This window comes from Cupriavidus agavae, assembly GCF_004217045.1.
Classification (GTDB): Bacteria; Pseudomonadota; Gammaproteobacteria; order Burkholderiales; family Burkholderiaceae; genus Cupriavidus; species Cupriavidus agavae.
Genome location: NZ_SGXM01000008.1, coordinates 57,672 through 114,880, shown reverse-complemented (window position 1 = coordinate 114,880; position 57,209 = coordinate 57,672). Strand labels below are relative to the sequence as shown.

The 57,209-nt window shown below is 69.0% G+C and carries 48 protein-coding genes (1 of these 48 only partly in view); 19 read left to right on the top strand and 29 right to left on the bottom strand.

Annotated features, from left to right (window positions below; translation table 11 throughout):
- Nucleotides 1-520 precede the first annotated feature (520 nt).
- From EV147_RS21615 to EV147_RS21600, 4 genes are all read left to right on the top strand, one after another.
- On the top strand, nt 521-1,306 hold the full coding sequence (locus tag EV147_RS21615) for a GntR family transcriptional regulator (RefSeq protein WP_130393260.1): 786 nt from the start codon (nt 521-523) through the stop codon (nt 1,304-1,306).
- A gap of 131 nt (nt 1,307-1,437) precedes the next feature.
- A complete protein-coding gene (locus EV147_RS21610) occupies nt 1,438-2,487 on the top strand; it encodes a tripartite tricarboxylate transporter substrate binding protein (protein ID WP_130393259.1) in 1,050 nt (349 codons plus the stop codon).
- Nucleotides 2,484-3,800 carry a 3-isopropylmalate dehydratase large subunit gene (locus EV147_RS21605; protein WP_130393258.1) on the top strand — a complete coding sequence of 439 codons (1,317 nt, stop codon included), beginning with the start codon at nt 2,484-2,486 and terminating at the stop codon, nt 3,798-3,800. The genes EV147_RS21610 and EV147_RS21605 overlap by 4 nt, the downstream gene beginning before the upstream one ends.
- On the top strand, nt 3,797-4,336 hold the full coding sequence (locus EV147_RS21600) for a LeuD/DmdB family oxidoreductase small subunit (protein ID WP_130393257.1): 540 nt from the start codon (nt 3,797-3,799) through the stop codon (nt 4,334-4,336). The genes EV147_RS21605 and EV147_RS21600 overlap by 4 nt, the downstream gene beginning before the upstream one ends.
- Here the strand turns inward: EV147_RS21600 and EV147_RS21595 are convergent.
- Nucleotides 4,311-5,084, bottom strand: a complete 774-nt coding sequence (locus tag EV147_RS21595) for a phosphoribosyltransferase (protein ID WP_130393256.1) — start codon at nt 5,082-5,084, stop codon at nt 4,311-4,313. The two genes, EV147_RS21600 and EV147_RS21595, sit on opposite strands and share 26 nt — an antisense overlap.
- Before the next feature lie 319 nt (nt 5,085-5,403).
- On the opposite strand from EV147_RS21595, the gene EV147_RS26185 reads away from it, so the two are divergent.
- On the top strand, nt 5,404-5,568 hold the full coding sequence (locus tag EV147_RS26185) for a hypothetical protein (RefSeq protein WP_198680320.1): 165 nt from the start codon (nt 5,404-5,406) through the stop codon (nt 5,566-5,568).
- A gap of 15 nt (nt 5,569-5,583) precedes the next feature.
- Here the strand turns inward: EV147_RS26185 and EV147_RS26180 are convergent, their stop codons facing one another.
- The gene (locus EV147_RS26180) at nt 5,584-5,724 is read right to left on the bottom strand and encodes a hypothetical protein (protein ID WP_198680319.1); all 141 of its coding nucleotides are present in this window, start codon (nt 5,722-5,724) and stop codon (nt 5,584-5,586) included.
- Nucleotides 5,725-6,301: 577 nt separating this feature from the next.
- Between EV147_RS26180 and EV147_RS21590 the strand changes: the two genes are divergently transcribed.
- From EV147_RS21590 to EV147_RS21560, 7 genes are all read left to right on the top strand, one after another.
- Nucleotides 6,302-6,607 (top strand): YXWGXW repeat-containing protein, encoded by a 306-nt coding sequence (locus EV147_RS21590; protein ID WP_130393255.1) that lies wholly within the window; start codon nt 6,302-6,304, stop codon nt 6,605-6,607.
- Between the two features lie 787 nt (nt 6,608-7,394).
- Nucleotides 7,395-8,330 carry a response regulator transcription factor gene (locus tag EV147_RS21585; RefSeq protein ID WP_130393254.1) on the top strand — a complete coding sequence of 312 codons (936 nt, stop codon included), beginning with the start codon at nt 7,395-7,397 and terminating at the stop codon, nt 8,328-8,330.
- A 212-nt stretch (nt 8,331-8,542) separates the two neighbouring features.
- On the top strand, nt 8,543-9,733 hold the full coding sequence (gmd, locus tag EV147_RS21580) for a GDP-mannose 4,6-dehydratase (protein ID WP_130393253.1): 1,191 nt from the start codon (nt 8,543-8,545) through the stop codon (nt 9,731-9,733).
- Complete coding sequence (locus EV147_RS21575; RefSeq protein WP_130393252.1) at nt 9,726-10,709, top strand: GDP-L-fucose synthase family protein; 984 nt, start codon at nt 9,726-9,728, stop codon at nt 10,707-10,709. The genes gmd and EV147_RS21575 overlap by 8 nt, the downstream gene beginning before the upstream one ends.
- A gap of 7 nt (nt 10,710-10,716) precedes the next feature.
- Nucleotides 10,717-11,967, top strand: a complete 1,251-nt coding sequence (locus EV147_RS21570; RefSeq protein WP_130393251.1) for a glycosyltransferase WbuB — start codon at nt 10,717-10,719, stop codon at nt 11,965-11,967.
- Between the two features lie 82 nt (nt 11,968-12,049).
- Nucleotides 12,050-13,708 (top strand): hypothetical protein, encoded by a 1,659-nt coding sequence (locus EV147_RS21565; protein WP_130393250.1) that lies wholly within the window; start codon nt 12,050-12,052, stop codon nt 13,706-13,708.
- A 3-nt stretch (nt 13,709-13,711) separates the two neighbouring features.
- Nucleotides 13,712-14,839: a CgeB family protein gene (locus tag EV147_RS21560; RefSeq protein WP_130393249.1), complete on the top strand. Its 1,128-nt coding sequence runs from the start codon at nt 13,712-13,714 to the stop codon at nt 14,837-14,839.
- 90 nt (nt 14,840-14,929) lie between these two features.
- Here EV147_RS21560 and EV147_RS21555 read toward each other — a convergent pair whose 3' ends face one another.
- Entirely contained in the window at nt 14,930-16,099 is a 1,170-nt protein-coding gene (locus EV147_RS21555; protein ID WP_130393248.1) for a glycosyltransferase, read from the bottom strand.
- Nucleotides 16,100-16,350: 251 nt separating this feature from the next.
- Here EV147_RS21555 and EV147_RS21550 point away from each other — a divergent pair, with 251 nt between their 5' ends.
- From EV147_RS21550 to EV147_RS21535, 4 genes are read left to right on the top strand one after another with little or no spacing between them, the layout of a single operon-like run.
- Nucleotides 16,351-17,517 (top strand): polysaccharide biosynthesis/export family protein, encoded by a 1,167-nt coding sequence (locus tag EV147_RS21550; protein ID WP_130393247.1) that lies wholly within the window; start codon nt 16,351-16,353, stop codon nt 17,515-17,517.
- Nucleotides 17,518-17,535: 18 nt separating this feature from the next.
- Nucleotides 17,536-18,018 (top strand): low molecular weight protein-tyrosine-phosphatase, encoded by a 483-nt coding sequence (locus EV147_RS21545; RefSeq protein WP_268907488.1) that lies wholly within the window; start codon nt 17,536-17,538, stop codon nt 18,016-18,018.
- Nucleotides 18,015-20,258: a polysaccharide biosynthesis tyrosine autokinase gene (locus tag EV147_RS21540; RefSeq protein WP_130393246.1), complete on the top strand. Its 2,244-nt coding sequence runs from the start codon at nt 18,015-18,017 to the stop codon at nt 20,256-20,258. Before EV147_RS21545 ends, EV147_RS21540 begins: the two co-directional genes overlap by 4 nt.
- 48 nt (nt 20,259-20,306) lie before the next feature.
- Nucleotides 20,307-21,173, top strand: coding sequence for a glycosyltransferase family 2 protein (locus EV147_RS21535; RefSeq protein ID WP_130393245.1), 867 nt, complete (start codon nt 20,307-20,309; stop codon nt 21,171-21,173).
- Nucleotides 21,174-21,254: 81 nt separating this feature from the next.
- On the opposite strand, the gene EV147_RS21530 is transcribed toward EV147_RS21535, so the two are convergent.
- From EV147_RS21530 to EV147_RS21505, 6 genes are all read right to left on the bottom strand, one after another.
- Nucleotides 21,255-21,818 (bottom strand): LbetaH domain-containing protein, encoded by a 564-nt coding sequence (locus EV147_RS21530; protein ID WP_130393244.1) that lies wholly within the window; start codon nt 21,816-21,818, stop codon nt 21,255-21,257.
- Entirely contained in the window at nt 21,812-23,032 is a 1,221-nt protein-coding gene (locus EV147_RS21525; RefSeq protein WP_130393243.1) for a glycosyltransferase family 4 protein, read from the bottom strand. Before EV147_RS21525 ends, EV147_RS21530 begins: the two co-directional genes overlap by 7 nt.
- Nucleotides 23,004-24,326 (bottom strand): lipopolysaccharide biosynthesis protein, encoded by a 1,323-nt coding sequence (locus EV147_RS21520; RefSeq protein ID WP_130393242.1) that lies wholly within the window; start codon nt 24,324-24,326, stop codon nt 23,004-23,006. Before EV147_RS21520 ends, EV147_RS21525 begins: the two co-directional genes overlap by 29 nt.
- 91 nt (nt 24,327-24,417) lie before the next feature.
- Entirely contained in the window at nt 24,418-26,268 is a 1,851-nt protein-coding gene (locus EV147_RS21515) for a serine aminopeptidase domain-containing protein (protein WP_130393241.1), read from the bottom strand.
- Between the two features lie 94 nt (nt 26,269-26,362).
- The gene (locus EV147_RS21510) at nt 26,363-28,768 is read right to left on the bottom strand and encodes a polysaccharide biosynthesis tyrosine autokinase (protein ID WP_130393328.1); all 2,406 of its coding nucleotides are present in this window, start codon (nt 28,766-28,768) and stop codon (nt 26,363-26,365) included.
- 60 nt (nt 28,769-28,828) lie between these two features.
- Entirely contained in the window at nt 28,829-30,340 is a 1,512-nt protein-coding gene (locus EV147_RS21505; protein WP_130393327.1) for a mannose-1-phosphate guanylyltransferase/mannose-6-phosphate isomerase, read from the bottom strand.
- A gap of 299 nt (nt 30,341-30,639) precedes the next feature.
- Between EV147_RS21505 and EV147_RS21500 the strand changes: the two genes are divergently transcribed.
- Entirely contained in the window at nt 30,640-31,680 is a 1,041-nt protein-coding gene (locus EV147_RS21500) for a DUF1839 family protein (protein WP_130393240.1), read from the top strand.
- Between the two features lie 72 nt (nt 31,681-31,752).
- On the opposite strand, the gene EV147_RS21495 is transcribed toward EV147_RS21500, so the two are convergent.
- The 11 genes from EV147_RS21495 to EV147_RS21445 form a co-directional block, all read right to left on the bottom strand.
- A complete protein-coding gene (locus EV147_RS21495) occupies nt 31,753-32,481 on the bottom strand; it encodes a Crp/Fnr family transcriptional regulator (protein WP_130393239.1) in 729 nt (242 codons plus the stop codon).
- A 436-nt stretch (nt 32,482-32,917) separates the two neighbouring features.
- A complete protein-coding gene (locus EV147_RS21490) occupies nt 32,918-35,500 on the bottom strand; it encodes a glycoside hydrolase family 2 protein (RefSeq protein WP_130393238.1) in 2,583 nt (860 codons plus the stop codon).
- Nucleotides 35,497-36,483 (bottom strand): DUF1839 family protein, encoded by a 987-nt coding sequence (locus tag EV147_RS21485; protein ID WP_130393237.1) that lies wholly within the window; start codon nt 36,481-36,483, stop codon nt 35,497-35,499. The genes EV147_RS21490 and EV147_RS21485 overlap by 4 nt, the downstream gene beginning before the upstream one ends.
- Nucleotides 36,484-37,449: an amino acid--[acyl-carrier-protein] ligase gene (locus tag EV147_RS21480; RefSeq protein ID WP_130393236.1), complete on the bottom strand. Its 966-nt coding sequence runs from the start codon at nt 37,447-37,449 to the stop codon at nt 36,484-36,486. It lies immediately after the preceding gene.
- Nucleotides 37,450-37,459: 10 nt separating this feature from the next.
- Entirely contained in the window at nt 37,460-38,659 is a 1,200-nt protein-coding gene (locus EV147_RS21475) for an acyl-CoA dehydrogenase family protein (RefSeq protein ID WP_130393235.1), read from the bottom strand.
- Nucleotides 38,656-38,907: an acyl carrier protein gene (locus tag EV147_RS21470; protein WP_130393234.1), complete on the bottom strand. Its 252-nt coding sequence runs from the start codon at nt 38,905-38,907 to the stop codon at nt 38,656-38,658. The genes EV147_RS21475 and EV147_RS21470 overlap by 4 nt, the downstream gene beginning before the upstream one ends.
- Nucleotides 38,908-39,015: 108 nt before the next feature.
- Entirely contained in the window at nt 39,016-40,419 is a 1,404-nt protein-coding gene (locus tag EV147_RS21465) for an undecaprenyl-phosphate glucose phosphotransferase (RefSeq protein WP_130393233.1), read from the bottom strand.
- A 104-nt stretch (nt 40,420-40,523) separates the two neighbouring features.
- Nucleotides 40,524-41,258: a phosphatase PAP2 family protein gene (locus tag EV147_RS21460; RefSeq protein ID WP_130393232.1), complete on the bottom strand. Its 735-nt coding sequence runs from the start codon at nt 41,256-41,258 to the stop codon at nt 40,524-40,526.
- A gap of 372 nt (nt 41,259-41,630) precedes the next feature.
- Entirely contained in the window at nt 41,631-41,885 is a 255-nt protein-coding gene (locus EV147_RS21455) for a hypothetical protein (protein ID WP_130393231.1), read from the bottom strand.
- Nucleotides 41,886-41,980: 95 nt separating this feature from the next.
- Complete coding sequence (locus tag EV147_RS21450; RefSeq protein ID WP_328591142.1) at nt 41,981-42,616, bottom strand: DNA-binding response regulator; 636 nt, start codon at nt 42,614-42,616, stop codon at nt 41,981-41,983.
- 169 nt (nt 42,617-42,785) lie between these two features.
- Nucleotides 42,786-43,604 carry a helix-turn-helix transcriptional regulator gene (locus EV147_RS21445; RefSeq protein WP_130393230.1) on the bottom strand — a complete coding sequence of 273 codons (819 nt, stop codon included), beginning with the start codon at nt 43,602-43,604 and terminating at the stop codon, nt 42,786-42,788.
- Between the two features lie 500 nt (nt 43,605-44,104).
- Here EV147_RS21445 and EV147_RS21440 point away from each other — a divergent pair, with 500 nt between their 5' ends.
- Nucleotides 44,105-45,904, top strand: a complete 1,800-nt coding sequence (locus tag EV147_RS21440; protein WP_130393229.1) for a methyl-accepting chemotaxis protein — start codon at nt 44,105-44,107, stop codon at nt 45,902-45,904.
- Between the two features lie 14 nt (nt 45,905-45,918).
- Here EV147_RS21440 and EV147_RS21435 read toward each other — a convergent pair whose 3' ends face one another.
- From EV147_RS21435 to EV147_RS21395, 9 genes are all read right to left on the bottom strand, one after another.
- Nucleotides 45,919-46,857: a phosphatidate cytidylyltransferase gene (locus EV147_RS21435; RefSeq protein WP_130393228.1), complete on the bottom strand. Its 939-nt coding sequence runs from the start codon at nt 46,855-46,857 to the stop codon at nt 45,919-45,921.
- A gap of 14 nt (nt 46,858-46,871) precedes the next feature.
- Complete coding sequence (locus tag EV147_RS21430) at nt 46,872-47,516, bottom strand: lysophospholipid acyltransferase family protein (protein WP_130393227.1); 645 nt, start codon at nt 47,514-47,516, stop codon at nt 46,872-46,874.
- Between the two features lie 24 nt (nt 47,517-47,540).
- Nucleotides 47,541-47,978 (bottom strand): hypothetical protein, encoded by a 438-nt coding sequence (locus EV147_RS21425; protein ID WP_130393226.1) that lies wholly within the window; start codon nt 47,976-47,978, stop codon nt 47,541-47,543.
- Nucleotides 47,975-49,351 (bottom strand): phosphatase PAP2/dual specificity phosphatase family protein, encoded by a 1,377-nt coding sequence (locus EV147_RS21420; RefSeq protein WP_130393225.1) that lies wholly within the window; start codon nt 49,349-49,351, stop codon nt 47,975-47,977. Before EV147_RS21420 ends, EV147_RS21425 begins: the two co-directional genes overlap by 4 nt.
- Complete coding sequence (locus EV147_RS21415) at nt 49,348-51,075, bottom strand: bifunctional alpha/beta hydrolase/class I SAM-dependent methyltransferase (protein ID WP_130393325.1); 1,728 nt, start codon at nt 51,073-51,075, stop codon at nt 49,348-49,350. Before EV147_RS21415 ends, EV147_RS21420 begins: the two co-directional genes overlap by 4 nt.
- A 96-nt stretch (nt 51,076-51,171) precedes the next feature.
- Nucleotides 51,172-51,774: a CDP-alcohol phosphatidyltransferase family protein gene (locus EV147_RS21410; RefSeq protein WP_130393224.1), complete on the bottom strand. Its 603-nt coding sequence runs from the start codon at nt 51,772-51,774 to the stop codon at nt 51,172-51,174.
- Nucleotides 51,775-52,433: 659 nt separating this feature from the next.
- The gene (locus EV147_RS21405) at nt 52,434-54,647 is read right to left on the bottom strand and encodes a xanthine dehydrogenase family protein molybdopterin-binding subunit (RefSeq protein WP_130393223.1); all 2,214 of its coding nucleotides are present in this window, start codon (nt 54,645-54,647) and stop codon (nt 52,434-52,436) included.
- Nucleotides 54,648-54,687: 40 nt separating this feature from the next.
- A complete protein-coding gene (locus tag EV147_RS21400) occupies nt 54,688-55,671 on the bottom strand; it encodes an FAD binding domain-containing protein (protein ID WP_130393324.1) in 984 nt (327 codons plus the stop codon).
- Nucleotides 55,671-56,324, bottom strand: a complete 654-nt coding sequence (locus tag EV147_RS21395; protein WP_130393222.1) for a (2Fe-2S)-binding protein — start codon at nt 56,322-56,324, stop codon at nt 55,671-55,673. The genes EV147_RS21400 and EV147_RS21395 overlap by 1 nt, the downstream gene beginning before the upstream one ends.
- Nucleotides 56,325-56,562: 238 nt before the next feature.
- On the opposite strand from EV147_RS21395, the gene gcvA reads away from it, so the two are divergent.
- On the top strand, nt 56,563-57,209 hold the 5' portion of the coding sequence (gene gcvA, locus EV147_RS21390) for a transcriptional regulator GcvA (RefSeq protein WP_130393221.1). 247 nt of this gene lie beyond the right edge of the window; the window shows 647 of its 894 coding nt (coding positions 1-647); it begins with the start codon at nt 56,563-56,565; the stop codon falls past the right edge of the window.

Genomic DNA, 57,209 nt, shown 5'->3' with positions numbered 1-57,209 from the left:
GGTGCTCAATCCATTGAAAAACAAGGGCTGGCGGGTTGGCCTGCGGGAACTTCGGCACCAAAATCACACCATCGGATGGCGCCAAACCTGTGGACGGAAGGAGACATGTCACAGCGTTGTGACACGGGTTTTGGCCGGTTGGCGGCCACCGCGCCAGGTGCCTGGAAAATCAGTCCTGCAATCAAGGAGTTAGCGCGCACCCCCGAGCAAACCCGCAGTACCACGCGCCGTAACGGGCATGAAACAGGAATCGGGCCGTGCCCGATGTGCCGCTCCCCGGGTGACGTTCGTCCCGCAATGCCCTGCGGTGGTGCGCAACGGCGCTCGCCGGTCCGGCCATGCAGGGCGGCGGCGGGAATCCGCGCAATCCGGCCCGCTTTCTTGCGCGCAGCGCAGCATGGCGCGCGCCGGGGCCCCCCGAACGCGGCCTTGCGCCGCATGCGCCGGGACCGACTTTCATGCTAGGCTCTATGTCTGATCTAAAGTACATTAGTTCGATAACGTATTCGCAAGGGAAACCATGAGTGAAGCCGTCGTTCCCCTGTATCACCAGATTTACGTGGTCCTGCGCCAGCAGATCGTGGAAGGCCGTTTCGGCCAGGGTCCGCTGCCGGGCGAAATCGACCTCGCCAAGCAGTTCCACGCGTCGCGCGTGACGATGCGGCGCGTGTTCGACCGCCTGGTGCAGGAAGGCCTCGTGCGCCGCCACCGCGGCCTGGGCACGTTCGTGAATCCCCACCCCGTCAAGCCTGCCGGCGCCGCCGAGGAAAAGTCCACGAGCCTGCTCGGCACGATCATCGAGATGGGCGAGAAGACCGCGGTCAAGGTGATCTCGATAGACGAGGTACATGCCACGCCCGACGTGGCCGAGGCACTGCAGATTCAGGTGGGCGACCCGGTGATCAAGGTGGTGCGCGTGCGACACTACAAGAGCCGTCCGCTGTCGCACATCACCGTGTACCTGCCCGCCGAAGTGGGCCGCTCGCTGTCGCGCAAGGAGCTGGAAAGCACGCCGATGCTGCGCCTGCTCGAAGCCACCGGCGTGGAGCTGGGCCGCGCCTCGCAGGTGCTGACCGCGCGCCTGGCCGACGTGGTGGTGGCCCCGCTGCTCGACGTGCCCGTGGGCGGCGCGCTGCTGGCGGTGCGCCGCGTGGTGCTCGACAAGGCCGGCCGCCCGGTGCAGCTGCTGATGGGCCAGTACCGCCCCGACCGCTATGAATACCGCATGGAGCTGTCGCCGATGGGCGGTGGCGACAGCGCCAACGTGTGGGTGGAGAACGAAACCCGCACGGGCCTGCGCGACTGACGCACGGCGGACGCGCCCCGGCATCCCGGCGGCGCGTCCCGGCCCCTTCCCGCCCCCCTCGGGCGGGCTTTCCGGCACCGATCTTTCCGGTCCATACTGCGCACTCCTGATCACATCGAGGAGCTTCCGCCATGCCAGTTGTTCGTCCGGGCCGGCATCAGCCAACCCGCCAGTCTGACCGCATCGCCCCGCACGCTGCCGTACGCCGGCGCCTCGGTGGCGCACTCGCTCTCGTGTCCCTCGCTGCGCTCGTGCCGATGCTTGGCGCCACGCCCGCGCACGCTGCCGTGGCGGGCGGCAAGCCGATCCGCATCCTGGTAGGCGCCCCGGCCGGCGGCACCACCGATACGCTGGCGCGCACCGTGGCGCAGGAAATGTCGCAGACGCTGGGCCAGCCCGTGGTGGTGGAGAACCGTCCCGGCGCCGGCGGCAACATCGCGGCCGACCTCGTGGCCAAGAGCGCCGCCGATGGCACCACGCTGCTGATGAGCTTCACGAGCCATACGATCAACGCCACGCTGTACAAGAAGCTGCCGTTCGACCCGATACAGGATTTCACGCCGATCACGCTCGTCGCCACGGTGCCCAGCGTACTGGTGGCCACGCCGAAGCTGCCCGCGAACAATATTCCCGAGCTGATCCGGCTGGCGAAGGCGCAGCCCGGCAAGCTCAATTTCGGCATCGGCTCGGTCGGCTCCTCGGTGCATCTGGCCGGGGACATGTTCAAGATGATGACCGGCACCTACATCGTCAACATCCCGTACAAGGGCACCACGCCGGCCATCACAGACCTGCTGGCCGGCCAGGTGGACCTGATGTTCGCCAGCTCGCTGAACGTGGCGCAGCACGTCAAGGCCGGCAAGCTCAAGGTGCTGGGGGTGACAAGCCCGAATCCGCTGCCGCAGTTTCCGGGCGCGCAGCCGATCGGCAATACCGTGAAAGGCTTCGAGTCGAGCGCGTGGTTCGGCCTGTTCGGCCCGGCCAACCTGCCGCCCGAGGTCACGCAGGCACTGTTCCAGGCCGCGCGGCGCGGCATCGACGAGCCCGCCGTGCGCAAGCGGCTGGAAACCGATGGCGCCGAACCCAGCGGCATGCCGCCGGCCGAGTTCGCCAGCTTCGTGAAGCAGGACGTCCGGCGCTGGGCCACGGTAGTGAAGTATTCGGGAGCGCAGCCGGAATGACCGCCGTGGAATCCGCCGGAACCTCCGCCACCCCGCCAGCCACGCTCGCCCAGAAGCTCGTGGCGCGGGCGGCTGGCGTCGGCCATGTCACGCCGGGCAACATCGTGATGTGCAAGGTGGACCTGGCGATGTCGCACGACTCCAGCGGTCCGCGCCGCGTGGCGCCGCTGCTGCGCGAGCTGGGGGCGACGGTCTGGGACCCGTCGCGCTTCGTGGTGGTGACCGACCATTTCGTGCCGGCCGCCGACCCCGACGCCGAGGCCATCGTCCAGTTCACGCGTGACTGGGTGCGCGAGGCGGGCATCCCGAACCTGATCGACAGCCAGGGCATCTGCCACGTGGTGCTGCCCGAACGGGGCCACGTGCTGCCCGGCCGCTTCATCGTGGGCGGCGACAGCCACAGTCCCACCGGCGGCGCCTTCGGCGCGTACATGTTCGGCATCGGCGCCACGGAGATGGCCGGCGTGCTGGCCACGGGCGAGATCTGGCTGCGCGTGCCGCAAACCCTGCGCATCGACTGGCACGGCGCGCTGGGGCCGGGCGTCTGCGCCAAGGACATCATGCTGTTCCTGTGCGCGCAACTGGGCCTGGGCGGCGGTCGCTACGAGGCTGTGGAATTCACCGGCTCCGCCATCACCGCGCTGCCGATGCAGGAGCGCATGACGCTGACCAACATGTGTGCCGAACTCGGCGCCCAGACTGGCCTCATCGCCCCCGATGCCACCACGCTCGCGTGGCTGGCCGACGCAGGCGTGGACCCGGCCACGCTGGCCGCCATCGACATCGCAGGCTGGCGCAGCGATGCGGGGGCGCCGGTACTGGCCACGCATCGCTACGACGCCGCCGCGCTGGCGCCCCACGTGGCCGCGCCGCACAGCCCTGCCAACAGCGCCCCGGTGGCGCAGGCGGCGGGGCAGCCGATCGATATCGCCTATCTTGGCGCCTGCACGGGCGCCAAGCTCGAAGACCTGCGCATGGCGGCCCGCGTGCTGCGCGGCCGCCGGATCGCGCCGGGCATGGCGCTGCGCGTGGCGCCGGCTTCGGTGCGCGACCAGCAGCAGGCTGCCCGCGAGGGCACGCTCGGGGCGCTGCTCGACGCCGGCGCCGAACTGCTGCCCAACGCCTGCAATGCCTGCGCCGGCTATGGCGCCAGCCGCTTCCCGGCCGGCAGCCGCGCGATTGCCTCGACCGCGCGCAACTTCGCGGGCCGCATGGGCGACGCCGACAGCGCGGTCTGGCTGGCCTCGCCCATGACCGTGGCCGCCACCGCCCTTACCGGCCAGATCACCGACCCCCGGCAGTTTCTTGCATGAACGCAGTCTCGGAAGTCTCCGCTACACCGCCCGCCTCCCCCGTCCCGGGCCGCATCTGGCGTTTCGGCGATAACGTCGATACCGATGCCATGGCACCGGGCCTCTATATGAAAGCGGGCATCGACGAGCTGGCGCGCCACTGCCTGGAGAACCTGCGCCCCGAGTTTCCCCGGGACGTACGCCGGGGCGACATCGTGGTGGGGGGCAGCAACTTCGGCGTGGGATCGTCGCGCGAGCAGGCGCCGCAGGCACTGCGCCACCTTGGCGTGGCGGCGGTGCTGGCGCCATCGTTCGCCGGGCTGTTCTACCGGAATGCGATCAACCTCGGGTTGCCGGTGCTGGTGTGCGCCGGAGCCGACGCGCTGGCCGATGGCGCCACCGCCGCATTCGATCTCGATGGTGCCTGCCTGCGGCTCGACGATGGCTCAAGCATCGCCTGCGAACCCGTGCCCGATTTCCTGCGCGCGCTGCTGCACGCCGGCGGCCTGGTGCCGCATCTGAAGGCCCGGCTCAGCGCACCATCCGGCCCGGCATGAGACCGGCCTGGCCGCGCGCCCAGCCCGACACCGGGGCCGGGATGCGGGGCCGCGCCGACGTCGAGGCGCAGCCGGCCTCGCGCAGCAGGCCTATCGCCTCATCGTCGCTGACCTGCGTGAAATCCAGATAGAAGACCCCCACCGCGCCGAAGCTGGCCGGCGCATTCAGGCACACCACCTCGTCGGCCGACGCGCGCAGCGTGTCGAGCCCGTCCGGCGCGCCCACCGGCACCGCAGCCACCACGCGCGCCGCGCCTGACAGGCGGGCCGCCTCGAGTGCCGCGCGCATCGTGGCGCCCGTGGCCACGCCGTCGTCCACCATGATCACGCAGCGGCCCGCCATGGCCGCCACGGGCCGTCCCTGTCGATAGCGCTGCTGGCGCCGGCAGATCTCGCCCAGTTGCCGGCCGCGCTCGGCGTCGAACGCGCCCGACGCCACCGCGCGGCTCGTCCACGGGTCGGCATTGGTCACGGTGAGGGGATCACGGCGGCTGGCATCGCCTTCCACCACGGCGCCCATCGCCAGTTCCGGATAACCGGGCGCACCGATCTTGCGTACCAGCAGGATGTCGAGCTGGCCGTCGATGGCACGCGCCACCTCGTAGGCCACTGGCACGCCGCCGCGCGGCAGGGCCAGCACCAGTGCCGGTTCGGCCCCGGCTGCCCGCGCATAGCCAAGTTCGGCCAGCCGGCGGCCAAGGTATTGGCCTGCCTCGCGGCGGTCGGCAAAACAGGGCGGCAGGCTCATGGCGGTCTCCCGCGACTGGTTCCACAGCCAATATAGACCCGCGCCGCGCGGTCGGCGGCCGTTTCTCGGGGATTCGCGCAAAGCGTGGCGCGGATGCGCCATCGATGCGCCTCATGCTGCGTTGCAGCAACCTATCGCCAGGATAGGCAAAAGCGATTGATCCCCGATTTGGAACGGTGTTTTCGGCATTGCCGTGCTGATCCCGACCCGGAGTTTTCGTAGGATTGCTGCGTGGCGGCAATTTCGCCAGCGACACCCGGCAACGCGGGACGATGGGACGACAGTCCTGCCGCCCGCCCTGAATCGAGCGAGACCTACCATGAACCCCCAGCACCTCTCCCGTACCGACAGCCCCGCAGACCAACCCGAGGCCGATCTCGATATCCCGTTCGGCTCGCTCGACGCGGCGGCCATGGCCGAGTTGCCCTACACGTTCCGCCAGTCGGGCACGTGCACGCGCTATTACCAGGAATTCTTCGGCTGAAAGACGCCGGGGCGGCTAAGGCGCGTGGGGCCGTTCCATGACGGCCACGGCATCGGCCGGGACGCCTTCGAATCGCGCCCTTGCGAACTCGGGCACGGCCAGCGGGCTGAGGCCCTCCAGCGCCTGCAGAACGAGCACGATGAACATGACCGGCATGACGTCCTCCCTCGGGAATACGGCAAACAAGACTCGCGCAAGCTTGCTGCGACTTCCATAGCATGGATCAAGCGTACCCGTTTCTGCGCACTTCGGGGTAAGTGACTGTGCGCGCCGAAACCGATGCGGGGGGCGTCCTGTCCGGCAGCGCGCGGGTCAAACGTTGCGGCAGACATTTCCGATGTAACGCCACATTATCGGCCGCTGACCCATCAGAGATTCTCCAGACGTACCCGTCACTTTCCTGCCAGCCCTTGCGTGGCAACGCCTGGCGGGCGGCCCCGGTGCCTTCGCCCGCCCCCGGTTTGCATGACTGCCATGTGAGACAGCCTTACAACTGCAACCGCGCCGGCGCCGCCCCCGCCGCTAGAGTGAAGCCGTGTTCAACGCCCCCCACACGGAGTCCCCAGATGAAACGCGCCATTGCCATCGCCCTGCTGCTCGCCACGACCAGCGCCCTGTTGTCTGCCTGCATCGTGGTACCGCCCCGTGGCGGCGGCCACTATCACCACCGCTACTGAGCCGCGCCACCCACGAATCTGATATTCCCGGACACCCCCGGACCGAGGAGAAACCCATGAAACGCCAACTCTTGCTTGCCGCCGCCGTACTGACCACGGGTAGCCTGTTCGGACTGCTGTCCCCGGCCGCCCAGGCCCATGGCTACTACAAGAACCCGCCGCCCCCGCGCCACTACGAGGCGCGCCCCGCGCCGCGTCCCGGCCATGCCTGGGTGCCCGGCCACTATGAACGGGCGCGCGGCAACTACGCCTGGCGCGGCGGCCACTGGGAGTCGGCCCGTCCCGGCCACCGCTACGTGCCTGACCGCTGGGTGAAAGGTCCCCATGGCTGGTATCGCCGCCCCGGCCACTGGACGCGCTGACATTCCGGGCAGCCTCCGGCGCAGGTGAGTCAGTACCCGCTCGCCCCGCACCCTGTACCGAAGGCTGAAGCCGGCCGGACCTCCGGGCGAGAGGTCCGGCTTTCAGCCATGCATGGGTAGGTGGCAAGCCGGGCGGCGGTGACGCAACTCCCTGATTTTCCTTCGTGCCGAGGAACGATTTTTTATCTCATCCTTTTGCACTAGGCCACCCGCCATCCCGCATCCGGGGCTTGCGCAAATCTCTCACCCGGCAATTTTTTCAAGTGGTTTCAATAATGCGCCACCCCCCATGATTCCCGTTAATGCCAAACCCCCCATGTGGGTGGCAATTTGATAATCCAAAAGCGATTTTCATTCAAAATGGTTGCAGCGCTGAAACACTTCCGATGCTTGTTGTATCAACGGTGAAACCGTCGTGCCGGGTGATTTTCATGACTTTTCGATTACTTTTCCCCACTAACGCGGTAGTCCTGCAATGGATTATGTAGGACAACCCATTACATCCTGCACACCCCCCACTCCCCCCCGCTTGCATTCGTTCAAACCAGCCCATAAGATGAATTCAAGTTTCTAAATTCAGGAGCGAGATTTTTTCGGGTAAGGGTACGGGTCATACTTCCGGTCACGCGGACAAGCCTCTCTGACAAACAGGCATCGATCGACACGGAAGCACGGGGTTATGGCGGTTGTTTTGCGGCACCTTCGCGGGTGGCCGCCCCGATCGCTGCAGTCGAATTCCCTCACGCAAAGCGTCCCGCATCTCACCCACAACGGGGAGTCAAGAAGAATGAACGCCTTGCTGATCGAGGAGCATCCGCTGCTCCGGCTCGGGCTGTTGCAGATGCTCGAGACCATCCAGGAATCCGGACACGTGCTGGCGCTTGCGCCAGGTGACATCCACCGTCTGGAGACCCCGCACCGAAACGCCGACCTTCTGGTCTTCGGCATGCCCGCCGACCAGGCCCTGGGCTGGGAACAGCTGGAACAGGCGCGGGACCGCCTGGCTCCGCAACGCATCCTGGTGCTGGCCGACGCCTTGCCGCTGCACGTGCCCAATGCCGATGCGGCGCGCGGCATCTGCGGCTGCCTGCCGAAATCGGCCTCGCTGGCCGTGATCGAGGCCGCCATCCGGCTGGCCGTCTCCAGCGTCCAGGGACTGATGTTCGCCGGCGAGGCGGTGCCCACGCCCGTGGCGTCGCGTTCGGCCATGCCGGCGGCCACGTCGCTGGCTTCGGCGGCCCCGCTGCCGCTGACGCCGGCCGTCGCTCCCGATCCGGCGTCGCCAGCCGCATGCGCCAACGCCATGCGCGCCGCGGTGGCCGTGCGCGACCTGACCAGCCTGCGCCCGGGCCAGCCGATCGCCGCGTCGTCTTCCGGCCCCGCGCCGGTGGTGAAACTGGCCGAGGAAGAACCGAGCTACGACGAGGCGGAGATGCTCAAGATCACGCCGCGCCAGTACGAGGTGCTGGTGCTGCTGGCGCGCGGCTATCCGATCAAGACGGTCAGCCGCATGCTGAACATCTCGGTGGCCACCGTGAAAAGCCACGCCTGCACGCTGTACCAGCGCCTCAAGGTACGGAACAAGGGCGAGGCCGTCTACGCCGCCCTGCAGCGCGGCGCCACGCTGGAATGGGTCAACGGCGACGAGCACGCCACTCCCGTCCAGCCCGCCCGGCGCGACGAGAACCGGTTCGTGGCGGCTGGCAGCGCGGCATCTCTCTGACGATGCCCTGAAGTGCTCCCCTCTCCCATTTTCATGGGAGAGGGGAGAAAGACCCTCCCCCGTACCCGTTTCTGCGTCCCTCCCCCGCAACATTCCCACCTCTGTGTGCTATCCCACAGTGACCCATGGCGCGCCTCGCTACAGTCGCCTCACGGGCATGCCGCTGCCCGGCGGATGCACTTTGCGGCCATCATCGGGGAGCACAGGAAGATATGGGAGCCAACGAACTCCAGCCTCTTGCAGGAATCGGCGAAACGGCACTGCCGCCCGCCTCGCGCCCGCGCCGCGCACTGATCACCGGCATCACCGGGCAGGACGGCGCCTACCTGTGTGAAATGCTGCTCGACAAGGGCTACGAGGTGCACGGCATCAAGCGCCGCAGCTCGCAGTTCAACACCGAGCGGATCGACCACCTCTACCAGGACCCGCACGTCGCCGACCGGCGCCTGTTCCTGCATCACGGCGACATGACCGACACGGCCAGCCTGATGCGCGTGGTGCAGCAGTGCCAGCCCGACGAGGTCTACAACCTCGCCGCACAAAGCCACGTGCAGGTTTCGTTCGAGGAACCCGAGTACACCGCCAATACCGACGCGCTCGGCACCCTGCGGCTGCTGGAGGCGCTGCGCATCCTCGGCCTCGAAAAGAAGACGCGCTTCTACCAGGCGTCCACCTCCGAGCTGTACGGGCTGGTGCAGGAGATCCCGCAGAAGGAGACCACGCCGTTCTACCCGCGCAGCCCGTACGCGGCGGCCAAGCTCTACGCGTACTGGATCACCGTGAACTACCGCGAGGCCTACGGCATGTACGCCTGCAACGGCATCCTGTTCAACCACGAGAGCCCGATCCGGGGCGAGACCTTCGTCACGCGCAAGATCACGCGTGCCATCGCCCGTATCGCGCTGGGGCTGCAGGACACGCTGTACCTCGGCAACCTGTCCGCGCTGCGCGACTGGGGCCATGCGCGCGACTACGTGGAAATGCAGTGGCTGATGCTGCAACAACAGCAGGCCGAGGACTTCGTCATCGCCAGCGGCGAGCAGCACAGCGTGCGCGAATTCGTCACGCTGGCCGCCGCCCATCTGGGCATTACCGTGGAATTCCGCGGCCAGGGCACCGAGGAGACCGGCGTGGTCACGGCCATCGCCGACGGCCACGGCGCGCAGCGCCCCGCCTGCAAGGTGGGCGACGTGATCGTGCGCGTGGACCCGCGCTACTTCCGCCCGACCGAGGTGGAAACGCTGCTCGGCGACGCCAGCCGTGCCCGCGACAGGCTGGGCTGGACGCCGCGCATCGGTTTCGACGCGCTGGTGCAGGAGATGATCGAGTCCGACTACGCCGCCGCGCGCCGCGACGCGCTGGTGCGCATGGCCGGCTTCCGCGCCTACGACCATCATGACTGACGCCCGGCCCCGCATCCTCGTGGCCGGCCACCGGGGCATGGTGGGCTCGGCACTGGTCCGCGCGCTGACGGCACGCGGCGATGCCGAGATCGTGGTGCGCAGCCATGCCGAGCTGGACCTCTGCGACCAGCAGCAGGTGCAGGCGTTCTTTGCCAGCGAGCGCATCGACCAGGTCTACCTGGCCGCGGCGCGCGTGGGCGGCATCCACGCCAACAACAGCTACCCGGCCGAGTTCATCCACCAGAACCTGGCGATTGCCACGCACGTGATCCACGCGGCCTGGCAGCACGGCGTGCGGAAGCTGCTGTTCCTCGGTTCCAGCTGCATCTACCCGCGCCTGGCCACCCAGCCGATCCGCGAGGAAGCGCTGCTGACCGGCGCGCTGGAACCCACCAACGCCCCGTACGCGCTGGCCAAGATCGCCGGCATCATGCTGTGCGACAGCTACAACCGCCAGTACGGCACCGACTACCGGTGCGCGATGCCAACCAATCTCTACGGCCCCGGCGACAACTACCACGCCGAGAACAGCCATGTGATTCCGGGCCTGCTGCGGCGCTTTCACGATGCCGCCGCCAGTGGCGCCTCGCATGTGTCGGTCTGGGGTACCGGCCGGCCGCTGCGCGAATTCCTCCACGTGGACGACCTTGCCAGCGCCTGCCTGCACATGATGGCGCTGCCACGCGATGCGTACCGGCAGGCGGCGCGCCATGGCTTCCTGAACGTGGGCAGCGACGACGAGGTCAGCATTGCCGTGCTGGCCGATCTCGTGGCGCACGCCACGGGCTACGGCGGCACCATCGGGTTCGACCCCTCGCGCCCGGACGGCACGCCGCGCAAGCGGCTCGACTGCCAGGCAATTGCCGCCACCGGCTGGCGCCCGCGTATCCCGCTGCACGACGGCCTGCAGGACACCTACCGCCGTGCCGTGGCCGACGGCCTGCTGCCGGCGCGCGAGCCCGCTCCGGCCACCTGAGCGCGCGATGAAGATCCTGATGGTCAGCCTGAACTACGCGCCGGAGCTGACCGGCATCGGCAAGTACACGGCCGAGCAGGCCGAATGGCTGGCCGCGCGCGGCCACGAGGTCCGCGTGGTGGCCGCGCCGCCGTACTACCCCGCGTGGCGCATCGGCGACGGTTACCGCGCCTGGCAGTATCGGCGCGAGATGCTGCGCGGCGTGGACGTCTGGCGCGCGCCGGTGTGGATACCCGCGCGGCAGTCGGGCGTGCGCCGGCTGCTGCATCTGGCCAGCTTCGCCGCCTCCACGCTGCCGGTGCTCGCGCGCCAGTGGTTCTGGCGTCCCGACGTGGTCTTCATGGTCGAGCCGCCGCTGATGTGCACGCCGGCGGCCACGCTGCTGGCCCGGCTGGCCGGCGCCCGCGCGTGGCTGCACGTGCAGGACTACGAGGTCGACGCCGCCTTCGCGCTGGGCCTGCTCCGGCACCCGGCCCTGCGCCGGCTCGCGCTGGGGCTGGAGCGCTTTCTGCTGCGCCGGCAGGATCGCGTCTCGTCGATCTCTCCGAACATGGTGGCGCTGGCCGTCGAAAAAGGCGTCTTACCCGCCCGGGCCGTGCTCCTGCCGAACTGGACCGTGCTGCACCAGACCCCACCCGCCGCCGCGCAGGCGATGCGTGCCGAACTCGGCATTCCAGAGGGCGCGGTGCTCGCGCTGTACTCGGGCAACATGGGCGCCAAGCAGGGACTCGAACACCTTGCGGCCGCCGCGCGCCAGTTGCGTGACCGCAGCGACATCCACTTCGTGTTCTGCGGCGACGGCGGCGGCCGCGCCGACCTGCAGGCCGCCTGCGCCGGCCTGCCGTCCGTGCAGTTCCTGCCGCTGCAAAGCAACGCGCGCTTTCCGGCGCTGCTGGCGGCGGCCGACATCCATCTGCTGCCGCAACGCGCCGATGTCGCGGACCTCGTGATGCCGTCGAAGCTGACCGGCATGCTGGCCAGCGGCCGCCCGGTGGTGACCACGGCCGCGCACGGCTCGGCGCTGGCCGGCGTGGTCGCCCAGTGCGGCGTGGTGGTGCCGCCCGGCGACGACGCCGCGTTCGCGCAGGCCATCGCCACGCTGGCCGGGGATGCCGGACGGCGTGCCGCGCTGGGTGCCGCCGGGCTGGCCTGGGCGCGCGCCAATCTCGACCGCGACGCGGTGCTGGGCCAGTTCGAGCAGGCGCTGCACGCGCTGCGCCGGCCTGCCGGCGCCCCGGCGTTCGAGCCGCCACGCTGAGGCGCCACGTGGATGGTGTGCTACCCCACATCCATGGCGGCGCTTCGCCGGTAGGCTCAGGACATCAGCCCGAGGATGTCGCATGACCGCTGTCACCACGTTCACCCTGCAGACCGCCCCGACCCGCCGGCCCGTGCGCTTCCAGCGCTGGCGGACGGCGTTCCTGCTCGCCTGGGCCGGGCTTGTCGCGGTGCAGGCGCTGCTGTGGCTCAACGCCGCCAACGTGGCCGCCGCGCTGCTGGTGATCGCGGGCGGCGTCAGCGGCATCCACGTGATGGCGCGCGTGGCCCGGCTGCGGGCGTATCCGATCTCCACGGCGATGCTGCTCGGCTACACGCTGTCGTACTTCCTGATCCCGCCCGTGGCCACGCTGATCGAGTGGAAGCCGCTGACGTACAACCTGCACCATCCGGTACTCGATTTCACGCACGCGTTCGTGTGCCACGTGGCGCTGCTTCTCGCGCACCGCCTCTACCGCAAGAGCCAGTGGGGCATGCAGCTGCGCCTGGGCGTGGTGAACCGCGTGTACCGGCCGATGGGGCTGTTCCACAACCTCGGCAACGTGCAGATCATGGTGATGGGCGGCATCGGCCTGTGCGCGATGATGTACCAGGTGTTCGTGGTGGGCATGATCACCGAGGGCAGCGGCGGCGCGCTGAACCGCATCATGCAGGCGATGTACCCGCTGGCCTACCTGCCCTACTGCCTGCTGGTGCGCCCGCTGATCGGCGCGCATAGCTACCTGCCGCTGAGCCTGCGCTGGAAGCTCACGCTGATCGCGTACACGGGCGTGCTGGCGATGGTGTCGATCGGCAGCAACAGCCGGGCGCTGGTACTGATCGGCACGATTTCCGTCTGCCTCGTGATGGCCTACGGCTTCATCACGCGCACGCTGCCGATGCGGCTGTTCCGCCCGCGCCGGCTGATCATCGTGGGCCTGCTGCTGGCGCTGATGCAGGGGCCGGTCACCGACCTGGCCACCAGCATGGTGATTGCCCGCGCCCAACGCAACGACGTGGGCGCCAGCGAGCTGATCAGCGCCACGCTCGACACGATGAAGAACCGGGACGCGATCCGCGACCGGCTCGAATCGGACGCCAACGACAACCACGAGACCTGGGACGAGCGCTACCTCGACAACCTGTTCCTGCAACGGCTGGCCAACATGAAGTTCGCCGACGCCACGCTGGACCTGGCGCTGCGGCAGGATGCCTCCGCGCGTGCCGAACTGCGCACCATCGAGTGGCAGCGCGTGATCACGGTGCTGCCCGCGCCCGTGCTGGAGGCGCTCGGCATTGCCGTGGACAAGGATTTCGTGACCACCTCGTCGGCCGGCGACCTGATGCTGTTCACCGTCACCGGCGACACCGACGCGCTGGGTGGCTTCCGCACCGGCTCGATCTTCGGCACCGGCTACGCGCTGTTCGACTGGCTCTATCCCGGCGTGCTGGCGATCCTGGCCTTCCTGACCTACGCGCTGGCCGACGCCCAGACCACGCGCCGGCCCCTGCCCGCACGCGACGCCAGCCCGGTGCGCTGGGTACCGGTCTTCAGTCCGCTCGTGGTCACGCGCTACTACACGTGGGTCTTCTACCTGACCAGTGCCGCCACCGGCGTGGATTCGATGTCGGGGCTCACGCAGCTGATTCTGCGCGGCTGGATCGAAAGCGCCGTCATCTATACCGTCGTCTTCTGGATCTCGCGCGTCGTCGTACGCGCCATCGGCAAAGGAGCCTCCTGAATCATGGCCAGAATCCTCTACCTCGGCTGCAGCCTCGAAGGCGGCACGTCGCTGTACCGCGCCCAGGCATTGCGGCGGCTCGGGCATGCCGTGACGATCGCCGACCCGTTCCACGCGGTGGACCGCCAGCTCAACAACCGCTGGCTCAACGCCGCCCACTTCCGCACCGGCTATCGCGCGCTGCAATGGTCGATGCACGACTGGGTGGCCCATATCTGCGCCACGCTCGGCGAACTCGACACGCCCGACATCGTCTGGGTGGACAGCGGCGAACTGCTGGGCCCCGACTGCATCCGCCTGCTGCGCAGCACCGGCGCCACCGTGGTGCTCTACAACCACGACGATCCGGTGGGGCCGCGCGACGGGCAGCGCTTTGCCACGCTGCGCCGGGCCATTCCCGAGTACGAGCTGTGCGTGGTGGTGCGCGACGAGAACGTCGAGGAACTGCGCGGGCTGGGCGCCTCGCAGGTGATGCGCGTGGACCGCAGCTATGACGAGGTCATGCACGCGCCATTCGACGATCCGGCCGATATCGCGCCCGAGTTCCGCTCCGAGGTGGCCTTCATCGGCACCTGGATGCGCAATGAATCGCGCGACCGCCTGATTGCCGACCTGATCACGCGCGGCATTCCGGTGTCGGTGTGGGGCGCGCGCTGGGGCATGTCTCCGTTCTGGCCGATGCTGCGGCCGCACCACCGTGGCGGCAACCTGAGCGGGCGCGACTACGTGGCTGCCATGCAGGGCAGCAAGGTCTGCATCGGGCTGCTGTCGTCGGGCAACCGCGACCTGCACACCACGCGCACCATGGAGATTCCTTACGCCGGCGGGCTGCTTTGCGCCCAGCGCACGCGCGACCACCAGGCCATGTTCGAGGAAGGCCGCGAGGCCGTGTTCTGGAGCGATGCCGACGAATGCGCCCACTGGTGCCGCACACTGCTCGACAACGCCACGCAGCGCGAGGCCATCCGCCTGGCCGGCATGCAGCGCATCCGCGCCAACGGCGCCGGCAACCAGGACATCTGCGCGCGCGTGGTGGAGGCGGCCCTGCAGGTGCGCAGCCATGCCGCGCCGGCGCGCGAAATCCGTACGATGGCACCGGCGCTGGCCGAGGTGGCCGCCGCCGAATCCTAGCAATGCCGCGCGGGGTGTGTGGTGGAGGAAAGGGAACGGGCCGCACACAGCGGCCCGTTCCCTTTTCCGGCATCCGCTGCCCGGCCTCGCCTACACCGGCTGCATCGCGGCCTCGGGCACGCCCACCACCTCCAGCAGGCGGTCGGCAAAGCTGCTGCTCTGGAAGCGCTGCTCGAAGCACGCCAGCGCCCGCTCGCGCATCCGGGCGCGGTCCACGGCTGGCGTGCCGATCCACTGGCGCAGCACGCGCTCGGCACCTTCGAGGGTGTCCTCGCAGATCATCCCCGCGCCGTCGCCCTCGATCTCGCGCCAGATGTTGACCTTGTTCGAGATCAGCACCGGCACGGCGCAGGCCAGCGACTCCGCCACGGCCACGCCGAAGTTCTCCTGGTGCGAGGGCAGGCAGAACGCCTCGGCGGCCTCGAACGCCCCCCACTTCAGATCACCCTGCAGCATGCCGGTCCAGGTCACGCGGTTGCCCACGCCCGCACCATGCGCGATGGCTTCGAGCTGGTGGCGCATCGGCGCGTCGCACGGGCCCGCCATGATCAGGTGCAGCGACGGGTCCAGCGCCGCCACGCTGCCGAACGCGTGCATCAGCAGGTCTACGCCCTTTTTCTCGTGGATGCGGCCCAGGAAGAGCAGGTTGCGCCGCCCCGAGGTGGCCGGAAACGCCGTGGTGAAGGCCGCGCGCATGCCGGTGCGGTCCGCCGGCGGCGGCGACGTGCCGAACGTGGCGATCTGCTCGCGGCACTGGTACAGCCCGAACGATTCGCGCGCACGCAGCCGTTCGTCCTCGGCCGTGAACAGCACCGCGCGGGCGTCGCGCAGCACCCAGTAGTCGCCCACGGCCCAGTACAGCGATTTCTTCAGGTGCTTGAGCGGGTAGCGCTCCTTGAACCAGGGGTCGAGCATGCCGTGCGTGAAGACGAAGTATGGCGTGCGGCCACCGCGCAACGCCAGCCATGTGGCCAGGCTGTGGAACTGCCAGATGCCGTGCACGATCACCACGTCGTACTCGTGGCTGTGCTCGCGCAGCCACCGCACGATGCGCGTGTTGAACCCGTAGCGCAGCCGGCTCGGCCCCAGCGCCACGAGGTCGAGCCCGCTGTTGACCACATAGTCCGCATCGGGCGGATCGTTGCAGCAGATCCGTGCCTGCACGCCGCGCCGGGCCAGGTAGATGTCGAGCTGGCGCAAGCCTTCGATCGGGCCGCCGCCTACCGGGTTGATCGAGTTGATGACATGTAACAGCCGCATGAAAGGTAGCCCCCACGTGCCTGAAGATGACCGCAGCCTAGCCCTGCGCGCGCGCGGACTCCGTACGCTGCGCCACAAACGCCGCGCGGGCGCGGCCGGCGGACCGGTTCGGCACGGATGCCACACCGGCCGGGCGCCAATGTGGTGAAACGTACCGATGCCCCGGCCCCACGCTCCTACTCTCGCACCATCAGAAGCTGTGGCTGCGGGTTGCGCGGCATGCATGCTTGGGTCCCGGTAGGAGAATCGAGATGTCATCACGTCGCCGCTTCACATTGTTCCCCGCCTTTCCCGCAGGCCGGCGTTGCGCCGCCGTGGCGTCGCTGTGCGCCGCGGTCCTGCTCTCCGCCTGCGCCGCCGCGCCAGGCATGCGCATCTCGGACGCCGCCATGAAGGCGTCTGGCGGCGGCGCCGAAGGCGACAAGCCGCCCGAGATCACGCCGATCACGCTCAAGCTCAACGAGGAGCTGCGCAAGACCGCCAAGCCCACCAACGTGGGCGTGGAACAACTGTTCGGCACGCCGCAGCCGTACCGCATCGGCCCGGGCGACATCATCTCCGTGGTGGTCTGGGATCACCCCGAGCTGGTCTTCCCCACGCAGACCTACAGCGTGGCCACGGCGATGGAGATTCCGGTCACCAGCGGCGGCTCGAACATGCCCGGCTACGTGGTCAGCCCCAGCGGCGATATCCAGTTTCCGTATGCCGGCGTGATGCACGTGGCGGGCAAGACCACCAACGAACTGCGCACGGAGATGTCGCGCGTGATCTCGCGGGTGGTGCGCGATCCGCAGATGACGGTGCGGGTGCTCGGCTTCCGCAGCCAGCGCGTCTACGTGGACGGCGAGGTCAAGACGCCCGGCGCGCTGCCGATCGACGATGCGGCCATGACGCTGGTGGAGGCGCTGAACCGCGCCGGCGGCGTGCTGAACCTGACCGGCGACAACAGCCGCATCCGTGTCACGCGGGGCGAGCAGACCTGGTACGTGGACATGCCCGCGCTGCTGCGCAAGGGCGTCGACCCGGCCCGCATCCTGCTGCGCAACGGCGACATCGTGCGCGTGGAGCAGCGCGAGGGCAGCAAGATCTTCGTCACGGGCGAGGTGGTCAAGCCGGTCTCGCTGCTGATGCGCGACGGCAAGATGTCGCTCAACGAGGCGCTGGGCGACGCCGGCGGCGTCAACCCCGGCACCGCCAACGCCGGGCAGATCTTCGTGATCCGCAAGAAGGACGATGGCGCACCGCAGGTGTTCCACCTCGACGGCACCTCGCCAGTGGCGCTGGCCGTGGCCGAAGGCTTCGAAATGCAGCCCAAGGACGTGGTCTATGTCGACGCCAACGGCGTGGTGCGCTGGAGCCGTGTGATGAGCATGCTGGTGCAGCCGATCACGGGCACCGCCGGCTTCATGCGGTATTGACCATCCCGAGGACGACACGTGACCGCTCTCGTGACACCGATACGTTCGATTCTCGTGGTCTGCCTCGGCAACCGCTGCCGCAGCCCGATGGCCGCACTGCTGCTGCAGCAGGCGCTGCCGGGTTGCCACGTGCTGTCCGCCGGCCTGGAGCCGCCCGTCGGCGCCGGGGCCGATCCGCGTGCCGTGCGGTTGCTGGCGCAGGAAGGCGTGGACCTGCGGCCGCACCGCGCGCGCGCCATCGACGCTCCGCTGGTGGACCAGGCCGACCTGGTGCTGGTGATGGAGGACGACCAGCGGCTGATGCTGGAGGGCCTGCACCCCGGCGCGCGCGGCAAGACTTTCCGTTTGTGCGAATCCATCGATGCGGATGTGCCGGACCCATACGGCGGATCGCACGGCATGTTTGCAGTGGTACTTGGAATGATCCGGCACGGGGTCGAAGCATGGACAACATGCGTTCGTGAACGACAGAACGCAAGCGGGTGTGAGGAGACATCATGAGCAACGTCAGGCAATTCCGGGATCCGGCGGCAGATATCGAGGAAGGCGGCGAGAAGCCGCTCGACCTGACCGCTGTCCTGGACACGCTGGTCCGCTATCGCTGGACCTTTATCGTCGTGGCGGGTCTCATCACGCTGCTGGGCGTGGTCTACGCGATGCTCAGCAAGCCGGTCTACCGGGCCGACATCGTGGTGCAGGTGGAGGACACCACGGGCAACCCGGCCGGCGCCAAGCTGGCTGCGAGCCTCTCTCCGGTGTTCGACGTCAAGCCGGCCGCCTCCGCCGAAATGGAACTGCTGCGCTCGCGCATGGTGGTGGGCAAGGCGGTAGACCTGCTGAACCTCGACGTGGTGGCTTCGCCGCGCTATTTCCCGGTGATTGGCTCGGCCATCGCGGCGCGCGCCAGCACGCTGTCCACGCCGGGCCTGTTCGGCCGGGGCGGCTACGCCTGGGGCATCGAGTCGATCCGCATGGCCAGCCTGGCCGTGCCGCCCGAACTCGAAGGCGCCGAGATCCGCGTGACCCGCCTGGAGGGCGATGCCTTCGAGGTGACGTTCCCGAAGGAAGACACGGTGGCCCAGGGCAAGGTGGGCACGCCGATGACCATCGAGACACGCAAGGGCACGGTCAGGATGGAGGTCAGCCAGCTCGTGGGCAACCCGGGCGCGGTCTTCATCGTGCGCCATATCCCGCGCGGCGCGGCCATTGCCGCCCTGCAGCAGCGCCTGATGATTGCCGAGCGCGGCAAGCAGAGCGGTGTGATCGGCGTGGCGCTCGAAGACAACTCCCCGGTGCAGGCGGCCAAGATCCTGAACGCCATCGCGCAGGAGTATGTCGAGCAGAACGTGCACCGCAAGGCCGAGGAGGCGGAGAAATCGCTGCGCTTCCTGGAAAGCCAGATGCCGCAGCTCAAGCAGCAGGTGGAGACCGCCGAGCAGCGCTACAACTCGATGCGCAACCAGCGCGGCACGATCGACCTCAGCGAGGAATCGAAGCTGATCCTGTCGCAATCCGTGGCGATCCAGACCAAGCTGCAGGAACTGCGCACCAAGCGCGAGGAGCTGGCCACGCGCTTCACGCCGAGCCACCCCAGCGTGGAGATCATCGACAGCCAGATTGCAAGCCTCTCCGGCCAGCTTGGCGGCGTAACCAGCAAGATCCAGAAGCTGCCCGAGGTCGAGCAGAACGTGCTGCGCCTGATGCGCGACGTCAAGGTCAGCACCGAGCTGTACCAGCAACTGCTGAACGACACGCAGGCGCTGAAGCTGACCAAGGCCAGCAAGGTCGGCACGGCCCGCCTGATCGATCCGGCCGACATTCCACTCGATCCGGTGCGGCCGAACCGCCCGATGATCTCGGCCGTGGCCGCGATCCTGGGCCTGCTGGCCGCGCTGATGGCCGTGCTGCTGCGCCATGTGCTCGACGGTGGCCTGGTGGATGCCGACGAGGTGGAGCAGCAGACCGGCCTGACCGTCTACGCCACGATCCCGTTCAGCAGCGCCCAGGCACAGCTCAAGCCGTCAGACGAGGCCCACGCGGGCCTGCTGGCCACCGATGCGCCCGACGATCCGGCCATCGAGAGCCTGCGCACGTTCCGCACCGCGCTGCAGTTCGCGCTGCTGAACAGCGCCAATCGCGTGGTGGTCATCACCGGCCCGGCGCCGGGCGTGGGCAAGTCGTTCGTGAGCCTGAACTTTGGCGCGATTGCCGCCAAGGCCGGGCGCAAGGTGATCCTGATCGACGCCGACCTGCGGCGCGGCAGCCTGAACCACGCACTGGGCCGTGTGCGCACGCCGGGCCTGACCGAGATCCTGACCGGCGCGACGTTCGACAGCGTGGTACAGCGCGACGTGGTGCCGGGGCTCGACTTCCTGCCCACCGGCACGCAGCCGCCGCTGGCCGCCGACCTGCTCGAACACCCGGCCATGGAATCGCTGCTGGACCTGCTCAAGACGCGCTACGACCTGATCCTGCTCGACACGCCACCGGTACTGGCCGCCACCGACGCCACCATCCTGGCCAAGCACGCCGGCGCGGTGTTCGCCGTGGCGCGGGCCGACAGCACCACCGCCCGCGAGCTGGTGGCTTCGCAGCGCGCGATGCAGCAGGCCGGCAGTGACATCAAGGGCGTGCTGTTCAACGGCCTGCATGTGGAAGGCCGCTGGTATCGCCCGCATTCGCTCTATGGCAAGTACCGCTACATGAGCCAGTACGGCCGCGCGCAGAGCAAGCGGGCCTGACCTCCGATCCACCTGACACGGGCGCCCGGTGCGCCCGGGGATACCGATATGAGCGGCATTTCCGTACTGGTCCTGACAAAGAACGAGGAACAAGACCTGCCGGGCTGCCTGCGCAGCCTGGCATGGTCCGACGATATCGTGGTGTACGACTCGGTCAGCGACGACCGGACCGTCGAGATCGCGCGCCAGTTCGGCGCGCGCGTGGTGCAGCGGCCGTTCGACAACTGGTCGGCCCACCAGAACTGGGGGCTGCGCAACATCGACTTCAAGCACCGCTGGGTCTACTACTCCGACGCCGACGAGCGGGTCACGCCCGAACTCGCCAGCGCCATGCAGCGCGCCGTGGCGCAGGCCGGCGACGCGGTGGCCTTCCGCGTGCGGCGGCGCGACCACTTCCTGGGCGCCTGGCTGCGCCACGTGGCGCCGTCCCCGTTCAACATCCGCCTGTTCCGCCCCGACCGCATCCGCTATGAACGGCTCTGCAACCCGGTCACGCTGGTGGATGGTCCGACGCGCGACATCGCCGAGCATTTCGACCACTTTCCGTTCAGCAAGGGCATTGCGCACTGGTACGACAAGCACAACCGCTACAGCACGTTCGAAGCGGAACAGATCCTCCTGAACCAGGCCAACGGCACGCAGTTCAGCCTCTGGCGCGCGTTCTTCGACAGCGACCGCAACGAGCGCCGCTTCCATCAGAAAGAGTTCTACTACCGCCTGCCGCTGCGGCCCGTGGTGATGTTCCTGCTGCTGTACCTGGTGCGCGGCGGCATCCTGGACGGGCGCGCCGGCCTGACGTATTCGCTGCTGCGCGCGTTCTACGAGTACATGATCGTGCTGAAGGTCAGGGAGGCGAAGCAGAAGCCGGTGGAGGCGGTGGAACGCGTGCCGGAGGGAACGACGGAACAGGTGTAGGCGCGTTTATCCCTGGTTTTCTCCCCTCTCCCCCGCCCCTCTCCCCCGCCCCTCTCCCACAAGTGGGAGAGGGGAGAAAAATCACTCCCACTCCTCGTGCTTCACCCGCTTGCCGATCACCTTGGCCGGCGTGCCGCCATAGACGGTCCATGACGTGGGCAGTGACTTGGTGACCACCGAGCGCGGGGCGATGACCGCGCCTTCCGGCAGCTCCACGCCCGGCGAGATGAATGCCTCGGCGCAGACCCAGGCGAACGCGCCCACGGTGATCGGCGCGGTGATGAGCTGGAAGTTGCTGCTGTTGTAGTCGTGCGAGCCGGCGCACAGGTGCGAACCCTGCGATACCACGCAGCGGCGGCCCAGGTGGATGTGGCCCATGTTGTAGAGGGTCACGCCGTCTGCCACGCCCGCGTAGTCCTCGATCGACAGCCGCCACGGCGCCCAGATCTTCACGGTGGGATACACGTGCACGTGGGCGCCGATCTCGGCGCCGAACGCGCGCAGCAGGAAGCTGCGCCAGCCGTGCAGGGGCCGGGGGCTGAAGCGGAACAGCAGCAGCCACGCCCAGTTCCAGATCTGGCGCAGCACGCGGTTCTGCAGCGAGAACGACGGGCCTACCGACGGGTCTTCCTTGGCGATCAGCATGTTCCGATCTCTCTTGCGGCCAGCGCGCCATCGATGGCTTTGGCGTCGCGCGGTCGGCGCGTGGCCAGTTCTTCCATCAGCGCGGCCACGCGGCCGCCGTACGTGGACCACCCGCCGATGCGGCGCACCCGGCTCAGCGCCGCGGCGCCCATGATCTGCTGCAGCCACGGCTCGTCCGCCAGGTTCTGCATGCGCTGGGCCAGCGCGTCGGCGTCGCGGATCGGCACGATGTAGCCTTCCTCGCCGTCGGTGAACAGGTCCTCGCCGCCCGAGTTATGGGTGCCGATCACCGGGCAGCCGCACGCCAGCGCCTGCGCCTGCACCAGCGCCAGCCCCTCCTCCACGCTCGGCAGCACCATCACGTGCGAGCGGCTCATGTACTCCTTGAGACGCGGCTGGGGCACCGACCCCGTCAGCGTCACGTGCTCCATCGGCAGCCCGCTGGTGCGCAGCCACGCCTGCATGTCGGGATCGCACGCGCCGACGATGGTCAGCCGCCTGGCCCGGTGCGTGACCTTCGCAAACGCCTGGAGCAGGTACGGGATACCCTTGCGCAGGTTGACGCCGCCCACGAACAGCACGTCGAACGTCTCGGTGGATGGTTCGCCCACCTTCTGGAAGCGCGACAGGTCCACACCGTACGGAATCAGCCGCAGCTTGCGCTCGGACACGCCGGCATCGAGGAACGACCGGTACGCGAAGCTCGACGGCACCGTGATCATGTCCGCCTCGGCATACTCGCGCTCCTCGCGCGCAATCACGCGCGGATCGTTGGGCTTGTACGGCATGCCCCAGCGCGCATATTCCTCGGCCAGGATCTGGTCCTGGATGCGGATATGCGACGAGCCACGGTCGCAGATGTACGCCGCGCCGCGTGCCTTGACGATGCGGCCCGCGTTGCCCGCCGACGACGACAGCCCCGCGTACACGTCGCACTCGGGGATGTTCCGCTCCACATGGCGGCCAAACGCCTCCAGGCTCCAGTGCACCAGTTCGCGCATGAACGCGCGGTCGTAGCCAAAGCGCGCGCCCAGCTTGACGCACGGCGCGTGCAGCCACGGAAACGTGCGGATCACCGAGTCCGGCAGCCGCTCGCCGCGCAGCTTGAAGCGTGGATAGCCCGTGAAGACCGTCAGTTCGTGCCCCCGGGCGTGCAGCTCGCGCGCCAGGTCGAAGGTGTGGAACTTACCGATAGTGGACAGCGCTACTTTCATCTAGCTCCTCCGCAGGATTGTCGCGGGACAGGAAGGTTTGCGCCGTGAGCCACAGGCACACGGACATGGCCAGCACCTCGCCGCCGATCATGGCGACGACCAGGCCCATGATCTGCATCTGGGTGCCCAGCACCCAGGCACCGAGCAGCGACAGCGCGCTCAGCGCCAGGGCCGCCACCCCAAGCCGGCCATGCTGGTTGGTTGCCAGCAGCACCACGCGCGGGATGTGCCAGAGCCCGGCCACCGCCGCGTAACACAGGAAGGCCGCCATCACCGAGGCATGGAACGGGATCTCGCCCTTGGTCCAGATCCGCAGCAGCAGCGGCGCGCACACGTACAGCACGGCACTGAGCGCGATGGCGCCGAGCGCGCCAATCAGCGCGGTGCGCAGCAGCAGCCGGCGCAGCGCGTCCAACTGGCCGCTGCCGAACATGCGGGCGAACTCGGGCCAGAGCGCATGGCTCAGCGTGGAGGTCACCTGCACGGCCACGCGCGCCACGGTGCGGTAGGTGTTGAACACGGCCACCGCCGCCGGTCCCAGCAGGTGGGCGGTGAGCAGCGTGAAGCCCTGGAACGTCAGCGCGTTGGAAATCGGGAAGGTCATGAAGGCGATCGACGGCTTGAGCATCGCGCGCACCTCGGCCCAGTCGGCGTCGCCCATGCCCCATGACAGGCCGGCGCGCGTACTGGTGCTCTGGCGGCTGATCCACAGCAGCGTGGCCACGCGCACGGCCAGCATGCCGCAGGCCACCGCCGCGAACGTGCCGGCCAGCAGCAGGCCCGCGATGCCGCCCGCCCATTCCAGCAGCCGTGCGGTCACGTTCATCGTCACGCCCTGCGCATAGCGGCCCGTGGACAGGAACGCCGCGTTCGACAGCCCCGCCCCCAGCGAGAGCAGTACGCTGGCCAACAGCGCGGCAAGGGCCAGGCGCATGTCCAGACTGCCGAGTTCGGGCACCGGCAGCAGCAGCGCGGCCGGTATCGCCAGCATCGCAATGCTCGCGCAGGTCAGCAGGATGAACATCTGAGCGCTCTGGAACACGCGGTTGGCGGCCGGCATCTCGCCGGCCCCGGCCAGCATGCTCATGCGGTTGCCAGCCACGGTGACCATGCCGACATCGGCCATCGAGAGATACGAGGGAATGGCCGAGATCACCAGCCACGTGCCGTAGGTGTGCAGGTCCCAGTGGCTCAGGAAGATCGGCAGCGATGCCAGTTGCATCGCGATGTTGGCCAGCTGGTCGTACGTATTGGCGCCGATGCCGGCAATGATGCGCTTAACGATCGGGGACATCGGTCATCGCCTTCTTCATGTACGGTCGGGCGGACCCTCATCCACCCGTGCCTCAGCATGCGTCGATAGCGGCCCATGCGTCTGTTCGCTGTCACACACCGCCACCGGCGGCCGCCATTGCCCCCACGGCCCCCACGGCTCCGCCCGTGGCCGGCGCAGCCTCGGCCCCGGCTGCCGGCTCGGCCAGCGTCTGCTGGCGCCGCAGGTTCTGCATCAGGAAGGCCAGGAAGGTCTCGCGGCTCGGCGCCAGGATCATGGCGTGGTCGAGCTGCGCGCAGCGGTGGGCGCTGACGCCGGGCAGGTCGTGCAGCGCCTGCCAGCCATCGCCGAAACAACGCCCGGCCAGCGCGAGTCCGGCATCGTCCACGCCATAGAGCAGGTCCAGCTGCACACCGCGCCGGCTCAGCCGCGCCATGGCGTCGCGTGCGTGGTCCGGCTCGGGATCCACTTCGGCCACGCCGGGCGCCGGCCTCGGGGCGAACAGCCGCGCCAGCCGTTGGCCGACCTTGGCGGCGATCCGGCCCACGGGAATGTCGCCGCGCATCAGGCGCTGCCAGTTGCGCGCGTTGCGCGCAGCGAACAGGTAGTCGCGCAGCGTGGTCTCGCCGCTGTGCTCGGCGGCATCGTCGGCGTCGCGCCACAGGAATTTCAGTGCGTTGGCCATCACCACGCCGGTCACGCTGGGGTTGGTCAGCGCGGCCTGGAAGCTCAGATAGGCGCCCGAGCACACCCCGGCCATCACGATATGCGTATGGCCGCGTGCGCGCGCCCAATCCACGGCGGCACTGACATCCTCGCGCGGACGCGGCGCGTAGGCGCGCGGCACCGCCATCTCGCGGGCCGCGCCGGGACTGTCGCCGAGCGTGGAGACATCGAGCCGCAACGCGGCAAAGCCACGGCGCGCCAGTGCCCGCGAGAGCAGCACGAAGGCCCGCCCATCGCCCACGTGGTGGCTACCCCCGGTGTTCGGGAAGATCACCACGGCGCGCGGCGGATCGCCTTGGCCGGCGGGCTCGCACAGCACGCCGAACTGCCTGCCACCGTCGATCCAGACCGAATGCTCGATCACGCCATCCACGTCGTGCGTGCCGGCCAGCGTCACCGTGGCGGGCTGGGGCGGCTCGGCCGCCGGGCTGGCGTCAGGCGCCAGCCACTGCACCACGCCGCGCCAGGCGGCTTCGGGCACGGCCGAGATCTCGGGAGATTTCATCATCAGCCGGCTGTCGAAGAAATCCCGGACATCGACCTGCACCCCGGCCTGCTCGTACTGCCGGCCCAGCGCCGCCACGGCCGACATGCTGCCCGGCGCGTCGTCGAGCAGCAGCACGTTCGGCGCCGGGCAACCGGGCCGCCGGTCGAGCCGCAGCGCGCCGATCTCGTGCATGGCCTCGGCGGCCAGCCGGTACGACAGCACATCCATGCCGGCGTCGGGCGCGGCCGCCGGAGCCGATGCCGGCGCGCCGGGCGCCTGGGCCGGGTCGTAGAACGCGGTCAGCGCGCGCAGTTCGCGGAGGTAACCCCGCCCGTTGATGACCGGCGCCATCAGCACCAGGGCCGCCGGGCCGTTGTCGCGCGCCGCCATGGTCTCGGCCGCCAGCACGGCCAGCGTGGCGCCCAGGCGCCAGCCGCACAGCACCAGCCGCTGCACCCCCGCCAGCGCGCGCAACTGCCCGGCGGCGGACACGATGTTCTGCACGGCGCGCGGCACGAAATCGGGCTCGCCGCCCTCGCCCGCCGAATCGCCGGTGCCGTAGTAGTCGAAACGCAGGACCGGCACGCCGGCCGCCGCCAGGTCGTCAGCCAGGTGGCGCAGGCCGCGGTGTGCCCACATGGCCTCATGCAGCTGCGGCGCGCACAGCACCACGCCAGTCTTTGCGCCGCCTTCCGCGCCGGCCGCTTCGTGCAGCCAGCCCGCGCATCCGTCGAACATGATCCGTTTCATGGTCTCCTCCCGGTATCGAAGGACAGCGGCGCGTCCGCAGAAACGGGTACGCTTCCCGGTTTCACGTGGCGCGCCGCCGGGCCGCCGTGGCCCGTCAGGCCTTCTGTTGTTCGATGGCGGCCGGGCTGCGCTGCAGGCGCGGCACCGGCTGCAGCGTCAGCGGCATGCCCAGGTACGGATTCATGTTGCTGAAATCGGCCTGGTTGCTGCGCTTTTGCCTGACGCCGTTCAGGATGCCGCCCAGCAGGCGCGCGTCGGCGCGGCCCAGCCGCTTGAGCGTTTCGTCCACGTGCTCGGGCAGCGTGGTGTCGGCGCGCAGCACCAGCAGCGTGGAGCCGGCCAGATTCGCCACGAACGTGGCGTCGGCCACGGCCAGCACCGGCGAGGTATCGACCAGCACCAGGTCGAATCGCTCGCGGCACATCTGCAGGCAGGCGGTCATCGCCGGGTGCATCAGCAGTTCGGACGGATTGGCCGGTGGCACACCGGCCGGCAGCACCGACAGCCCGTTGACCACGGTCCGCTGCACTGCTTCGGCCAGCGGCACCTGCCCGGCCAGCACTTCGGCCAGCCCCACGTCCACGGGCAGGTCGAACCAGTTGGCCACCTTGCCGCGCCGCAGGTCGGCGTCGATCAGCAGCACGCGCTGCCCCGCTTCGGCAAACAGCACGGCCAGGTTGACCGAGGCAAACGTCTTGCCGGCGCCCGAGGTGGGGCTGGTCACCGCCACCACCTTGTCCGGCGCGGCGCGCAGCGTGAAATGCAGCGCCGCGCGCACGCTGCGCAGCCCTTCCACGGCCATCGAATGCGGCGCGTTGCGGGCCAGCAGGAACTGGTCGTGCAGCCCCAGCCGCAGCAGCCGCTCGGCGCCGTCCACATCGTCCTCGCGATGCTCGTCGAGTTCGTCGAGATCATCGAGTTCGTCCTGCGGCACCAGCGCGTGGCCCGGCTGGCGCGTCAGCAGGCCCGAGATCTGGGCCTGCGACCACGCGGTCTGCGCGCGGGCGTCCACCAGACGTTCGAGCGCGGCCTGCTCCTGGCTGTAGACGATGTCGCCCAGCATCGGCAGGCCCAGGCGCACCTCGGCATCGTTCACGGTTTCGAGCGTCGGGCGCATGCGCTGGCGCACCGTCACGCACGCCATGGCCAGGCACAGCCCCAGCAGCGCGCCGCCCGTGGTGGCCGGCCACGGGCCCAGGCCCATCGGGCGCGTGGGCACCAGCGCGCTGTCGAGCACGCGCACCTGGCCGCTGCGGTCGAGCTGCGCCAGCGTGAGCTGTTCGGCCTTGTTGCGCAGCGTCATGTACATGTCCTCGGCCACCTTGACGTCGCGCGTCAGGCCCACCGATTCGCGCTCGGTGGCCGACAGGTTCTGGAACCGCGAATCCATCTCGCGCCGCTCGCGCACGAGCTGCTGGATCTGGTTGTCGACGGTCCTGACCTCGTTGGCCTCTTCGGTGAACCGCTGCAGCAGCTTGGTGCGCTCCAGCTTGAGCAGCGCAATCTGCTTCTGGTAGTCCATGCTGCCCGACAGGAACGACTGCGCGTCCTGGCTCGGCGCCATCGAGCCGGCCTTCGAGCGGTAGCGGGTCAGCGCCGCCTCGGCGCGCTCCAGTTCGGCCTTCACGCGCGGGATTTCGCCCGACAGGAAGGCCAGCGTGGCGGCGGCATCGTCGCGGCGCTGCGTGGCCTGGCTGCCGATGAACGAGTCGGTGATGCCATTGACCAGCGCGGCGGCCGCCGTGCGGTCCGTGGTGCGCCAGGCGATGCTGACGGTGCCGGTGTCGCCCGGCTGGGCGTCGATGCGCAACCCGTTCGAGACCGCGTCCACGGTCTGCACCAGATCATGCCGCTTGAGCACGAAGCGCGTGCCCGGTTCGGCCTCGATGCGCGAGACCGCCAGCGTCACGCCACTGCCTTCATTGACCTTGCCCACGCGGCCGGACAGCAGCGCGGTATCGCCCTGGTAGAGCCGGTAGTTGTCGTCGGGCAGCACTTCAAGCGTCAGCGGCACGTCGATCAGCCGGTCCGGCACGTTGAGCCGGTCGACCGTGATCTGTTCGCCGCCCCAGGCATAGCCCAGGCTCTGCGGCCATGCCGCGCGTACCTGGCCCGGCGTGGCGAAGTAGGCGGCCAGCCCGCCCACCAGTGGCGCACGCAGCGGCTGGGCCGAGATATCGATGCGCAGCCGTTCCACCACGGGCGCCACCACGGTACGGCTGCGCAGCATGCCGACGTCGAGCGGCATCGCCTGCGGGGCCATCGCCAGATTGGCGTTGTTGGCCGGACGGGCCGCCGCGCCGCCCTCGCGCGGCTGCAGCACCTGCACCAGCGCGCTGGCACCGTACACCGCCGGTTGCGACACCGCCACCATCCACGCCACGGCGGCACCGGCCACGCCAGCCGCCAGGATCCATCCCGCATGGTCGAGCATGGCCCGACGCGCTCCGCCACCGGCCGCGGGCACGCCCGCCGCTCCTGCTCCACCCGCGTATGACATGTTGTTCACGACGTCCCCCTTGCCTCGAACCTGCTACCCGTGCGGGCGCGCGCTGTCGCGCTACTTGCGCCCGTAGTTGTCGTCGAACCTGACGATATCGTCCTCGCCCAGATACGAGCCGGACTGCACCTCGATGATCTCCAGCGGCGTCTTGCCCGGGTTCTCCAGCCGGTGCAGCGTGCCGATGGGGATGTACGTCGACTGATTCTCCGAGAGGATGCTGACCGTCTCGCCGCACGTCACGCGCGCCGTGCCGCGCACCACCACCCAGTGCTCGGCACGGTGGTAATGCATCTGCAGAGACAGGCTCGCGCCCGGGTCCACGACGATGCGCTTGACCTGGAAGCGGTCGCCATGGTCGATCGAGTCGTAGCAGCCCCACGGCCGGTGCACCTTGCGGTGGTTCACCACCTCGGCGCCGTGCTCGGCCCGCAGCCGCTGCACCACGTTCTTGACGTCCTGCACGTGTGCCTTGTCGACCACGAGCACGGCGTCGGCGGTTTCCACCACCACCACGTCCTGCACGCCCACGCAGGCAATGAGCCGCCCCTCGGAGTGCGCGAGGCACGACGACGCGCCATCGAACAGCACCCGCCCGCGCGCCACGTTGCCAGACGCGTCCTTGTCGGCGATGTCCCAGATCGCAGCCCAGGAGCCCACGTCGGACCAGCCCGGGTCCATCGGCACCAGCATGCCGTGGATGTCGGGCAGCGTCTCCAGCTGCTCCATCACCGCGTAGTCGATCGAATCGGACGGGCAGGCCGCGAAGGCTTCCCGGCACAGGCACAGCGCGTCGCCCCCGGCAGCCGCCTCGGCTGCGGTGTAGGCGGCGCGGCACGCCTGGGCCATCTCTGGCTGCAACTGCTGCAGCGCCTGCAGCCAGACCGAAGCGCGCACCACGTAGACACCGCTGTTCCACCAGTAGTCGCCTGACTCCACGTAGTGCTGCGCCAGTTCCAGATGCGGCTTCTCGACAAAGCGCTCCAGCGGCAGCGCGCCGTCCTCGGACACCTTTGCCGTGCGGATATAGCCGAAGCCGGTTTCCGGCGCGCTCGGGCGCACCCCCAGCGTGACGATCGAACCGCGGTCGGCATGCTTGATCGCCACGGCCAGCGCGGCGCGAAACGCCTCGGTATCGCGCACGGCGTGATCGGCCGGCGTGGCCACGAGTACGGCGTCGCCCTGGCCGCCGGCCATGGCCACGGCATGCAGCGCGGCCATGGTCAGCGCCGGGGCGGTGTTGCGCCCGCACGGCTCGGCCACGATGCGCGCCGGCTTGCCGCTGCGCTTCATCAGCTCCGCGATCATGAAGCGGTGCTCTTCGCCACACACCACGATCTGCGGCAGCTCGATGCCCGCCGTGCGGCCCGCCATCACGGCCAGTCCCTCGAAGCGGCGCGCAGTGGCTTCGAGCAGCGTGTTCTCGGCCACCAGGTTCAGCAGTTGCTTGGGATGCTGTTCGCGCGACAGCGGCCAGAGCCGCGTGCCCGAGCCGCCCGCCAGGATCACCGGCTGGATCGCCACCTGCGCCAGGCCCGGCACGGTGGCAACCTGGCCCACCTGCTCGACCATGTTCTGGATCAGGGATGGCGGTGCCAGCGCGCCCGGATTGGAAATGCTCATCTTGCCTCCTGCTTCGACCTTGCCGCCACGCGGCACGCGCGTGCAGCCACACCGCTCCGGTGAGGATGGGGCCAGTGTGAAATGGTGCAGCGCCGGTCTCTGTTCGATTCCGCACACCCCCGGTGCCGCACCGGGCGCGCCGCGTTTTGTTGGAGACCGTACCGAAGCCCGCGCGGGCTTCGGCTCCAATGGCGATGGCCCCGCACGTGCGCGGCCCACCGGCATGGCGGAACCTCGGAGGACCGAAGATGGAGCAAGCCACAGCGCAACTGGCAGCAGAGCCCGGCAGCGAGGCCGCGCCGATCCAACCCACCGCGCGCCAGGCCACGCCGGCGCGGCGGCTGCATGGCGAGGATGCGATCTGGCAGGAGACCAACTGCTACATGGACCTGTGGATCGAGCTGCTGTACGGCTGGGGCCTCGATCCGCGTGCGGCGCTGGCGTTCACGGTGGCGCAGGACTACGAAGGCGACCACTTCACGTTCTTCAAGTACCCGCAGGCCGATCTCGAACTGCTCTACGGCACGGTGGTGCAGGAGACGGCTGTCTACGACACGCTCGAAGCACACATCGCCGAGCAGGTGGCACGCGGGCACGCGATGCTGGTCGAGGTGGACAGCTTCTACCTGCCCGACACCCGCGCCACGGCCTACCGCAGCGGCCACGTCAAGACGACCATTGCCATCGACGCCATCGACACGGTGACGCAGCGGATGGGGTACTACCACAGCCTTGGCCGCCACAGCGTGGATGGCGAGGACTACCGGGGCCTGATGCGGCTGCTGCCCGAGCTGGGCGGCAACGGCAACATCCTGTTCCCGTATGCCGAATGCGCCAAGCGCGTGCGCGCCCCGCTGGAAGGCCGGGCGCTGTCGAATGCGGTCGCGCAACTGATGCGCCGCCATCTGGGCCGGCGTCCGGCCGAGCATCCGATCACCCGCTGGCGCGCGGAATTCCCGGCCCAGGTCGAAACCATCCTGGCGCGCGGCGACGCCTACTTCCATCACTACGGGTTCAACCTGCCGCGCCAGCTCGGCGCCAACTTCGAGATGCTGCATCATTGCCTGGCCTGGCTAGGCGAACATGGCTACCCGGTGCCGGCAGCGGTGCGCGAGGCCGCGCTGGCCATCGCGTCGGAATGCAAGGTGCTGCAGTTCCGCCTGGCCCGCGCGGTGGCGCGCCGCCGTCCGGACGCTTGCAGCGAAAGCCTGGACAACCTGGAAGCGGCGTACGTGACCGTCATCGAGGGGCTGCTGGCTTCGTTCGGGAGTGTCGAGCCGCACGTCTGATCGCACTCGCTGTCTTGGGTCCCCTCTCCCGCCTGCGGGAGAGGGGAGAAAACCGACTGGGTTTTCAGCAGATCAAGCATGCGCCAGCGAGAGCGCCGGCAGCAGCCTGTCGTACTCGCGCTTGACCAGCTTGTAGCATTCGCACGAATGGTGCTCCAGCCCGCAGCGGTCGAGCACCGTGATGTGCCCGCGGCTGTGGTGGATCAGGCCCAGGTCTTCCAGCTTGCCGGCGGCTTCGGTCACGCCCTCGCGGCGCACGCCGAGCATGTTGGCGATGACCTGCTGGGTGATGACCAGCTCGTTCGAATTCATGCGGTCGATGGCCAGCAGCAGCCAGCGGCACAGCTGCTTGTTCAGCGAGTGGTGGCGGTTGCAGGCGGCGGTCTGCGCGATCTGCGTCAGCACGGCCTGCACGTAGAGCAGCGTCACGCGCTGCAGCGCCGGGAGGTGGCCCAGTTCGCCGCGCAGCACGCGTGCCGGGATGCGGTAGGCGAAGCCTGGGCTGCGCACTTCGACGCGGCTCGGCATCGTGTCGCCGCCCGTGACCACCGGAATGCCGACCAGCCCTTCGTTGCCCACCGCGGCGAACTCCACCGTGGCGCCGTCTTCGAGCAGCGACAGCAGCGAGACCACGGACGTGGTGGGAAAGTACACATGGACGATGCGCTGGCCGGAATCGGTCAGCAGCTCGCCGGCACGCAGGCGCACCAGTTCGAAGTGGCGCGACAGCACGTCCCATTCGTGGCGCGGCAGTGCGTTGAGCAGATGATTGATATGCAGGTCCGACCGATGCGTAATCATTTCCCTTCCCTCCGTATGACCCAGGAGCGACATCGGTACCGCCGCAAGACAATACTTGCGAGACATGTGACCCGACTTCGCCGCTCCGCCTTTTTCTCAGCTGTTTGCTGGCGAATGTTCGGCAGCCCTGCGGCCGCCACCCGTGAACCCTTGGCCGTTGCCCCGTTTGCGCTTCGGCCATCAACTCGTTGTTGACTGTATTAAGTGCCATGGAACACAGAACTGACAGTAGGCAGACGGATAGGTCAGAAGCTCATGCTTTGGTAGGTTGGATGTAGGCATTCCGGCGAGGCCGCGCACCAGGGGCTCGTGCAAGGGCATTGGCCAGCAGGATGAGGCGGGCGTGCGCTGCCGCACCAGCCGTGGGCTGGCGGGCAGGTTCGCAAAGGTTGAGATGGCCCGGGAAAGGTTTAGGCCGGATGGGCAGGATGAGGCGTCAGCCGTCGTAGCTGACCGCGCGATCGGCGTTCAGTGCGGCCACCTCGCCCGAAGGGATGGCCGGTACGCCGCCCGTGGCGCCCGCCTCATGCATCAGGCGGATACGGCGCGTCTCGCCCGGCGCCAGGTGGAACCAGTCGGACTCCGGCTGGTACGCATGATCCTCGATGTGGACCCAGCGCGCGAAGCGCTGCGCGCTGACGGTAAGCCACCAGGCGCCGTCCTCGCAGGCCACGCTGGCGCGCAGGCCGGGGTCGCGCAGCGCGTCGGCGCGCCGGTCGTGCAGGAACACGGACTGGCTGAGCAACGCGTTGCGTGGCTGGCCGGCAGCCTCGTCCGTGGCCCCGTCCGGGGCCGCATCGTGCAGCGTGGCCAGCACCACGTCATGGGCCGGCGGCCCGAAGCGGTAGGCGTACGTGAAATCGAAGAAGTGGTCGAGCAGCCCGGCGGCCACCAGCCGGCGCCGTTCGCGCGGCGCCAGCGTCAGCGTCTGCACGGCCTCGGCGGCCACATGCTCGCCGTCGCGCAGGCAGCGCAGGCGCAGTTGCACCGTGCGCGGCGCGGCCGTCTCGTTGATCAGGTGGACATGCAGCCCGTTCAGCCCCTCATCCGTCAGGATGACCTGCACCGGCTGCCAGACCTGCCGCAGCGCATGCCAGGCCGATTTCGGCCGGGCACGCGCGTCGACGATGCCCCAGCCCGGCCCCGGCAGCAGATCCTGCAACTGCCAGACCAGTCCGCCCCGGCACGTGGAGCCGGTGCGCCGCCATTCGCCGAAGACCTCGGTCATGATCTCGGCCACCACGGCGCGCGACAGCGCCAGATAGCGCGCCGGGCGCTCGTAGCGCAGCCGGGGCGGATCGACCTGATACAGCTCGCGCAGGTAGAAATCGCGGATGTCCTCGAAATCCCACGCGGCGCCCGCGTCGCGCGGCACGCGCGCCTTCCAGCGCGGGTCGTGCAGCGGCTGGGACAGCCCCGCCTCGGCCAGCGTGCGCGCACACGGCACGTTGGCGAACGCCAGGCATTCGGACGTGAAGCGCACGTTGGCGAGCCGGGCATCCGACAGCGGGCGCTGGTAGGCGCCCACGCCGTAGTAATGCGAGACACCGGTATCGGGCTGGAACGGCCAGGCGCCCTCGCTTGGCGAGTTACGCACATAGATCACGTCGGGGCGCTGTTCCGCCACCAGCGCGGGGATCAGCGCATCGAACAGCGGCTGGCGCCAGGCGCCGCGCGGGGCGCCCATCATCGACGCCTGCTGCTCGGCCTCGCTGCCACCGCACAGCACGGCCAGGCTCGGATGCGCCCGGGTGGACGCCAGCCACTGCGCCACCTCGCGTCTTGCATCGTCGACGAACGCCGGGCTGGCGCTGGTCTCGCCGCCGTAGTCGAAGTTGGCGAACATGAAATCCTGCCAGACCAGCAGCCCCAGCGCGTCGCACTGGCGGTAGAACGCCTCGCCCGGATAGCACGTCACGCCGCTCACGCGGACCATGTTGGCGCCGGCGTCCCGTGCCAGTTGAAGCCAGCGCGCCACGGCCTCGTCGGAATCGGCCAGCCCCGGCAGGTCATGGCTCGACACGCAGGCGCCCCGGCAGAACACCTGCTCGCCATTGATGCGCAGGCCAAACGCGCCGGCCTCGCCGTCGCGGTCTTCGGTGATCGTCCGGAATCCCACGTTGCCGCAAGCCAGCACCCGGCTGCCAACGCTCGCATCCACGCGATAGAGCGCCGGATCGCCATGGGTGTGCGGCCACCACCGCTGGGCGTCAGGCACGCTCAGGCTGCCGGCCAGCGTGTTCGGTCCGGTGCGATGCAGTTCGCCGTGCCAGATGGCCTGGTCGGGGCCGATCGCCGAGAACGCACCGGTGGCCGGTGCCGCGCCCGGGAAATGGAGTTGCAGCGCTACCGCGCCGGTGTCGCCGTCGAGCGTGCCCGACAGTTCCGCGCGCACGCCATGAGCCGCGTCGTCGCCCACGGGATCGAGCAGTTCGATGTCGCGCCACGGGCCCACCGCATGCACCGGCGGGCACCAGCCCGGCATATGGCCGAGCAGCGTGGTGCGCACCGCGCGCAGCGTGGGCGGCTGGATCATGCGCGGCTTCCACCGTACCGGGCCGCGTTGCGAACGCAGGTAGGGATGCAGCGCGCGGAAGCAGATATGCAGCACGTTATCGGCGCCGGCCAGTTCCACCTCCACCTGATGGGCGGCGAACATGTGGCGCGTGGTCAGCACGTTGACTCCGTTGAGCCAGACTTCGGCCACCGTGGCCAGACCGTTGCAGCGGAGCACCCGGCGGCCGCTGCCCGGGAAATGGAGCCGGTACCAGTAGTCGTGCTGGTGCAGCGGCGGCGGCAGCGTCTCGTCCCAGCGCCCGGCCGCGCGCAGCGCCGTGGCCACCGTACCCGGTACCGTGGCAGGCAGCCAGTGGCCGGTCTCGGACAGCTCCCCCGGATGTGCCGCCGCGTTGGCAAACGTTTCGAGCAGGGTCCAGTCGCCTTCGAGCCGTGCCGGCTGCACGGCCACGCCGGCATGCAGCACCGGCAGCAGCGCCGGTGCGGGGTCGCGTGCAGTCATGTGACGGTCTCCCCAAAGTGCGCCGCCAGCGCGGGCACGGTGCCCTGGTAGGCGATTTCGAGCTGCTCCAGGCAGTCTTCGCAACTGTCGGGCTTGTGGCTGATCACGGCCCGCATCAGCCGAAACTGCATCACCATGGCCTCGGACGCCATCGTGTAGCACGCCTCGGCCACGGTATCGGGCAACGGCTGGCCGTTCATCACCAGCCAGCGCACGTAGCGGCCGAGCAGTTCGAAGTTGGCGCCCAGTTGCCGCAGCACGCTGGCCGCGTAGATCTGGAAGTTTGGCTCGCCGCGCGCCATCAGTTGTTCGAGGTGCGCCGGAAACGCGGCGCGGAACGCCTTGATCGGGTTCTCGCGCGGACGCCGTGCCAGGTGGCCGCGCAGGATATCGGTCGAGGCGCGCAGCAGCTCGTTCGCGCCAAGCGCGGTGAAGCGCCGCCGCACCACCTCGGCCTGCGGGAACGTGGCCACCCCCCACATGGTCTCGTGGGCCGGCGTGCGGAAGATCGCCAGGTAGTCGTCGCCGCTGGCCGTGTGGTAGCCGTCGTGGTGGTAGTAGCCCACGGCGGTTGCCTCGGGCACCAGCACGTCGATGGCGATGCAGGCGCGCGCATGCTGGCGCCGGTACGTGCCGGCCGGCTGCGGCAACTGGTAGTTGTCCACCTCCAGCAGCACGGCGTGGCCGCGGTTGGTCTGCGCCGCCACGTGCGCCTCGAGCCGGCCGTAGGTCGACAGCTCGTCCTTGACGATGCCGTAGAGCCGCTCCAGGTCCGAGGGCGGGATGTTCGAGGGCGTGAACTGGTCGCCCTCGAAATCAAGCGTGACGGTGAAAGGCAGTGCCGCGATAGGTTCGAAATCCCATCCATGTAACAGCTCGACCCAGAGGTCGATATGGCGGTTGGCATGCGACCACACGGGGTTGCCCCCGTGCAGCGCGTGCGCGCCGCCGCGCGTGCGTACCGCCTTGCCGTCACCGTACATTTACACGTCTCCCAGCGTCTCGCGCACCGGCTGCGGCCATCTGGCGGGATCGAGCCCGTGGTGCTTGAGCAGCGCCAGCACCAGCCGTTCGATCCCGAAGCCCACGCAGCCCGTGTGCGCGGTGCCGCCATCGGCCAGGCCGATGTGCCACAGCGCGCCGAAGTGGTCCATGTGGTAGTTGAAGCTCATGCAGGCCGTGGGCCCGAGCCCGTCGTTGACCGGAATCAGCAGCTCGAACTTGAGCTTGAGTTCGCGCTGGCTGTCGGCCACGATCTTGCCGCCGCGTCCGAAGAACGGGTCGTTGGCGACATCCACCTCGACGGGCAGTTGCAGTGACTCGGCCAGCGCCTGGCCGCGCTCCATCCAGAGCTGGCGGAACGCCACGATGCGCTCGGGCGAGCCCAGGCACACATATTCGCGCTGGCGGAACAGCTGCATGCGCGTGGGTTCCAGCGACGGCTCGTGCCGGTAGCAGTACGACAGCACGTCAACCACCTTGCCCGCCTCGGGCAGCGGCCCGCGCTTTGCCACGACCGGATAGATCGGATAGCACGCGGCGGGCGTCAGCACCACGCCGGTGGGCTCCTGCTGGTCGGTCCAGTCTTCCTTGTCTTCCAGCCGCGCCAGCAGCCGGCGATGGCCGCGGTCGTCGCCACAGAAGCTGTGGATCGTGCCGGCGAGGTTGGGGAAGCTCTTCAGGTATTCGCTGGTCTCGAAATCGTGCTGGCCCATGGCGGGCGGAAAGCGCAGCACTTCGGCCTGCTGGTCCGCGCCAAGGCGCGTGATGGCCGCATTCAGACCGTCAGCCACCGCCTCGAACACGGCGCTGCGGCCATACAGGCCCTTCACGCCGGTCTCGATCAGCAGGCCGGCGGCCAGCAGTTGTTCCAGATAGGTAGGCTGGGGCGCGGCCGATTCCGGCGCACCGCCGCCCTGCGTCACGTCAGTCAGTGCATGGGCATCCATCGGGGGCTCCTCAGGAACGGTCGGCCAGCAGCAGGTTGGCCGTGTTGGTCTGGATGCGATCGTTGTTGATCATCAACGGGGCGGACCACAGGTCACGCAGATGGCGGCCCAGGCTGAACGGCGTACCCTGCTTGTAGCCGGCCATGCCGCAGACCAGCATGGCCTGCTGCACGACTTCGAGCGCCATGGTCGACATCGCGGTCTTGAGTCCGTTCATCTCGGCGGCCAGTGCGAACGCGGCCGACACCGACGCCCCGGCATGGCGCGCTCGCTGGCGTTCCAGCGCCATGTCCACGCGGGCCTCCATCATCTGCAGCATGCTGACGGCCTCGGCCACGCGCGGCGCCGACGGCGGCAGCTGGCCCGGACGCGCACGCGCCTGGCCCTGGAAGAACGTCTTGGCGCGCGACACCGCATCGCTCGAAATCCCCACCCAGAGCGCGCTCCAGAGGATGTGCGAGACCGGCGTCATCGTGGCGTCGGCAATCTCGCCGAACGGCACCGGCAGCACCTGGTCCACATGGCCCGTGGCTTCGAGCCGGAAACCGTTGCTGCACGTGCCGCGCATGCCGAGCGTGTCCCACGTGTTCAGGCTCTGCAGCGTGTAGTCGGCCTTGAGCGTGCAGACCAGCACCTGGTCCGACGGCGAGGCGTCGGCGTGGCGCCGGGCGGTGATCAGGATGCCGTCGGCGTGCGCCCCGTACGAGATCGTCGGCGCCATCTTCAGCAGGTGGAAGCGGTCGCCCTCCACGTTGACCGCGCAGCCGCTGCTGCGCAGCGCGCCGCCGATGGCTTCCTCGGACGTGGCCGACGCCAGCAGCAGCTGTTCCTCGGCCACGCGGGCCAGCAACTGTTGCTGCCAGGCATTGCCGGCGCCGTGTTCGAGCAGGCAGGCCACCTGGATCTGGTGCATCGCGTAGATCATGCCGGTCGACGCGCAGTGCTCGCCCAGCGTGCGGCAGATGGCCGCCACCGTGGCCAGCGACGCGCCGCTGCCGCCGAGCACGGCCGGCACCATCGCGCCCAGCAGCCGCTTCTCGCGCAGCATGGCGAAGGCTTCGTGCGGGAAGCGCGCCTCGTGGTCCACCGCATCCGCAAAGCGCTGCGCCTCGGCGCCGGCTTCGCGCGCGGCGGCGATCAGCGCATCGGTCGCCATGGCGCTGCTGGCGTCCGGATTGGCATGGGCCAGCGCCACCTTGGCGGGGCTCATGCTGCCTCCTGCTGCTGGCGGATGGTCTCCACGGCGGCCGCCAGCGAATCCACGCTGCGGAACAGCTGGCGCGTCAGCATCTGGTCGGGGATCTCGATGTCGAACGCATTCTCCAGCGCCAGCATCACGTGCACGGTGGCCAGCGACGACAGGCCGGCGGCGTAGAGGTCATCGTTATCGGCCAGCGTGGCCAGCGGCACATCGAGCCGTGCCACTTCACCGAGGATATTGCGGATGGTTGCTTTCATGCGTCGTCTCCCAATTTTTTGTAGGACGGGCTCCATTCCAGGGCTTTTGCGCGTCCCGCTCGGTGCGATGTCGCACCAATACCGCGCGCCACTGCGGGCGTGCCGGCGCTAGTGGGCCGATGCGCCGGTCCAGCCGTGCAGTGCGGTGCGCACGATGATCCGGAGGTCGAGCTGGAACGACCAGTGCTGGATGTAATAGATGTCGAACTCGATGCGCTTGCGCATCTTGTCGATCGTGTCGGTCTGGCCGCGCAGTCCGTTGATCTGCGCCCACCCGGTAATGCCAGGCTTGACGCGGTGGCGCAGCATGTACCGGTCGATCAGTTCCTTGTAGATCTCGTTGTGCTCCATCGCGTGCGGGCGCGGGCCCACCACCGACATCTCGCCGCGCAGCACGTTCAGGAACTGCGGCAGCTCGTCCAGGCTGGTACGACGCAGGAACGCGCCGATGCGCGTCACGCGGGGGTCGCCGCGCGTGGCCTGCGTGACGCCGGTATCGGCATGCACGCGCATCGTGCGGAACTTGTAGACGTGGAACGGCTGCCCATCGATGCCGAGCCGCTGCTGGCGGAACAGCACCGGCCCCGGCGACGACCACTTGACCATCACCGCGATGGCCAGCAGCACCGGGCTCAGCGCCAGCAGCACGCCGGCCGCAAACGCGCGGTCGAAGCTGGCCTTGAGCAAACCCGTGATGCCCGACACCGGCGGCGCGTTGAGATCGATGACCGGCAATCCCATGAAATCGCTGAACCGGTGGCCGAGCAGCTCCACCGACGACACATCGGGCACCCAGCGGATATCGATCAGGTCGTTGCGGAAGCGGCGCACCACCTCGGAGAGATCGCGGCAGGCGGCCATCGGCAGCGTGAGCCAGATCTCGCGCACGCCCTGGCTGCTGACGAACGCGTTGACCTCCTCCACGGTGCGCAGCGTGGTCACGCCATTGGGAATGCCCTGGCTGTGCTCGTCGTAGATGCCCACCACGCGGTAGCCGGCCGTGCGGATACGCTGCACGCGCAGGAACATCTCGCGCCCCAGCGGCCCGTAACCGAAGATCACCACGCGCTTGGCGTTGATACCCTGCTCGCGCACGTTGCCGAGCATGCGGAACATGATCGCGCGCGAGACCAGCAGTGCCAGCGCCGTGCTGATGAACCAGCCCATCGACCAGACCCGCGAGACCGCCGCGATCTGGTGGATCAGGAACGCGCCCAGCAGGCCGGCGACGAACACCGTGGCCCAGGCCGAGCAGATGCGCAGCGCCAGCACCGCCAGGCTGCGCCCGCGCCACGACTCGTAGACGCCGAAGCCGGGAAACACCACCAGCGCGCCGATCGCGCACAGCATGGTCAGGAAGCCGTTGACCGGCGCCGCCTCGCGGATGCCACCGGGAAAGTACAGCGCCCCCATGGCGATGCCGGCCACGGCAATCAGCAGGGCGTCGGAGAGCCTGTAGAGATAGTGAAGCGCGCTATGCCGCTCGGCGGCGACGTTCCAGTTCGATGCCATGACAGCCCCAATGCCCTTGCGGGAAACCTTACCGGGTCATGGTTGCGCAGGGGGTGTCGGCAGTCTGTGGGGGGGCGCACACAGGTGCCCGGGGTGCGTTCCGGCTAGGCGGGACAACGTGCGGTGGCGCACCGGACGACCCGCGCGGCATCGGCCGCAGCGCCGCCGGCTGTACCGCCGGCGGCACCTGCGGACACTGCGGCGGCTTCCGGGCACACCGCGCACGGCGCGCGCGACATCCAGTCGCCGCGCTCGAACGGGCGGTCACGGCCCGAGAGGAACAGCGCCATCTCGGTCACCAGCCCGTGCGTGATGCCGGTCATGTGCGACACCGGCAACAGCGGCATGGACAGCAGCGCGGCGCTGGCCAGCATCATCGTCAGCGGGCCGCGCGGCACGCCGTGGCGCAGGATGAACGGCACGCTGACCAGGAAGCCGAGCGCCAGCCCGCTGACCACCTCGGACGGCGAATGCGCATGCAGCGCCAGCCGCGACACGCCCACCGCCAGCGCCAGTGCCACGCCGGCCAGCGCCGCCAGCGCGCTCAGCCCGGGACGGCGCGCCGGCATCGCCAGGTACAGCAGCACCGGCAGGATGGATGCGGCCATCATCGAATGCCCCGAGAAGCCGGTGAAGTCGATGGCCGCGCTGCCAATGCCCCAGCCCATGAACGCGATCTTCGAGGCCAGCACCGCGCCGGCCGTCAGCGTGAACGCCAGCAGCCAGTGCCGCGCCACGCGCGTGGCGCCATGCCAGCGCAGCCACACGTACAGGAACACTGCACAGGGCAGCAGGAAGGTGGACTCGCCGAAGAAGGTGATCAGATGCCAGCGGCTCATGGTGGGTCTTGCGGAGCGACGAAGGGCCAGCGTAGCACCGCCCGGTACGCCGCGCCATGACGTGTGTGGGGTGCCCTACCTACCGAAGCATGAGGGCGCCGGCCCGTGCCGCGCCCTGCCCGGCCCGCCGCATGCCACCCCATATCCACGCCAGCACTGGGCTGGCGGGCGTTACGGGGGCGCCGCAAGCGGGGATGAGACGCCGGGCTGGCATGCGTCTTCTGGTTGATACAGTCCGCAAGCGCGATTCGATATGTTGACGGTAATGGCTGTCCACCACGTGGGCAGCCATTTCAAAGCCCGCATGGTCCCCCGGTCGGCGGGCTTCTTTTTTGGTGCCGGGCCTGCCGGGAAGTCAGCCAGGGGAAGGTTTCACTGCCGGCGCTTGAGCGCCAGGAACATCGCGCGCGCGGTTTCCAGGTGCCGGGTGGCTTCCTGCTCCCCGACCGCCAGCGCCGCCACCACGGCGGCCGCCTCGGTGGGATGCCGCCGCCCGTGCAATTCGCCCCGATACAACAACGGCCCGCCAATCACGGCGAGCCGTATCTCGTAGCAGCATGCCCACTTGTCCCGGCCCTCACGCACGGCAAACCCGTGGATGACCAGGATATCGATTCCGGATTCCATACGACCCCCTGCGTCCCGCGGCGGCCGGCCTCGGCATGGCGCCGGCTTCTGACCACGGGTACAAACAGCATAGTCGTATCGGCGTCAGCCGAAACTCATCCGATGGCAGTAGACCCGTCCGCGTGCAGGCGGGCCGCGGCCGGCAGGGTCATCCCATCGGCCGCCGGCACGTCGAGCCGGGGCAGCGCGCGCAGCACGGACAGCGCGCTGCGCGGGAAGCACTGCCCGCCGGCCCACACCAGCGTGGCCGCCGCGCAGACCAGTTCCACCGGCGCCGGCACCGCCAGGCAGCCGCTGGCGCCAAGCAGTGCGGCGTGGGTCATCAGCGTGGGATCGAGCGCGTCCGACAGCACCAGCCAGCGGCGCGGCGCCAGCCGCTCGCGCACGCGGTCGAGCAGGCGGCGGGGGTCGCCGCCCACGCCGCTGCAGTCCACCAGCGCCATTTCCACCGCCTGTTCGGGCAGCGGCTCGGACCGGTCCGGGTTGTCGACCTGGCGGTATGTACGTGTGACGTCAGACAAGTCCGCAGGCTCCAGCAGCCAGTCGGGGCCATGCCAGCGCACTGGGGTGGGAATGTCCTGCGCTTCCATGCGTCGCGCAAGGATGCGGCACATCATTTCGTTGGTGGCGATCAGGTAGGTCGTCATCGGGAAGCCATCCGCGCGCACGGCGCGTGTGTCCGCCAAGGTGGGATACACCGGCGGGCCGCCCCGGGTAAGGGCATCGAACACAGTTGAACACCTGGCGAGCATGGGACTTCGGAGGATACGGCTGTCCCGGACGCCGGACCTGTCTTACAGGCTAGCAACCACGGCCGGCCGCTGCCTCATGCCTATGGATGAGGGCGGGCCGGCGGATGGTGCAGGCGGGCCGTGGCTGGCCCGTGGCATGTGGCTTCGGTCAGGCGGCCTCACAGGCCTCCCGCGCATGGAGCGACGACATCGGGATATGCGTGGGCTGGGCCGGCGTGGGTCCGATCCAGTTCAGCGTGGCACCCCGCTGCAGCGCCACGTACACCGCCTCGCCCTTGTTGCGTACGTGCAGGCGCTGATAGAGCGTGCATGCGTGGGTCTTGGCGGTGGCGACCGAAATATTGAGCAGGCGGCTGACCGTCTTGATCGGATAGCCGCGCGCCAGCAGCGCCAGCACCTCGTACTGGCGCTCGGTGATATTGAGCAGGTGGGCGCCGGCGGCCGGCGTCTCGGGAGTCGCCACCGGCGCGGCCACCGCCGCGGCACCCGGCAGGTCCACCGGCACGCTGTGCAGCGGCACCACGATCGGCGCGGCCGCGTGGCGCGCGCCCTGCGCGGCCTCGGGCTGGCGCGCAGGCGGCACCTGCGACGGGAAGCACTCGCCGCCGGCCAGCACCAGCCGGATCGCGGCTTCGAGCGCATCGGACGAACAGGTCTTGGCCAGCACGCCGCGCACCGCGTCGGGCAGGCCGGCCTCGGGCAGCGGCGCCGGCACGTGCTCGGCCAGCACCAGCACGCGCAGCGGCTGCAGGCGCTCGCAGAGGTCGCCCAGCATCTGCCAGCCCTGGGCGGCATCTGCCGGCAGGCCGAAGATCAGCAGGTCGGCGTGGTGCGTCCAGGGGTCGGGCTGGTGGAGGCTGCCCGGATCGAGATCGACGAGATCGCCCGGCACGTGCGCCTGGGCCAAAAGATGGCGCAATCCAAGGCGCAGCAGTGGATGTGGCTCGAGCAAGAGGATGGTGGCCATGGCCGTTCACTTCTTATTGGCACGTCGTCTGGCTTTCGCTTGCCGCGCGGCGCGCTGATTGGATGAAAGTCCGCTTATGGCGCGGCTACCCCATCCATACGGTCCACATCACCTCCAGAACCCTTGCAGCGCCCCGTCCTGGCTCACTGTTCCGGTCCTCCCTCGGAGGATGCCGACCGCCCCGTGTGCGTATGTTACGCGTTAGATCCTTCTGAATACAGATTCAAATTAAATTGAATTCTGGTGTTCAGCATAGGAACGTCGCCGTGTGAATGCAAGGTGATGTTGCAGTGCGGCGGGTTTTCCCTTGGTTGTATGGCAAGTGCCCCTAGCGCATATGGCAAATGCGCCATACGACGCGAACGCTCGTTCGAATCTGTCAAAAGTGATGCCAGAATCTCTATGTTGCATCGCACTAAAGGCTAGGGCGGAAACCGCCGTCAATGCGTCGGCAATCCTCCTGCCCGGACCCGGGCCAACCTGAGAGAAGAGTCCGACACATGCTTTCCTCGCTCCGCGCGCGCATCGTGGCCCTATCCGTGGCCATCGTGATCGTGGCGCTCGCCGCCAACGCCCTCGTCAACCAGCTCGTGGCGCGTGCCTACAACAACGAGGCGATCGACAACAACCTGGCCGCCGTGCAGACCGGCCACGTCGACGCCATCGCCGAATGGGTGGCCAGCCACACCCAGATGATCCAGTCCCTGCAGGACGTGGCGCTGCAGGATGATCCCATCCCTGCACTGCGCCTGGTGTCGAATGCGGGCGGCTTCATCAAGACCTATGTCGGCTATGCCGACAAGAGCCACCGGTTCTCGGACGCCGCCGGCCTCAAGCCCGATTATGATCCCACCGCCCGCCCCTGGTACAAGCAGGCCGTGGCCGCCGGCAAGCCGATCGTGACGCCGCCCTACATCGCGGCCAGCAGCGGCAAGCTCGTGGTCACGTTCGCGGCGCCCGTGGTGCGCGACGGCGTGGTCAAGGGCGTGATCGGGGGCGACGTGGCCATGGACGCCGTGGTGGCCAATGTCCGCTCGATCCATCCCACGCCAGACAGCTTCGGCCTGCTGGCGGCCCGCAACGGCCAGATCGTGGCGCATCTCGACGACAAGCTGACGCTCAAGCCCGTGTCCGACCTGATTCCCGCGCTCGACGGCGACAAGCTCGGCGCGCTGGTCTCCGCCACGCTGCCGATGGAGGTGGATGTGGCGGGCGCCGCCAAGCTGCTGCGCGGCCGCGAGATTCCGGGCACGGACTGGGTGGCCGTGATCGCGCTGGACAAGTCCGAGGCCACCGCCGGCATGCGCTCGGTGCTGATCGCCTCGCTGATTTCGCTCGTGATCGTGGCCTGCGCCGCCGCGGCCATCGTGGCGGGCGTGACCGCCGTATCGTTCCGCCGGCTGTCGGGCATCCGCGATGCCATGACCGCCATCGGTTCCGGCGACGGCGACCTGACCCAACGCCTGCCCGCCGACGGCACCGACGAAGTGGCCCAGATCGCCCGCGCCTTCAACGCCTTCGCCGACAAGCTCGTGCACGTGATGCGCCAGATCCGCGACGCCAGCGAGTCGGTCCACGTGGCTGCCAACGAGATCGCCGAGGGCAACGCCGATCTCTCGCGCCGCACCGAATCGGCCGCCGCCAGCCTTGAACAGACCGCCGCGTCGATGGAGCAGATCACCGCCACGGTCGGCCAGTCGGAATCGTCGGCGCGGCAGGCGGACGACACCGCCGCCCGGGCCCAGGAGGTAGCCACCAACGGCGGTACCGCCATCGACGGCGCCATCCATACGATGGGCGACATCGAACGCGCCGCGGTGAAGGTCTCCGACATCATCGGCGTGATCGAGGGCATCGCCTTCCAGACCAATATCCTGGCGCTGAACGCCGCCGTCGAGGCCGCCCGCGCCGGCGAACAGGGACGCGGCTTCGCGGTCGTGGCCGGCGAGGTCCGCGGGCTGGCCCAGCGCAGCTCGCAGGCCGCCAAGGAAATCAAGACGCTGATCGAATCGACGGTCAGCAGCGTCAACGCCGGCTCCGGCCAGGTGCGCCAGAGCGGCGAAACCATGCGCGAGATCGTCGGCAACGTGGGCCGCGTGACCCAGATCATCGGCGAAATTTCCCAGGCCGCCCGCGAACAAACGCGCGGCATCCAGGAAGTGAACGTCGCCGTCAGCCAGCTCGACCAGATGGTGCAGCAGAACGCGGCACTGGTGGAACAGTCGACCGCAGCGGCGGCGGCACTGCAGGGGCAAGCGGCGACCCTGGCGGGCGTGGTGAGGACGTTCAGGTTGGAGTGAAGGGCCAGCTCCCCTCACACCCACCAATACCGCGTCACATGGAAGAACACCGGGGCGGCGAACACTACCGAGTCGAGCCGGTCGAGCATGCCGCCGTGGCCTTCGATCATGTGGCCCCAGTCCTTGATGCCGCGGTCGCGCTTGATGGCGGACATCACCAGGCCGCCGAGAAAGCCCATCAGGGCAATGACCAGCGCCACGGCGCCGGCCTTGAGCGGGGAGCCGTAGGGGGTGATCCACCAGAGCGAGGCGCCCAGCGCGGTGGCGCTCAGTACGCCCCCGACGAAGCCTTCCACGGTTTTCGACGGCGACAGCAGCGGGGCGATCCTGCGTTTGCCGAGCATCTTGCCCCAGACGTACTGCAGCACGTCGCTGCCCTGCACCACGATCACCAGGAAGGCAATCAGCAGCAGGTTGCGGTCCTCGAAACCCGCGATCGGCAGCGTCAGCAGCGCGGGCACGTGCGAGATGCAGAACACGCAGATCATCACGGCCCACTGCACGCCGGCGCAGCGCTCCAGGAAGCGCGTGGTCTCCGACGACAGCGCCGACAGGATCGGCAGGATCAGGAAGGCGTAGACCGGGATGAAGATCGAGAACAGCCCGTACCAGCCCGTGTAGACGAGCGCGTACTGCCCCGGCAGGAACACGAAGAACGCCGCGACGATGGCGCGATGGTCGCCCCGCCGCGTGGTAGTGATCGTCACGAACTCGCGCAGCGCGTAGAACGACAGCAGTGCGAACAGCACCACGATGGCCCCCCGTCCCATGGCGAACACCACGCCGAGGATGCCGATCATCCACCACCAGGCGTTGATGCGCGAAGTGAGGTTGTCGATCACGCCGTGCGGCTGCCCCCGGGCGACGCGCCAGCGCAGCACGGACGCAATCGCCGAAGCAAGGATCAGCACGCCGAAGGCGCCCGCGAACAACAGTTGGGTTTCTCGAATCATGGGCAGGCGTCGGTTCAGTCGAGGGCGGGGGCCAAACACAGCAGGCCGGCGCGGGCGCGGGCCAGAAAATCCTCCTTCGGCTCGCCGGCGGCCAGCGTCAGGGGCGTGCCGAACGTGACCGTGCAGAGCAACGGCACCGGCACCACCTCGCCCTTCGGCATCACGCGGTTCAGGTTGTCGATCCAGACCGGCACGAACTCCACGCCGGCCTCGGCCGGGCAACTGCGCGCCAGGTGGTAGATGCCGCTCTTGAACGGCAGCAACCGCTCTTCGGTGGTGTTGCGCGTACCCTCGGGGAAGATGATCAGCGATGCGCCATCGGCCAGCACCTGCGCCATCTGCGCCACCGGATCGGCCGCGGCACCCGCGCCCGTGCCGGTGCGGTCGATCAGCAGCGCGTTGAACACGTCGCGGCCGATGAAACGCCGCAGCGGCGACTTGAGCCAGTAGTCGGCACCGGCCACCGGGCGCGTCTGCGGGCGCAGGTCAGGCGGCAGGCTGCCCCAGATCAGCACGAAATCGCCATGGCTGCTGTGGTTGGCAAAGTACACGCGCTGCCGCGCCATCGGCAGGCAGCCGTTCCAGCGCGCCTGCATGCCGGTGAGCAGTTGGGCAAACCCGATGATCAGGCGGGCGACGATTCTTGCGGTCCAGTTCATGGCGATGGCGGATGGCTCCAGCGGTTATCTCAGCAGCAGGATCACGACGGCGATCAGCCATTGCAATGCCATCAGCACGCCGGCGATCGTCAGGAAGCGGCTCGCACCCCGCGCACGCGCGGCCATCGGGCGGCCGGCGCGGGAGGCGGGCATCCAGCCCAGCGCGGCCAGCGCCGCGTCGAGTTCGGCGAGGTCCGGGGCGGCGCCGGCCAACGCCAGCGCATCGAACAGGCGACGGTCGACCTCCACGCGCACCAGCAGCCAGAGCTGCGCGGCCGCCAGCAGCGCGGCCACGGCGCCAGCCACCAGCCACAACGTGCCTGTCGGCGCCATGATCCCGGCCAGCGCAACATTGACCAGCGCCAGCACCAGCGCCGCGATATTGAGCCGCGCCGCCGCGCGCAACGCGCCGGCCGTGGCGTGCGCGAGCCAGCGCGCGGGTTCGTCCCGGGCTTCGCTCATGCTGCGTCCTCCTCGATGAATCGTGCGAGTGCGGCCACGCTGGCGGGCCCCAGTACCACGGGCCGCGCCGCGCGCAGCATCGCCAGCACCTGCTGCACGTCGCGAATGCCACGCTGCCGCGCCAGCCAGCACGCCACCACGAGCGCGCTGCGCGAGTAGCCCAGCGCGCAGCAGACCAGCACGGTCCGCCCCGCAGCGTGCCATTGCTCGATCTGCGCGGCGCCGGCGCGCAACTGCGCCTGCGTCGGTACCGTCAGGTCGAGCACCGGGATGCAGCGGTAGGCCGGCGCGTGGGCCAGGCGCGGAAACTCGGCGGTCAGGTCCAGCAGCGCGTCGGCGCCAGCCAGCGACAACTCGTGCTGCGTCGGCAGGCGGCCAATCCAGACGCGCTCCGCCACCGGGCTGACGGGGTCATGCCTGCGCGTCCACCAGCGCGAGTTCAGGAAGGCGCCGCCCAGATACGGCGCCAGCGTCCACCACGCCGCCATCGGCAGCGCGCCATGCTCATCCTTGCCGAACGCCCCGGCACGCCCCGCGCGATAGATCAGCGCCACGCACAGCAGCGCGAGCGCGACCCATGTCAGCAGCAGCCACGCCGTCACCGACCATGCCAGCGCAAGCCATGCGAGGACACCCATCGCCAATGCCCCGGCGCCATACCGCCACGCCAGCGCCCGCACGCGGGGATCGGGCTGCGCCGCCGCCACGCCGATCCGCGTGCCGCTGGCCTCGGCCCGCGCGAGCCCGGCGGGCAGCGGAAACGCGAACACGCACAGCCAGCCCACGAGCCAGCCGGTCGGCACATCGATCAGATGATGCTGGTAGGTCGTCAGCACCGAGATGCCGATCAGCGCGAACCACACGTGCAGCCCCCAGCGCCAGCGCGGCGCCAGATGCATCGCGTAGGCCACCCAGAGCACCACCAGCAGGCTGATATGGAGCGACGGCGCCTGGTTGAACGGCTTGTCGAAGCCGCCCAGCAGCGTAAAGAGCTGGCCGGGCAGGCCGTCGGCGGGCGGCCGTTCGAACGAGAAGCGCAGCGGGAACGCGATAAAGCATGCCACCGAGATCAATTGCGCCGCCAGCAGGCGCCTGACGTGCGTGAGCAGCCCCGCCCGCGTGCGCCAGAGGAAGAACGAGATACCGTACAGCAGGTCGATCGACCAGTACGGCACGATGCTCCACGGCACGAACGGCATGCCGCGCTCCCACTCGTAGTGGAAGAATGGCACCTCGCCGCGCTGGCTGGCCAGCCAGTTCGCCAGCCCGTAGCTGCTGAAGAACAGCACGCCCATGCCGGCCAGCAGCAGCGTTGCCAGCCCCCACGGCCGGCTTTCGGCAGGAATATCGCCCGCGCGCCCGGCCACCGTCATGCCGGCCCGTCCACGCGCCGTGCCAGGCTCACCGTGAAAATGCCCCACGGGTCGATGCGCTGCGCCATCTTCTCGAACCCCGCCTCGCGCACGAGCTGGTCCATCTCGGCCTGCGGGCGCCGCCGCATGACCCAGGCCGAGCCGGCCCGATGGCTGGTCAGCGCGCGGGCAATGAATTCGAGCTGCGGATGCCACGGCTGACCCGTGTAGATGAGGTAGCCGCCCGGCGCCACCGCCCGGCCGAGTCCGCCGAGCGAGCGCGCCACCATGTCGTTGTCGCCAAACAGTTCGTAGAGCCCCGAGACGATGGCCAGCGTCGGCGCCGGGTCCAGCGCGGCGAGGTCGTCGCCGTCGAACGCATCGCCCTTGCGGAAATGCGCCACGTGTTCAAGCCCCTTGGCGCGGATCAGCGCCTGCCCCTGCGCCACGTTGATGTCGCTGTAGTCGCGCAGCAGGATCGACGCCACGCCCGTGCCGTTGAGCCGCGCCTTCTGCGACTCCAGCGCTTCGAGCACGTAACGCCCATGGCCGGCGGCGATATCGACGATGCGCACCGGTACCCCGTCCGCCTGCAGCCGCGCCATGGCCTCGCCGATCAGTTCCTCCACGTGGACCTTGCGCTGGCGGATGCCGCGCCAGCCAATGGCGTCGAGGTAGTTGCGATCGGCCAGCCTGCCCACGCCAAAGCGGCCGGCGGGCGTGTTGCGGTAGACGTAGTCGAGCGTCGAGCCCGAGTCGAAGCCCGTGGCGTGTCCCAGCCGCACGCCTTCGGACAGCGCGCCGCCCAGCCGCAGCCCGGCGCGCGTGAGCGTCCAGTACAGCGCCGCCAGGCTGCCCGCGGGTACCGGCCGCGCCAGCCGGTCCGCCTCGTCGCGGAACGCGCCCTGGCGGTCGGCATGGCGCAGCGAGACGCGCGGCGACGGGGTGTCGAACTGCCGCACGATGAACTGCCGCGCCGCATCCACGGCCTGCGCGCGGTCGCGCTCGCCAAGCGTGTCGTGGTAGAAGCCGTCCAGCACCACCTTCTGCTTGACCCGCGATCCGAGGCGCTCGAAGAACGCGTCCTGCGGCCCGCGATGCACCACCCAGTCGGCGCCCGAGATCAGCAGCTGCGTGGGCACGGTGATCGCGGCGGCATCGGCCACGATGCGCTCGGCGGTCTCGTAGAGGTCCAGCAGGATATTGACGGCGATGGGCCGCGTGATCAGCGGATCGGTGCCATAGCTCGCGATGCGCTCGGGGTCATGCGTCAGGAACTTCGCCTTGACGTAGCTGTTGACGAAGAACTTGCCGCGCAGCCGGTGCATCAGCTTCAGGCCCGGGCGCGCGAACGGCACGTAGAGCTTGACCCTGAACGCCGGGGAGGCCACCACCAGGCAGCGGATCGGCGGCGCGTAGTCGTGCACCCACGTGGTGGCCAGCACCGCGCCCACGCTCTGCGCCACCACGGCCATGTCGCGCACGGCGATGCCGTGTTCGGCGGCAATATGGTCGGCGAAGGTCTGGATGTCGCGTACCGAGGTGGCCAGGCTCGGGCTGTAGCCCCGCTCGCCCGGCGACCGGCCATGGCCGCGCGCATCCCAGGCAAAGAATGCGTGGTCGGGCAGGTCGAGTTCGTCCACCAGGTGCGCCACGCGGCCCGAGTGCTCGTGTCCGCGATGAAACAGCAGCACGGCGCCACGAGGCTGCCCGGAGCGGGCCGGCCAGTGCCGGTAGAACAGCATCTGGCCATCGTGGGTATCAAACCGGGATTCGATCGGGGTACGCGGCACGGGCGTCGCTCCTATGTCGATGACGGCGAGTTTCGATTCGAGAGCCGCTCAACGGGCGGCGTTGGCTTCCTGCACGCCACGCTGCACGCGCCGCACGATCGTCACGATCGACAGCAGGCACAGCGCCACCCAGATCCAGTGGCCATAGGCGCCCGGACCGAAGCCGAGCCCGAGCCACAGCCCCAGCGCACCGAGCACCAGCGCCCGGTCGCTCTTGCCGAGCGGGCCATCGTAGCGGCGGCTGGCACCAGCGAGCGGACCGATCAGCCCCGCGCATTCGACCACCACCGCGAGGATCGCAAACGGCACCACGGCGGTACCGAAGGGCAGCACGAACGGAATCACCAGCGCCAGATCGGAGACGATGTCGCCCAGTTCGTTCAGATAGGCGCCCAGCGCGCTTTGCTGCCCGTGCTCGCGCGCCAGCATGCCGTCGATGGTATTCAGCGCCATGCGCACGAACAGCCAGATCGGCATGAGCAGGAAGATGCCGGGCAGCCAGACCAGCGCGCCGACGATGCCGGCCACCACGATGGAACCCAGCGCGGCCACGGTGGTGACCTGATTGGCGGTGACGCCGCGGTCGGCCAGGCGCTGCACCAGCGGGCGCAGCCAGGCCTGGAATCTTGGTTTGATCTGATAGAGCGTCAATCGCTTTCCCCCCTCGCAGATATTGCCGTGTGTGGCGGGGATGCTATCGGGGTCGTCCCGCTGTGTAAATAACGTCACAGCGCCGGGTGCGGGAGCGGGTGATACGCGTCAATCAGCGGCCTGCATGGAGCGGCCGCGTTGCGCTCGGCGGTCTATTCAGAAGACAACTATTCGTGCCACCCCAAATGCGGGGAAAAGTCTTCCGGCGAATGATCGGAAATCAGGGCGCTTCATGCGGTCACCGGGCTGTTTGTCGAAGTGACCGGAGAAGGCGATGTGTGCGTATACCTCGTATACGTATACGCGAATCGCGTTTCGCAGCCGTTCTGGGCAGCGTCACTTCCATGCGTCAGGGATCGACGCCGGGCACCAGAGCGTACTCACTGCTGCGTATGTTTTTCCTTTTAAATCAACGACGCAGAAACCGCGATGAAAACCGGGGCGGAAGCGGTTCTGGAAGCCGGAAAGTGGCGCCGGCGAGTCCCTTCGCACGTCGCTGCCTTGGCGCCCCGTGACGCCACATGGATGGCGCTGCCGGCCTTCCAGTCCCGCCGCCATGCAACGCGCAGGAGGGGGGAGCGCAATGGGATGAATGGAGGTCTCCCCAGGAAGGGCTTCGACATTCGTTCGGTCTATTGCCGCTGCCGGGCCGATTCGCCTCATCCCATCAGCTTTTCCTTGGTGATTGGCAGCTCCCGGATGCGCCGGCCCGTGGCGTGATGCACGGCGTTGGCCACGGCGGCCGCCAGTCCGGTAATGCCGATCTCCCCGATACCGCGCGCCCCGAACTCGTTGAAGGCCAGATCGGGGTAATCCAGCAGGATCACGTCGATCTCGGGCTGGTCCGCGTGCACCGGCATCACATACTCGGCGTAGTTGTTGTTGCCCGGCATGCCGTTGCGCTCGTCGTACTCGGTGGCTTCGAACAGCGCCATGCCCACGCCCATGACCACCGCGCCTTCCACCTGGTTGCGCGCCGTCAGCGGATTGATGACGCGGCCCACGTCGATGGCACTGACCACGCGCGCGACACGCAGGCGCGAAATGCCCGGGTCCCAGCGCACTTCCACGAAATGCACGCCGAACGACATGTACGACCGCTTGTCCGTATCCGGCGCCCTGCCCGTGCGCGCAACGCCCTCGGCGCTGGCAAAACGCTGCGCGTTGAGCACCGACGCGTAATCCACACTCCGCTTGCCATCGGTCAGCTTGCCGTCCTTCAGCGTCAGTTCCTCCGCCTTGCCGCCCGCAAACGGGCCGCCTTCCTGCGTGGCGTACCCGCGCAGTTCGCCGATCGCGTTGCGCGTGGCCTCCGCCACGGCCGGCAGCACGCTTGCCGTGGCCCAGGAACCGCCCGCCACCGGCGCGGCCGGCGATGCGGAATCGCCGAGCCGGACGTCGATCTTCTCGAACGGCAACCCGGTCAGCTCGCTCACGGTCTGCGCCACGATCGTGTACATGCCGGTGCCGATGTCCTGCACCGCGCAGTTGACCTGCGCCATGCCGTCGCTGCGCAGCCGCACGCGCGCCTCGGCCGGCGTCCGCCAGGCGTCCCAGTTGCACACAGCCATGCCATAGCCGATGACTTCGCTGCCTTCGGTCATCGAGCCGGGCCGCGGGTCGCGCCGGTGCCAGCCGAACTGGCTGGCGCCCTGTTCGATGGCCTCGCGCAGATGGTTGCTGGACCACGGCAGGTTGTTGCTCTCGTCACGCGTGGAGATGTTGGCCAGCCGGAAATCGAGCGGGTCCATGCGGCACGCCAGTGCCAGCTCGTCGATGGCCGATTCCAGCGCGAAGAGTCCCGGCGCGGCCCCCGGCGCGCGCATCGACGTGGGCGCGCCACGATGCACATTGGTGGTGTGGTGGCTCACCATGACATTGGGGCAGCTGTAGACGCTCTGCGTCATGCCGCCGCAATTCTCCAGATACTGCTCGATGAACGACGTGGTGTTGACCGATTCGTGCCGGATCGACGTGATCTTGCCGTCTGCCGAGGCCGCTACGCGCAGCCGCTGGCGGGTTTCGGGCCGGTGGCCGGTGGTCGTGAACGTGTAGGCGCGCGGCACCACCAGCTTCACCGGCCGGCCCGTCATCTGGGCCGCGGCGCTGGCGGCCACCGAGTGGGGCCACATGAACAGCTTGGAACCGAAGCCCGAGCCGATGAACGGCGCGTCGACGGTCACGCGTTCCGGCGTCAGCCCGAAGACCTGCGCGATGGTATTGCGGTGCACCGTGGCGCCCTGGGTGGCCTCGTACAGGTGCAGGTCGCCGTTCTCCCACCACGCCAGCGTGGCGTGCATTTCCATCGGGCTATGGGTCTCCACCGGGGTGCGGTAGACCGCATCCACCCTGGCCGCCGCCGCCTCGAACGCAGGTTCGGGCTGGCCACGCGAATGGCCCGCCCCGGCGTCTTTCAGCCCGTTGGCCTTGATGCCGTGTTCCAGGTCCACCACCGCGCTGGCCGCGCTGTAGCGCGCCGTCACGCGGCAGGCGGCCTCGCGTGCGTGTTCGAAGGTGTCGGCCACCACCAGCGCCACCATCTGCCCGCCGTAGACGATGGTTTCGTCCTCGAACGGCAGCCGGTGCTCGTCGGTAATCGACGCGGTGAGGATCGTGGCGCCCGAGATCGGGCTCTTCGGCGTCTTGAACAGACGTGGAAAGTTGCCGTGGTGGAGGATATCGACCACGCCGGGCACGCGGCGCGCCTCCGCCGTGTCGAGCCCGGTCAGGCGTCCGCTGGCCACGGTGCTGTAGACGCCATAGGCATGCAGCATGCCCGGAAACGACCGGTCGGCGGTGTAGAGCGCGGCGCCGGTCACCTTCAGGCGGCCGTCGATACGGCGCGGCGCGGCGCCGATGGCAGTGGTATTCATGTCTGTCTCCCGGAGAACGGCCGTGCCGTCCGATATCCGCTCATGCCACAAGGCGCGACAAGTTGCGGATGACCGCCTGCTGGCCGAGCAGCAGCTTGAAGCCGTTCTGGCCGTACGATTGCGCGCCGGTCATCGCGGCCGCCGCCGCTTCGCGGATCAGCGCCTCGGACACCACCTTGCCGCGCAGCACGTCCTCGGCATTGGCCGCGCGCCACGGCTTGGTCGTGACGCCGCCGAGCGCAATGCGGATATCGCGCACGGTCTGGCCATCCAGCGCGACGATGACCGCGCTCGACGCCAGCGCGAACTGGTAGGAACCCCGGTCGCGCAGCTTCAGGTAGGCCGAGCGGCTGCCCGGCATCGGCGCGTCGAGCGTGACGTGCGTGATCATCTCGCCGGGCTCGATCGCGTGCTCCTTCCAGGGCGTGTCGCCGGGCAGCAGATGGAAATCCGCCAGCGGTACCTCGCGCCGGCCCCTCGGGCCCTGCAGCTCGACCGTGGCGCCGATGGCCACCATCGCCACGCACATGTCTGACGGATGCGCCGCAATGCACTGGGGACTGCCGCCCAGTACCGCATGCACGTTGCGGTTCAGGCCGTCGATGGCCGAGCAGCCGGAGCCTGGCGTGCGCTTGTTGCACGGCGACACCCCATCGCGGAAGTAGCCACAGCGCACCCGCTGCATCACGTTGCCGCCGGTGGTGGCCTTGTTGCGCAACTGCGTGCTGGCGCCGGACAGCACCGCCTCGGACAGCGACGGATAGTGTTCGGCGATATGTGCATGGCGGGCAAGGTCGGTGTTGCTGACCATCGCCCCGATCCGTACCCGGCCGTCGCCGGGCAACTCGATCTGGTCGAGCCCGAGCTTGTGGATGTCCACGAGGTGCGCGGGCCGCATGATGTCGAGCTTCATCAGGTCCAGCAGCGTGGTGCCGCCGGCCAGGTACACCGTCTCGGCGGCGCGGGCGTGGAGCGCGATGGCCTGGTCCACGTCGGCGGCGCGCGCGTAGTCGAAGTTCCGCATCATCCTCTCCCCGGCACCCGTGCGCGGGCATCCTGGATCGCCGCGACGATGTTGCGGTAGGCGCCGCAGCGGCAGATGTTGCCGCTCATGGCCTCGCGCACCGAGGCATCGTCGGCCGGTATCCGCCGGTCCTGCAGGATGCCTACCGCGCTCATCATCTGGCCCGCCGTGCAGTAGCCGCACTGGTACGCGTCGTGGTTCCAGAACGCCTCCTGCACCGGATGCAGGCTGCCGTCCGCCGACAGCCCCTCGACGGTCACGATGTCGTCACCGTCGTGCATCACCGCGAGCGACAGGCAGCTGTTCACCGTCACGCCGTTGACGATCAGCGTGCACGCGCCGCACTGGCCGTGATCGCAGCCCTTCTTGGTGCCGGTGAGATGAAGCTGGTCGCGCAGCGCATCGAGCAGGATCGCGTTGGCGGCCACATTGAGCCGGTGCGTGGTGCCGTTGACCTTGAACGTCACCGGGTAGGTGTCCTGCGGCGTGCCGGCTGGCGGCGGCGCTGTCTGGGCCGTGGCGACATCGGCGAGCGTGGCGCCCGCGCCGGACACGCTGACGCATTGCAGGAACCGTCGGCGCGAGAGCACCACCGGGCCGGCGTCGGTCAGCTTGCCGCTATCGACGTCGGTCGCCTTTGTAGGGTCGTCCATCTTCTTCTCCTGTCGGGACGCCGGCGCATTGCACCGTTGTCATCTGCGGGGCAACGGGCCTGACCCCTTGCCGCTCTTACTTTATTCAGACTTTCGGCGAAAGCAAGAATGTGCGGACATGGCCGAGGCGCGCATCGCGGACCGCGCCGGTTGTTTCATTTTCAGATCTGAAACAGCGCGCCGGATCGGTGCATTCCCTCGATTGAGGATTTCTCAATCGCGTGCCAGAATCCGCGCCATGGACCGACTGCCCCCGCTCAATGCCATCCGCGCCTTCGAGGTCGTGGCGCGCCGACTCAGCATCACCGTGGCGGCCGAGGAGCTGCACGTCACGCCCGGCGCCGTCAGCCGCCAGGTGCGCACGCTCGAAGATGCGCTGGGCGTCGCGCTGCTCGTGCGGGGCCACCGGCAGATCACGCTGACGCGCGCCGGCGAGGACTATTACCGCAGCGTGACCAGGGCAATGGACGTGCTGCGCGACGCCACCACGCGCCTCACGCGGCGGACACGCCGCACGCAGCTCAAGGTGCGCGCGTACACCACGTTCGCGATGCGCTGGCTCATCCCGCGCCTGTCCAGCTTCCACACGGCCAACCGCGGGATCGAGGTGCTGCTGACCGCCTCGCTCGATCCCGTGGACTTCCGGCGCGAGGACATCGACGGCGCCATCCGGCTCGGCGATGGCAAGTGGCAGGGCGTCAACGCCTATCGCCTGGTGCGCAATGTGCTCACGCCGGTCTGCAGCCCGGCGCTGGCCACCGGTGTGCGCAAGGCCGGTGACCTGCAGCGCCAGGTGCTGCTCCATTCGATTGCGCGCCCGGACGACTGGGCCAGCTGGCTCGCCGCCGCAAAGGGCGATGCCGTGGTCGACGCGCGCAGCGGCAT

What these genes read in the sequence shown, in the direction of transcription:
- EV147_RS21615 (WP_130393260.1), top strand. Translation starts at nt 521, where the DNA reads ATGAGTGAAGCCGTCGTTCCCCTGTATCACCAGATTTACGTGGTCCTG.
- EV147_RS21610 (WP_130393259.1), top strand. Translation starts at nt 1,438, where the DNA reads ATGCCAGTTGTTCGTCCGGGCCGGCATCAGCCAACCCGCCAGTCTGAC.
- EV147_RS21605 (WP_130393258.1), top strand. Translation starts at nt 2,484, where the DNA reads ATGACCGCCGTGGAATCCGCCGGAACCTCCGCCACCCCGCCAGCCACG.
- EV147_RS21600 (WP_130393257.1), top strand. Translation starts at nt 3,797, where the DNA reads ATGAACGCAGTCTCGGAAGTCTCCGCTACACCGCCCGCCTCCCCCGTC.
- EV147_RS21595 (WP_130393256.1), bottom strand. Translation starts at nt 5,084, where the DNA reads ATGAGCCTGCCGCCCTGTTTTGCCGACCGCCGCGAGGCAGGCCAATAC.
- EV147_RS26185 (WP_198680320.1), top strand. Translation starts at nt 5,404, where the DNA reads ATGAACCCCCAGCACCTCTCCCGTACCGACAGCCCCGCAGACCAACCC.
- EV147_RS26180 (WP_198680319.1), bottom strand. Translation starts at nt 5,724, where the DNA reads ATGCCGGTCATGTTCATCGTGCTCGTTCTGCAGGCGCTGGAGGGCCTC.
- EV147_RS21590 (WP_130393255.1), top strand. Translation starts at nt 6,302, where the DNA reads ATGAAACGCCAACTCTTGCTTGCCGCCGCCGTACTGACCACGGGTAGC.
- EV147_RS21585 (WP_130393254.1), top strand. Translation starts at nt 7,395, where the DNA reads ATGAACGCCTTGCTGATCGAGGAGCATCCGCTGCTCCGGCTCGGGCTG.
- gmd (WP_130393253.1), top strand. Translation starts at nt 8,543, where the DNA reads ATGGGAGCCAACGAACTCCAGCCTCTTGCAGGAATCGGCGAAACGGCA.
- EV147_RS21575 (WP_130393252.1), top strand. Translation starts at nt 9,726, where the DNA reads ATGACTGACGCCCGGCCCCGCATCCTCGTGGCCGGCCACCGGGGCATG.
- EV147_RS21570 (WP_130393251.1), top strand. Translation starts at nt 10,717, where the DNA reads ATGAAGATCCTGATGGTCAGCCTGAACTACGCGCCGGAGCTGACCGGC.
- EV147_RS21565 (WP_130393250.1), top strand. Translation starts at nt 12,050, where the DNA reads ATGACCGCTGTCACCACGTTCACCCTGCAGACCGCCCCGACCCGCCGG.
- EV147_RS21560 (WP_130393249.1), top strand. Translation starts at nt 13,712, where the DNA reads ATGGCCAGAATCCTCTACCTCGGCTGCAGCCTCGAAGGCGGCACGTCG.
- EV147_RS21555 (WP_130393248.1), bottom strand. Translation starts at nt 16,099, where the DNA reads ATGCGGCTGTTACATGTCATCAACTCGATCAACCCGGTAGGCGGCGGC.
- EV147_RS21550 (WP_130393247.1), top strand. Translation starts at nt 16,351, where the DNA reads ATGTCATCACGTCGCCGCTTCACATTGTTCCCCGCCTTTCCCGCAGGC.
- EV147_RS21540 (WP_130393246.1), top strand. Translation starts at nt 18,015, where the DNA reads ATGAGCAACGTCAGGCAATTCCGGGATCCGGCGGCAGATATCGAGGAA.
- EV147_RS21535 (WP_130393245.1), top strand. Translation starts at nt 20,307, where the DNA reads ATGAGCGGCATTTCCGTACTGGTCCTGACAAAGAACGAGGAACAAGAC.
- EV147_RS21530 (WP_130393244.1), bottom strand. Translation starts at nt 21,818, where the DNA reads ATGCTGATCGCCAAGGAAGACCCGTCGGTAGGCCCGTCGTTCTCGCTG.
- EV147_RS21525 (WP_130393243.1), bottom strand. Translation starts at nt 23,032, where the DNA reads ATGAAAGTAGCGCTGTCCACTATCGGTAAGTTCCACACCTTCGACCTG.
- EV147_RS21520 (WP_130393242.1), bottom strand. Translation starts at nt 24,326, where the DNA reads ATGTCCCCGATCGTTAAGCGCATCATTGCCGGCATCGGCGCCAATACG.
- EV147_RS21515 (WP_130393241.1), bottom strand. Translation starts at nt 26,268, where the DNA reads ATGAAACGGATCATGTTCGACGGATGCGCGGGCTGGCTGCACGAAGCG.
- EV147_RS21510 (WP_130393328.1), bottom strand. Translation starts at nt 28,768, where the DNA reads ATGTCATACGCGGGTGGAGCAGGAGCGGCGGGCGTGCCCGCGGCCGGT.
- EV147_RS21505 (WP_130393327.1), bottom strand. Translation starts at nt 30,340, where the DNA reads ATGGTCGAGCAGGTGGGCCAGGTTGCCACCGTGCCGGGCCTGGCGCAG.
- EV147_RS21500 (WP_130393240.1), top strand. Translation starts at nt 30,640, where the DNA reads ATGGAGCAAGCCACAGCGCAACTGGCAGCAGAGCCCGGCAGCGAGGCC.
- EV147_RS21495 (WP_130393239.1), bottom strand. Translation starts at nt 32,481, where the DNA reads ATGATTACGCATCGGTCGGACCTGCATATCAATCATCTGCTCAACGCA.
- EV147_RS21490 (WP_130393238.1), bottom strand. Translation starts at nt 35,500, where the DNA reads ATGACTGCACGCGACCCCGCACCGGCGCTGCTGCCGGTGCTGCATGCC.
- EV147_RS21485 (WP_130393237.1), bottom strand. Translation starts at nt 36,483, where the DNA reads ATGTACGGTGACGGCAAGGCGGTACGCACGCGCGGCGGCGCGCACGCG.
- EV147_RS21480 (WP_130393236.1), bottom strand. Translation starts at nt 37,449, where the DNA reads ATGGATGCCCATGCACTGACTGACGTGACGCAGGGCGGCGGTGCGCCG.
- EV147_RS21475 (WP_130393235.1), bottom strand. Translation starts at nt 38,659, where the DNA reads ATGAGCCCCGCCAAGGTGGCGCTGGCCCATGCCAATCCGGACGCCAGC.
- EV147_RS21470 (WP_130393234.1), bottom strand. Translation starts at nt 38,907, where the DNA reads ATGAAAGCAACCATCCGCAATATCCTCGGTGAAGTGGCACGGCTCGAT.
- EV147_RS21465 (WP_130393233.1), bottom strand. Translation starts at nt 40,419, where the DNA reads ATGGCATCGAACTGGAACGTCGCCGCCGAGCGGCATAGCGCGCTTCAC.
- EV147_RS21460 (WP_130393232.1), bottom strand. Translation starts at nt 41,258, where the DNA reads ATGAGCCGCTGGCATCTGATCACCTTCTTCGGCGAGTCCACCTTCCTG.
- EV147_RS21455 (WP_130393231.1), bottom strand. Translation starts at nt 41,885, where the DNA reads ATGGAATCCGGAATCGATATCCTGGTCATCCACGGGTTTGCCGTGCGT.
- EV147_RS21445 (WP_130393230.1), bottom strand. Translation starts at nt 43,604, where the DNA reads ATGGCCACCATCCTCTTGCTCGAGCCACATCCACTGCTGCGCCTTGGA.
- EV147_RS21440 (WP_130393229.1), top strand. Translation starts at nt 44,105, where the DNA reads ATGCTTTCCTCGCTCCGCGCGCGCATCGTGGCCCTATCCGTGGCCATC.
- EV147_RS21435 (WP_130393228.1), bottom strand. Translation starts at nt 46,857, where the DNA reads ATGATTCGAGAAACCCAACTGTTGTTCGCGGGCGCCTTCGGCGTGCTG.
- EV147_RS21430 (WP_130393227.1), bottom strand. Translation starts at nt 47,516, where the DNA reads ATGAACTGGACCGCAAGAATCGTCGCCCGCCTGATCATCGGGTTTGCC.
- EV147_RS21425 (WP_130393226.1), bottom strand. Translation starts at nt 47,978, where the DNA reads ATGAGCGAAGCCCGGGACGAACCCGCGCGCTGGCTCGCGCACGCCACG.
- EV147_RS21420 (WP_130393225.1), bottom strand. Translation starts at nt 49,351, where the DNA reads ATGACGGTGGCCGGGCGCGCGGGCGATATTCCTGCCGAAAGCCGGCCG.
- EV147_RS21415 (WP_130393325.1), bottom strand. Translation starts at nt 51,075, where the DNA reads ATGCTGTTCTACCGGCACTGGCCGGCCCGCTCCGGGCAGCCTCGTGGC.
- EV147_RS21405 (WP_130393223.1), bottom strand. Translation starts at nt 54,647, where the DNA reads ATGAATACCACTGCCATCGGCGCCGCGCCGCGCCGTATCGACGGCCGC.
- EV147_RS21400 (WP_130393324.1), bottom strand. Translation starts at nt 55,671, where the DNA reads ATGCGGAACTTCGACTACGCGCGCGCCGCCGACGTGGACCAGGCCATC.
- EV147_RS21395 (WP_130393222.1), bottom strand. Translation starts at nt 56,324, where the DNA reads ATGGACGACCCTACAAAGGCGACCGACGTCGATAGCGGCAAGCTGACC.